This is a genomic window from Mycolicibacterium sp. XJ662 (genome assembly GCF_053484035.1).
Genome location: NZ_JBEFTL010000005.1, coordinates 55,434 through 113,104, shown reverse-complemented (window position 1 = coordinate 113,104; position 57,671 = coordinate 55,434). Strand labels below are relative to the sequence as shown.

At 66.6% G+C, this 57,671-nt stretch carries 51 protein-coding genes (1 of these 51 only partly in view); 15 read left to right on the top strand and 36 right to left on the bottom strand.

Annotated features, from left to right (window positions below):
- Positions 1–10: 10 nt before the first annotated feature.
- Positions 11–484, top strand: coding sequence for a thioredoxin-dependent thiol peroxidase (gene bcp / locus ABQE93_RS16120; RefSeq protein ID WP_448408977.1), 474 nt, complete (start codon positions 11–13; stop codon positions 482–484).
- Here bcp and ABQE93_RS16115 read toward each other — a convergent pair.
- From ABQE93_RS16115 to ABQE93_RS16100, 4 genes are all read right to left on the bottom strand, one after another.
- Positions 461–1,807: a dipeptidase gene (locus tag ABQE93_RS16115; RefSeq protein ID WP_448408979.1), complete on the bottom strand. Its 1,347-nt coding sequence runs from the start codon at positions 1,805–1,807 to the stop codon at positions 461–463. The two genes, bcp and ABQE93_RS16115, sit on opposite strands and share 24 nt — an antisense overlap.
- A gap of 102 nt (positions 1,808–1,909) precedes the next feature.
- Positions 1,910–2,302: a holo-ACP synthase AcpS gene (acpS, locus tag ABQE93_RS16110; RefSeq protein WP_448395499.1), complete on the bottom strand. Its 393-nt coding sequence runs from the start codon at positions 2,300–2,302 to the stop codon at positions 1,910–1,912.
- A gap of 15 nt (positions 2,303–2,317) precedes the next feature.
- On the bottom strand, positions 2,318–11,548 hold the full coding sequence (locus ABQE93_RS16105; RefSeq protein WP_448408981.1) for a fatty acid synthase subunit beta domain-containing protein: 9,231 nt from the start codon (positions 11,546–11,548) through the stop codon (positions 2,318–2,320).
- Positions 11,549–12,164: 616 nt separating this feature from the next.
- The gene (locus ABQE93_RS16100; RefSeq protein WP_448408982.1) at positions 12,165–12,851 is read right to left on the bottom strand and encodes a MerR family transcriptional regulator; all 687 of its coding nucleotides are present in this window, start codon (positions 12,849–12,851) and stop codon (positions 12,165–12,167) included.
- Between the two features lie 331 nt (positions 12,852–13,182).
- Here ABQE93_RS16100 and ABQE93_RS16095 point away from each other — a divergent pair, with 331 nt between their 5' ends.
- On the top strand, positions 13,183–14,478 hold the full coding sequence (locus ABQE93_RS16095; RefSeq protein ID WP_448408983.1) for an MFS transporter: 1,296 nt from the start codon (positions 13,183–13,185) through the stop codon (positions 14,476–14,478).
- Here the strand turns inward: ABQE93_RS16095 and ABQE93_RS16090 are convergent.
- Positions 14,475–14,894: a ChaB family protein gene (locus tag ABQE93_RS16090; protein WP_448408986.1), complete on the bottom strand. Its 420-nt coding sequence runs from the start codon at positions 14,892–14,894 to the stop codon at positions 14,475–14,477. The genes ABQE93_RS16095 and ABQE93_RS16090 overlap by 4 nt on opposite strands.
- A gap of 176 nt (positions 14,895–15,070) precedes the next feature.
- Here ABQE93_RS16090 and ABQE93_RS16085 point away from each other — a divergent pair, with 176 nt between their 5' ends.
- Together ABQE93_RS16085 and ABQE93_RS16080 are read left to right on the top strand one after the other, a co-directional pair.
- Entirely contained in the window at positions 15,071–15,652 is a 582-nt protein-coding gene (locus ABQE93_RS16085; RefSeq protein WP_448408987.1) for an AfsR/SARP family transcriptional regulator, read from the top strand.
- Between the two features lie 138 nt (positions 15,653–15,790).
- Entirely contained in the window at positions 15,791–16,531 is a 741-nt protein-coding gene (locus ABQE93_RS16080) for an IspD/TarI family cytidylyltransferase (protein WP_448408988.1), read from the top strand.
- Here the strand turns inward: ABQE93_RS16080 and ABQE93_RS16075 are convergent.
- From ABQE93_RS16075 to ABQE93_RS16050, 6 genes are all read right to left on the bottom strand, one after another.
- Positions 16,500–17,192: an IspD/TarI family cytidylyltransferase gene (locus ABQE93_RS16075; RefSeq protein ID WP_448408989.1), complete on the bottom strand. Its 693-nt coding sequence runs from the start codon at positions 17,190–17,192 to the stop codon at positions 16,500–16,502. The genes ABQE93_RS16080 and ABQE93_RS16075 overlap by 32 nt on opposite strands.
- A gap of 12 nt (positions 17,193–17,204) precedes the next feature.
- Positions 17,205–17,822 carry an Rv1363c family protein gene (locus tag ABQE93_RS16070; protein ID WP_448408990.1) on the bottom strand — a complete coding sequence of 206 codons (618 nt, stop codon included), beginning with the start codon at positions 17,820–17,822 and terminating at the stop codon, positions 17,205–17,207.
- Complete coding sequence (locus tag ABQE93_RS16065) at positions 17,819–18,628, bottom strand: Rv1363c family protein (protein ID WP_448408991.1); 810 nt, start codon at positions 18,626–18,628, stop codon at positions 17,819–17,821. The genes ABQE93_RS16070 and ABQE93_RS16065 overlap by 4 nt, the downstream gene beginning before the upstream one ends.
- 99 nt (positions 18,629–18,727) lie before the next feature.
- The gene (locus tag ABQE93_RS16060) at positions 18,728–20,203 is read right to left on the bottom strand and encodes a FadD3 family acyl-CoA ligase (protein WP_448408992.1); all 1,476 of its coding nucleotides are present in this window, start codon (positions 20,201–20,203) and stop codon (positions 18,728–18,730) included.
- The gene (locus ABQE93_RS16055) at positions 20,200–21,390 is read right to left on the bottom strand and encodes an amidohydrolase family protein (RefSeq protein WP_448408993.1); all 1,191 of its coding nucleotides are present in this window, start codon (positions 21,388–21,390) and stop codon (positions 20,200–20,202) included. Before ABQE93_RS16055 ends, ABQE93_RS16060 begins: the two co-directional genes overlap by 4 nt.
- Before the next feature lie 129 nt (positions 21,391–21,519).
- The gene (locus tag ABQE93_RS16050) at positions 21,520–23,115 is read right to left on the bottom strand and encodes an AMP-binding protein (RefSeq protein WP_448408995.1); all 1,596 of its coding nucleotides are present in this window, start codon (positions 23,113–23,115) and stop codon (positions 21,520–21,522) included.
- Positions 23,116–23,215: 100 nt separating this feature from the next.
- Here ABQE93_RS16050 and ABQE93_RS16045 point away from each other — a divergent pair, with 100 nt between their 5' ends.
- On the top strand, positions 23,216–23,932 hold the full coding sequence (locus ABQE93_RS16045) for an enoyl-CoA hydratase/isomerase family protein (RefSeq protein ID WP_448408996.1): 717 nt from the start codon (positions 23,216–23,218) through the stop codon (positions 23,930–23,932).
- Positions 23,933–23,985: 53 nt separating this feature from the next.
- Here the strand turns inward: ABQE93_RS16045 and ABQE93_RS16040 are convergent, their stop codons facing one another.
- From ABQE93_RS16040 to ABQE93_RS16030, 3 genes are read right to left on the bottom strand one after another with little or no spacing between them, the layout of a single operon-like run.
- Positions 23,986–24,504, bottom strand: coding sequence for a VOC family protein (locus ABQE93_RS16040; RefSeq protein WP_448408998.1), 519 nt, complete (start codon positions 24,502–24,504; stop codon positions 23,986–23,988).
- A 1-nt stretch (position 24,505) separates the two neighbouring features.
- Entirely contained in the window at positions 24,506–25,318 is an 813-nt protein-coding gene (locus tag ABQE93_RS16035; RefSeq protein WP_448408999.1) for an SDR family NAD(P)-dependent oxidoreductase, read from the bottom strand.
- A complete protein-coding gene (locus ABQE93_RS16030; RefSeq protein ID WP_448409000.1) occupies positions 25,315–25,734 on the bottom strand; it encodes a nuclear transport factor 2 family protein in 420 nt (139 codons plus the stop codon). The genes ABQE93_RS16035 and ABQE93_RS16030 overlap by 4 nt, the downstream gene beginning before the upstream one ends.
- 50 nt (positions 25,735–25,784) lie before the next feature.
- Between ABQE93_RS16030 and ABQE93_RS16025 the strand changes: the two genes are divergently transcribed.
- Genes ABQE93_RS16025 through ABQE93_RS16015 form a run of 3 tightly spaced genes read left to right on the top strand, consistent with a single transcriptional unit; the run spans position 25,785 to position 27,891 of the window.
- On the top strand, positions 25,785–26,219 hold the full coding sequence (locus ABQE93_RS16025) for a Zn-ribbon domain-containing OB-fold protein (protein WP_448409001.1): 435 nt from the start codon (positions 25,785–25,787) through the stop codon (positions 26,217–26,219).
- Between the two features lie 12 nt (positions 26,220–26,231).
- The gene (locus ABQE93_RS16020) at positions 26,232–27,377 is read left to right on the top strand and encodes a thiolase family protein (RefSeq protein WP_448409003.1); all 1,146 of its coding nucleotides are present in this window, start codon (positions 26,232–26,234) and stop codon (positions 27,375–27,377) included.
- A gap of 52 nt (positions 27,378–27,429) precedes the next feature.
- Positions 27,430–27,891, top strand: a complete 462-nt coding sequence (locus ABQE93_RS16015; protein ID WP_448409004.1) for an Rv2576c family protein — start codon at positions 27,430–27,432, stop codon at positions 27,889–27,891.
- Here the strand turns inward: ABQE93_RS16015 and ABQE93_RS16010 are convergent.
- Positions 27,807–28,493, bottom strand: a complete 687-nt coding sequence (locus ABQE93_RS16010; protein WP_448409147.1) for a TetR/AcrR family transcriptional regulator — start codon at positions 28,491–28,493, stop codon at positions 27,807–27,809. The two genes, ABQE93_RS16015 and ABQE93_RS16010, sit on opposite strands and share 85 nt — an antisense overlap.
- 180 nt (positions 28,494–28,673) lie before the next feature.
- On the opposite strand from ABQE93_RS16010, the gene ABQE93_RS16005 reads away from it, so the two are divergent.
- The gene (locus ABQE93_RS16005) at positions 28,674–29,954 is read left to right on the top strand and encodes a cytochrome P450 (RefSeq protein WP_448409005.1); all 1,281 of its coding nucleotides are present in this window, start codon (positions 28,674–28,676) and stop codon (positions 29,952–29,954) included.
- 105 nt (positions 29,955–30,059) lie between these two features.
- On the opposite strand, the gene ABQE93_RS16000 is transcribed toward ABQE93_RS16005, so the two are convergent.
- Positions 30,060–30,467, bottom strand: coding sequence for a hypothetical protein (locus ABQE93_RS16000; RefSeq protein WP_448409006.1), 408 nt, complete (start codon positions 30,465–30,467; stop codon positions 30,060–30,062).
- A 76-nt stretch (positions 30,468–30,543) separates the two neighbouring features.
- On the opposite strand from ABQE93_RS16000, the gene ABQE93_RS15995 reads away from it, so the two are divergent.
- The gene (locus tag ABQE93_RS15995) at positions 30,544–31,071 is read left to right on the top strand and encodes an Rv2253/PknI dimerization domain-containing protein (protein WP_448409008.1); all 528 of its coding nucleotides are present in this window, start codon (positions 30,544–30,546) and stop codon (positions 31,069–31,071) included.
- 1 nt (position 31,072) lies between these two features.
- Here ABQE93_RS15995 and ABQE93_RS15990 read toward each other — a convergent pair whose 3' ends face one another.
- From ABQE93_RS15990 to ABQE93_RS15935, 12 genes are read right to left on the bottom strand one after another with little or no spacing between them, the layout of a single operon-like run.
- Positions 31,073–32,731: an MCE family protein gene (locus ABQE93_RS15990; RefSeq protein WP_448409010.1), complete on the bottom strand. Its 1,659-nt coding sequence runs from the start codon at positions 32,729–32,731 to the stop codon at positions 31,073–31,075.
- Complete coding sequence (locus ABQE93_RS15985; RefSeq protein ID WP_448409011.1) at positions 32,731–34,065, bottom strand: MCE family protein; 1,335 nt, start codon at positions 34,063–34,065, stop codon at positions 32,731–32,733. The genes ABQE93_RS15990 and ABQE93_RS15985 overlap by 1 nt, the downstream gene beginning before the upstream one ends.
- A complete protein-coding gene (locus ABQE93_RS15980) occupies positions 34,062–35,552 on the bottom strand; it encodes an MCE family protein (protein ID WP_448409012.1) in 1,491 nt (496 codons plus the stop codon). The genes ABQE93_RS15985 and ABQE93_RS15980 overlap by 4 nt, the downstream gene beginning before the upstream one ends.
- Positions 35,536–36,645 carry an MCE family protein gene (locus ABQE93_RS15975; RefSeq protein WP_448409014.1) on the bottom strand — a complete coding sequence of 370 codons (1,110 nt, stop codon included), beginning with the start codon at positions 36,643–36,645 and terminating at the stop codon, positions 35,536–35,538. Before ABQE93_RS15975 ends, ABQE93_RS15980 begins: the two co-directional genes overlap by 17 nt.
- Entirely contained in the window at positions 36,646–37,671 is a 1,026-nt protein-coding gene (locus ABQE93_RS15970; RefSeq protein WP_448409015.1) for an MCE family protein, read from the bottom strand.
- The gene (locus ABQE93_RS15965; protein ID WP_448409016.1) at positions 37,668–38,864 is read right to left on the bottom strand and encodes an MCE family protein; all 1,197 of its coding nucleotides are present in this window, start codon (positions 38,862–38,864) and stop codon (positions 37,668–37,670) included. The genes ABQE93_RS15970 and ABQE93_RS15965 overlap by 4 nt, the downstream gene beginning before the upstream one ends.
- A 12-nt stretch (positions 38,865–38,876) precedes the next feature.
- Positions 38,877–39,734: an MlaE family ABC transporter permease gene (locus ABQE93_RS15960; RefSeq protein WP_448409018.1), complete on the bottom strand. Its 858-nt coding sequence runs from the start codon at positions 39,732–39,734 to the stop codon at positions 38,877–38,879.
- Between the two features lie 10 nt (positions 39,735–39,744).
- The gene (locus ABQE93_RS15955) at positions 39,745–40,554 is read right to left on the bottom strand and encodes an MlaE family ABC transporter permease (protein WP_448409020.1); all 810 of its coding nucleotides are present in this window, start codon (positions 40,552–40,554) and stop codon (positions 39,745–39,747) included.
- Complete coding sequence (locus ABQE93_RS15950; RefSeq protein ID WP_448409022.1) at positions 40,544–41,710, bottom strand: thiolase C-terminal domain-containing protein; 1,167 nt, start codon at positions 41,708–41,710, stop codon at positions 40,544–40,546. Before ABQE93_RS15950 ends, ABQE93_RS15955 begins: the two co-directional genes overlap by 11 nt.
- Positions 41,707–42,882, bottom strand: a complete 1,176-nt coding sequence (locus ABQE93_RS15945) for a Zn-ribbon domain-containing OB-fold protein (RefSeq protein ID WP_448409023.1) — start codon at positions 42,880–42,882, stop codon at positions 41,707–41,709. Before ABQE93_RS15945 ends, ABQE93_RS15950 begins: the two co-directional genes overlap by 4 nt.
- A 26-nt stretch (positions 42,883–42,908) precedes the next feature.
- The gene (locus ABQE93_RS15940; protein WP_448409025.1) at positions 42,909–44,117 is read right to left on the bottom strand and encodes a CaiB/BaiF CoA transferase family protein; all 1,209 of its coding nucleotides are present in this window, start codon (positions 44,115–44,117) and stop codon (positions 42,909–42,911) included.
- Entirely contained in the window at positions 44,114–45,613 is a 1,500-nt protein-coding gene (locus tag ABQE93_RS15935; RefSeq protein WP_448409148.1) for an aldehyde dehydrogenase family protein, read from the bottom strand. The genes ABQE93_RS15940 and ABQE93_RS15935 overlap by 4 nt, the downstream gene beginning before the upstream one ends.
- Before the next feature lie 265 nt (positions 45,614–45,878).
- Here ABQE93_RS15935 and ABQE93_RS15930 point away from each other — a divergent pair, with 265 nt between their 5' ends.
- The 5 genes from ABQE93_RS15930 to ABQE93_RS15910 all read left to right on the top strand — a co-directional run bounded on the left by ABQE93_RS15930 (position 45,879) and on the right by ABQE93_RS15910 (position 49,564).
- Positions 45,879–46,577, top strand: coding sequence for an SDR family NAD(P)-dependent oxidoreductase (locus ABQE93_RS15930; protein ID WP_448409026.1), 699 nt, complete (start codon positions 45,879–45,881; stop codon positions 46,575–46,577).
- 27 nt (positions 46,578–46,604) lie between these two features.
- Entirely contained in the window at positions 46,605–47,465 is an 861-nt protein-coding gene (locus ABQE93_RS15925; protein ID WP_448409027.1) for a mycofactocin-coupled SDR family oxidoreductase, read from the top strand.
- A gap of 16 nt (positions 47,466–47,481) precedes the next feature.
- Positions 47,482–47,676, top strand: coding sequence for a ferredoxin (locus ABQE93_RS15920; RefSeq protein ID WP_448409029.1), 195 nt, complete (start codon positions 47,482–47,484; stop codon positions 47,674–47,676).
- A gap of 25 nt (positions 47,677–47,701) precedes the next feature.
- Positions 47,702–49,066, top strand: a complete 1,365-nt coding sequence (locus tag ABQE93_RS15915; RefSeq protein ID WP_448409030.1) for a cytochrome P450 — start codon at positions 47,702–47,704, stop codon at positions 49,064–49,066.
- A 63-nt stretch (positions 49,067–49,129) separates the two neighbouring features.
- A complete protein-coding gene (locus ABQE93_RS15910) occupies positions 49,130–49,564 on the top strand; it encodes a hypothetical protein (RefSeq protein ID WP_448409149.1) in 435 nt (144 codons plus the stop codon).
- Positions 49,565–49,612: 48 nt separating this feature from the next.
- On the opposite strand, the gene ABQE93_RS15905 is transcribed toward ABQE93_RS15910, so the two are convergent.
- The 8 genes from ABQE93_RS15905 to ABQE93_RS15870 all read right to left on the bottom strand — a co-directional run.
- Positions 49,613–50,977: an amidase family protein gene (locus ABQE93_RS15905; protein WP_448409031.1), complete on the bottom strand. Its 1,365-nt coding sequence runs from the start codon at positions 50,975–50,977 to the stop codon at positions 49,613–49,615.
- Entirely contained in the window at positions 50,974–52,188 is a 1,215-nt protein-coding gene (locus ABQE93_RS15900) for a DUF1214 domain-containing protein (RefSeq protein WP_448409033.1), read from the bottom strand. The genes ABQE93_RS15905 and ABQE93_RS15900 overlap by 4 nt, the downstream gene beginning before the upstream one ends.
- Positions 52,189–52,195: 7 nt before the next feature.
- On the bottom strand, positions 52,196–52,960 hold the full coding sequence (locus ABQE93_RS15895) for a sugar phosphate isomerase/epimerase family protein (protein ID WP_448409034.1): 765 nt from the start codon (positions 52,958–52,960) through the stop codon (positions 52,196–52,198).
- A gap of 2 nt (positions 52,961–52,962) precedes the next feature.
- Positions 52,963–54,132: a sulfotransferase family protein gene (locus tag ABQE93_RS15890; protein WP_448409036.1), complete on the bottom strand. Its 1,170-nt coding sequence runs from the start codon at positions 54,130–54,132 to the stop codon at positions 52,963–52,965.
- The gene (locus ABQE93_RS15885) at positions 54,129–55,256 is read right to left on the bottom strand and encodes an LLM class flavin-dependent oxidoreductase (protein ID WP_448409038.1); all 1,128 of its coding nucleotides are present in this window, start codon (positions 55,254–55,256) and stop codon (positions 54,129–54,131) included. The genes ABQE93_RS15890 and ABQE93_RS15885 overlap by 4 nt, the downstream gene beginning before the upstream one ends.
- Before the next feature lie 94 nt (positions 55,257–55,350).
- Positions 55,351–56,121, bottom strand: coding sequence for an SDR family NAD(P)-dependent oxidoreductase (locus ABQE93_RS15880; protein ID WP_448409039.1), 771 nt, complete (start codon positions 56,119–56,121; stop codon positions 55,351–55,353).
- 17 nt (positions 56,122–56,138) lie between these two features.
- Positions 56,139–57,437, bottom strand: a complete 1,299-nt coding sequence (locus tag ABQE93_RS15875) for an acyl-CoA dehydrogenase family protein (protein WP_448409040.1) — start codon at positions 57,435–57,437, stop codon at positions 56,139–56,141.
- A 22-nt stretch (positions 57,438–57,459) separates the two neighbouring features.
- On the bottom strand, positions 57,460–57,671 hold the 3' end of the coding sequence (locus ABQE93_RS15870; protein WP_448409042.1) for an enoyl-CoA hydratase/isomerase family protein. The gene runs 568 nt beyond the window's last position; 212 of the gene's 780 nt are visible here — the last part of the coding sequence; the start codon falls outside the window, past its right edge — the gene reads right to left on this strand; the stop codon is at positions 57,460–57,462.

Genomic DNA, 57,671 nt, shown 5'->3' with positions numbered 1-57,671 from the left:
ATGCTCAGGCGTGGCACAGACACCGCGACTCGAGGTCGGCGACAAAGCCCCCACGTTCAGCCTGCCGGATGCCGACGGCAACACCGTCAAGCTCAGCGACTACAAGGGCCGCAAGGTCATCGTCTACTTCTACCCGGCCGCGTCGACGCCCGGTTGCACCAAACAAGCCTGCGATTTCCGCGACAATCTCAGCGAGCTCAACGACGCCGGCATCGACGTCATCGGCATCTCACCGGACAAGCCGGAGAAGCTGGCGAAGTTTCGCGATGCGCAAAAGCTGACCTTCCCGCTGTTGTCGGATCCCGAGCGCAAGGTGCTCACCGCATGGGGTGCCTTCGGCGAGAAAACCATGTACGGCAAGACCGTTCAGGGCGTCATCCGCTCGACCTTCCTCGTCGACGAGAAGGGCAACATCGAGGCGGCCCAGTACAACGTCCGTGCTACCGGTCACGTCGCGAAGCTACGACGCGATCTGTCCGTCTGAGCCCAGCTTCGCCAGCAGCAGCGCCTCGGCGGTGGCCGCGCGCTCCAAGACCCCCAGGTGCAGGCTCTCGTTGACGCTGTGCGCTTGTGTCGCAGGGTCTTCCACGCCGGTCACCAGGATCTTGGCGTCCGGGAACGCCTCGGCGAACTCCGCGATGAACGGTATCGAGCCGCCCACACCGGTGTCGACGGCCTCGGCGCCCCACGCCTCGCGGAACGCCGCCCGGGCGGCGTCGTAGACCGGGCCGCTGGCGTCGATTGCGTAGGGCTGGCCGAGATCCCCGGGCGTGACGGTCACCTGCGCGCCCCACGGTGCGTTCTCTTCGAGGTGCCGCGTCAAGGCCGCCAGGTGTGCGCCGGCGTCACCGCCGGGGGCGACCCGCATGCTGATCTTCGCTTTGGCCCGCGGAATCAGCGTGTTCGACGACTTGTCGATCGACGTCGTGTCGATTCCGATCACCGTGATCGCCGGCTTGGCCCAAAGCCGTTGCGGCGCAGAGCCTGAGCCGATCTCAGAGACGCCATCGAGCAAGCCGGTCTCCTCGCGCACCCTCTCGGGTGGATAGTCGACATCGGACGCGGTCGCCTCGTGCAGTCCCGCAACCGCCACGTTGCCGTCGTCGTCGTGCAGGCTCGCCAACAACCGCACCAACACGCTCAGCGCGTCGGGCACCACACCGCCCCACAGCCCGGAGTGCAGGCCGTGATCGAGGGTGGCCACCTCGACGACGCAGTCGGCGAGCCCGCGCAGCGCGACCGTCAGCGACGGCACCTCGGTGCTCCAATTGTCGGAGTCGGCGATGACGATGACATCGGCGGCCAGTGTCTCGCGGTGGGCGGCCAGCAGCCGCGACAGTGACGGCGACCCGGATTCCTCCTCGCCTTCGACGAACACCGTCACCCCGACCGGCGGGTTACCGCCGTGGGCCCGAAACGCCGCCAGATGCGTTGCGATTCCGGCCTTGTCATCAGCGGTGCCGCGGCCGTAGAGCCGGCCGTCGCGCTCGGTCGGCTCGAACGGCGGCGAGTGCCATTGGGTGTGGTCGCCCTCGGGCTGGACGTCGTGGTGGGCGTACAGCAGCACGGTCGGCGCTCCGGGCGGCGCCGGATGACGCGCGATGACGGCAGGCGCGCCGCCCTCGCTGACGATCTGGAGGTCGCCGAACCCTGCGTCCGACAGCAGTTTCGCCACCGCGTCCGCGCTGCGGTGCACCTCCGGACGGCGGGCCGGATCGGCCCACACCGACTCGATACGCACCAGGTCCTCGAGGTCACGCCGTACCGACGGCAGCACCTCACGCACTCGTCGCACGAGATCGTCCATGCACTCGAGGTTAGTGGGTCCTCACCTGGGTGCGAGCGTGCGCAAACTCGCGCTCTTGCGTGGCGTGCCGGCCTCAGACACGCACGCTCGCGGAAAGGGGGCCTAGCGTTCTTCGAGGATGGCGACCGCCGCGGCGGTGTCGGCCTCGTGGGTCAGCGACAGATGGATCGTCACTTCCTTGAGATGCTCGGCGATCGCCCCGGTGAGCCGCACCTTGGGCCGGCCCCACATGTCGGTGATGACCTCGATGTCGCGGTGGATGCCCTCGGGCAACACCGGCCGCTTGGCGAACCGCGAACCCGACCACGCCTTGATGACGGCCTCCTTGGCCGCCCAGCGCGCGGCCAGGTGCCGCGCCGCCGACGAACTCTTGTCGGCGGCGTCGCGGCGCTCACCGGGGGTGAACGTCTCGGCGAACACCGTGCCCGGCTGGTCGACCTGCTCGGCGAACTCGGGGATGGACACCAGGTCGATCCCCACCCCGACTATTGCCATGGGCGCGACGTTATCTCACGGTGTCGGTGCCACATACACGTCGCCATCGCCGAGCCGCGACGCCGGGTTGAGCAGCATCTCGGCTTCCTGCCGCTTCTCGGGCGCGTCGGCGCCGAACCGGCGGTCGGCCGGCTTCTCGTACAGGGCCGGACCACCCGCGATCGCCGACGCCAACCGCAGTTGTCCCGCCAGCACCCGAGCGTTGGCCCGCTCGCGGTAGTCCTCCCGCTGCTGCGGGCTCAGCGCGGCGAGGAACGCCTGCGGATGCACCAGCGCCACCAGACCCGACACGTGTCCGAAGCCGAGGCTGGTCACCAAACCGGCCTTCAGCGGGAACCTTTCACCGAACCGCAGGGTGTCGCGGAGCCAGACCAGGTGCGCGGCGCCGGCGAGTTCGTCGTCGACGCAGTCCAGGCTGCGGTTGGGCGGGATCACCCCGTCGCGCAGGATCTGGCACAGGCCCATGATCTGGAACGCCGCGGCGCCGCCCTTGGAGTGGCCGGTCAGGCTCTTCTGCGACACCACGAACAGCGGTGCGCCCTCCGAACGGCCCAACGAGTCGGCGAGCCGTTCGTGCAACTCGGTCTCGTTGGGGTCGTTGGCCAGCGTCGAGGTGTCGTGCTTGCTCACCACGGCGATGTCGTCGGCGCCGACGCCCAGTTTGGCGAGCGAACGCGCCAGTTCGGACTGGCGCCCGCCGCGGCCCGCGCTGAGCGCGCCCATACCCGGGGCCGGGATCGACGTGTGCACGCCATCGGCGAAGGACGACACGTAGCCCACCACCGCCAGCACCGGCAGACCCATCTTCAGCGCCAGGTCGCCGCGGGCCAGCAGCACGGTGCCACCGCCCTGCCCCTCGACGAACCCGAGCCTGCGCCGATCGTTGGCCCGCGAGAACTTCGAGTCGCTGATGCCCTTGGCGCGCATCATCTCGGTGTCTGCGGTGGCCGACATGTCCCCGAAGCCGATGATGGCTTCCAGCGTCAGGTCGTCGTAACCACCGGCGACGACGAACTCGGCCTTACCCAACCGGATCTTGTCGGCGCCCTCCTCGACCGACACGGCCGCGGTGGCGCACGCGCCGACCGGGTGGATCATCGCGCCGTAGCTGCCGATGTAGGACTGCACGACGTGGCCCGCGTACACGTTGGGCAGCACTTCCTGCAGGATGTCGTTCGGCTTGTTCCTGCCCAGCAGGTTGCCGTGGTACATCGTCTGCATCGACGTCATACCGCCCATACCGGTGCCCTGCGTGCTGGCCACCAGGCTGGGATGCACCCACCGCATCAGTTCCGCCGGGGTGAACCCCGCCGACAGGAACGCGTCGACCGTGGTGACGAGGTTCCAGATCGCCAGCCGGTCAATGGAGTTCATCATCTCCTGGCTGACGCCGTAGACCATCGGGTTGAACCCGGTCGGGATCTGCGCGCCGACCGTGCGTGACAGCTTGGTCTTGCGCGGAACCCGGATCTCGGTGCCCGCCTTGCGGGTGACCTGCCAGTCGCCGCTGTCGGGCACCGGCGCGATGACGGTGTGCTCGGGATCGAACTGCACGAACGCCCTGGCCTCTTCCTCGCTGGACACCACGAACGTGAAGTCCTTGTCCAGGAAGACCGAAACCAGCAGCGGCGCAGCGTGATCGGGGTCGATCGCGCCGTCGTCGACGAACTCGCGGATGCCGACCCGTTCGACGACGGCGTCGTGGTAGCGCTCCACCAGCTCGCCCTCGTCGACGAGGTCACCGGTCTCGGTGTCGTACCAGCCGGGGGTCGGATCGTCCTCCCACTTGACCAGGCCGGTGGTCCACGCCAGCTCCAGCACACCGGCGGCCGACAGTTCGTTGTCGACCTCCATCTCGTAGCGGGTCCGAGACGAGCCGTACGGGCCCAGCTCGGCGCCGCCGACGATGACCACCAGATCGGCCGGGTCGACGTCGAGGTCGTCCCATGCGGGCGGCGGTGCCGGACGGTGACCGCGCGGCGGAGACGGCAGCGCCCTGATCATTCCGTGCTCTTCGGGCTCCTCCTCGGTCGACTCCGACACCATCTCGTCGCGGGCCTTGGCCGACAGCTCCGCGAGGTCGAGCTCGACGTCGGCCAGTCCGCCGGTGAGGTCGGCCTGCAGCGGTTCACGGGCGGCGGCCACCTTGGCTTCCATGCCGCACAGCTCGAGCAGCATGGCCGCCATCTGTTCGGTGGTGTAGGTGGTCACCCCGGCCTCTTCGACGGCGTCGACGATCGCGTCGTTGTGCCCCATCAGCCCGGTGCCCTTGGTCCAGCCGATCAGCGCGTGCGCCAACGAGACCCGTTGCGCCCACGACGTTTCGGCCTTCCAGCGGGAAACCAGAGCATCGAGCGAGGCCTTGGACTCGCCGTATGCGCCGTCGCCGCCGAACATGCCGCGGTTCGGCGAGCCTGGCAGCACGACGTGCAGCCGCGCGGCCACGTCGCGTTCGGCGCCGACGTGCGACAGCCCGCCGATCAGCCGCTGCACCGCCCACAGCAGCACCTTCATCTCCATCTCGGCGCGCGACCCGGCGTCGGAGAGGTCACCGGCCACCCGCGGCGCCGCGAACGGGAACAGCAGGGTCGGCGTCAGCGCATCCTTGAGGTGAATCGACTGCGGCCCAAGGCTTTCGGTCTGTTCGGTGCCGACCCAGGAGACCAGCGCGTCGATGTCGGTGTAGGACGCCATATTGGCGGGCACCACCCACAGCTTGGCGTCGAACCGGGCGTGGTCGCGGTACAGCGTGCGGTAGAACGCCAACCGGTCGTCGTCGAGCCTCGATGTCGTGGCGATCACCGTCGCCCCGCCGTCGAGGAGTTTGGCGACCACGGACGCGGCGATCGACCCCTTCGACGCGCCGGTCACCACCGCGACCTCGTCGTTGTAGCGGCCCTTACCGGGGTTCTCGGCGCCTGCGGCGGCGCGCCCGTACAGCGAGGCGTGGACGTTGCGGCCCGCCGCCAGCGCCTTGCCCTGCCACCAGGTGGCCTGCTTGCCGACGATGTGGCCGGTGCCCTCGAACCGCTCGGAGAGCCGCGCCCAGTCCGCGTCGACCTCGTCGTCGTCCATTAGCCACAGCTTGGCCAGATCCTCACGCGCGCTGGCCCAGCGGTCGTCGAACAGCACCGCCTTGCGGCCGTCGAACACCGGAGCCACCAAACGCGGCCAGTCCGAACCCAACTCGGCGCTGACCAGATCGATCAGCTCGGCATCGGTGGTCTCCGGCACGCTGACCGGAGTGTCCAGCCCGAGCTGGTTCAGGATCAGCCGGGCCGTCGAGGCAAGCACCCCGTCGGGGCCCGTCACCTGTGCGGCGAACTCGCCCAGCGCGGCCGAGTCGACCACGCCGCCTCCGGCCCCTGCGGCCGCCGCGGGCAGCGACACCGCGACACCCTGGCGCGCGCCCACCGCGGCGACGGCGGCGTCGATCACCTTGTCGACGGTCGCCGCGTCGGCGAGCGCGCCGTCGTGCAGACCGCCGAGGTCACCGCCACGCACGCTGGAACCCTCACGGGTACCCAGCGCGACCTCGACCGTGACGTGCTTGACCCAGCCGTCGCCGAGTTCCCAGGTCTTCTTGACCCGCTCGGCGATGTAGGCCGGACGCTTCCCGGACGGCCCGAGCACCGTTCGCAGCTGATCGTTGATCGCGTCGGAAAGCACTGGGCCGAACGGTTTGTAGGTGCGGGCCAGTTTGGTGACCTGGCCCTTGAGCCCGGCCAGGTCGGCCTCGGCGGCACCGTCGATGGCGCCGAGGTTCAGCTCTGACCCCAGGTCCACCAGCAACTGGTTGCGCCGCGACGACGCGCCGTCGGTGATGGACTCGATGGAGTCCAGCGGCTCGATCTGGTCGACGCGCATCTTCGCCGACAGCGCGATCAGCGCCATGGTGGCATCCGACGCGTCGTAGCCGAGGTCGTCGGGTCGCGGACCGCCCGACGGTGCCGCCGGGGCCGCGGGCGCCGCGGCGACCGGAGCCGCATCGACCGCTTCGACCGCCGGTGCCGGTGCGTCGTCGAATTCGACCTCCGGTTCGGGGTCGGTGTCGGTGGCGAACAGCACCGCGGCGTCACGCTCGGCGTTGAGCACCTCGGTGGTGTTGTGCGAATACTCCGGCAGCTTCAGCGTGTTCTGCGCCAGGCCGGCGACGGTCGGTGCGGACTTCACGCCGATCTCGACGAACCGCTCGACACCCAGGCCGCCCGCGGCCTCCTCGATGAACAACAGGTCCTGGGTCTCGATCCAGCGCACCGGGCTGGCGAACTGCCAGGCCAGCAACTCGATCACGACCTTGCGGCACAACTCGGCGGGCCGCTCGTTACGCCAGGTGTCGTAGTCGGCCAGGATCTCGTCGAGCGGTTCGGCCGGAACCAGTTCCCGGATCTCTTCGATGAAGTCGCGGTCGAGCGTGAACGGCCGCGGCACCAGGTTCGGGATGTAGCGCCCGACAACGAGTTCCGGATCCGTCTCGTCGGGCATCACCCGTTCCAGCGCACGCCGGAAGTCGTTGACGCCGATGCGCAGCACCGAGGAGTGGAACGGCACGTCGATACCCGGCACCAGGATGAAGGAGCGCTTCCCGCCGCTGAGCTCGCGGCGCTTCTCGACTTCCTCCTCCAGGGCCTCCAGGCCGGCGACGGTGCCGGCGATCGCATACTGCGAACCGCGCAGGTTGTAGTTCACGATCTGAAGAAATTCGCCTGTGCGCTGCGAGATTTCGTCGATGAAGGCGCCGACGTCGGCGTCGTCGAGGTCGATCTGGGACGGCCGGATGGCCGCCATCCGGTAGTCCGAGCGGCCCTGCGCGTCGCGCGGGACGATGTCGTGCATCTTGGAGCCGCGGTGAAAGACCGCTTCCAGCAGGCCTTCGAGCTTGTACACGCCGATGACGCACGCCAGCGCGGTGTACTCACCGACCGAGTGGCCGCAGGCGATCGCGCCTTCGACGAACGCGCCCTGCTCGCGCATCTCGGCGACCTGGGCCGCGGCCACCGTCGCCATCGCAACCTGGGTGAACTGGGTCAGGTAGAGCACACCCTCGGGATGGTGGTAGTGCACACCGGAAGCGATCAGGCTGGTCGGGTTGTCGCGCACCACATGCAGCACCGAGAAGCCGAGCACGTCGCGGGTGAATTTGTCGGCGCTGTCCCAGATCTTGCGGGCGGCCTTGGAGCGTGCCCGCACCTCCATCCCCATGCCCTTGGACTGGATGCCCTGGCCGGGGAAGGCGTAGACGGTCTTGGGCGCCGCCAGCTGCGCGGTCGCCGACATCACCAGCTCGTTGCCGACACGTGCGGCGACCTCGATCACCTCGGCACCACGGTCGATGCCGACGCGGTCGACGCGGAACTCGATCTCGTCGCCGGGCAGCACCATGCCCAAAAACCGGGAGGTCCAGCCCACCAGGCGCGCGGGCGGGGTGGCCCGGCCGTCGGTCGCGGTGACGACGTGCTGGGCCGCCGCCGACAGCCACATCCCGTGCACGATCGGGGTTTTGAGCCCGGCCAGCAGCGCGGCCGCCCGGTCGGTGTGGATCGGGTTGTGGTCACCGGAGACCACCGCGAACGCGCTCATGTCGGTCGGGGCGGTGACGGTGACGTCGCGGCGACGGCGCCGCGGCGTGTCGGTCGCGTTGTCGGTCATCGCGCCGCCGGCGCGCGGCGGATCGGCCAGTTCGGCCGCGCCGGTGCGCCCGCGGATCGCGAACCGCTCCTCCAGCCGGGCCAGCACGGTGCCGTCGCCGTCGGCGATGCTGACGCCGACCGGGATGACGCGCCCGTACTCGGTGTCATAGGCCTCAGAAACCGTTGCGGTGACGGTCAATTCAGCCGTGGTCTTGGGCATCGGCGCGAGCAGGTGCGCGGCGTGGTCGAGGTGCACGAGGTTCAGCAGGCCTTCGACGACGGGGAAACCTTCCTCGCTGGTGGCCGATCCGATGACCGCGAACACGGCGGGCCAGCAGTGCCCCACCAACGCATCGGGCACCAACGTGAGACCGGGGGCCAACGGCGCACCGAACGTCGCGGTGACCCCCGTGTGGTCGGCGACCTGCTCGGGGTCCCAGCCCACAGTCACCGTCGCGGTGTTGCCGTCGACCGGAGGCAGCGCATCGGGGGTGCGCGCGCCCGCGGCGATCGCGAGAACCGAACGCATCGCCGCCGATGCGTCCTCGACGGTGACGACCGGCATACCGCCGTTGACCGTGCAGGACGGCAGCGTGAACCGGATGTTGATCCAGATGTCGGAGAGCGGAACGCTCAGCGTGACGCCGTCGGCGCCGAGTTCGAGCCGGGCGCCGGTGGAAGCGTGTGTGGCGCTGGGCTTTCCGGGTACATCATTGACCTGCCACTCGTCGGGCGGGCCGATGCGGTGCACCGGGTTGATGGCCGTGCGCCCGGCCCACAACACGTCCGGCGAGTCGAGCACGACCGCGAGCGGACCGCTGATGTCGGCGCGCGCGAAGCGACGCGACACCACCGGTACGGGGTGGCCGTCGGTGGCGAGCGCCTGATCGATCGCGGCCTGCTCGAAGCGGTCCAGCAGGTCACCCACCGGTTCGTCGACGCGGGTGATGCCGGCCACCGCCTGGGTGCCCGGGATGATGCACACCTGCTCGGCCGCATACCGCGCGTCGTGCGCCTGCCACAGCGAGTCGCTGCGCCACCAACGCCGCACGTCCTTGTCGATGACGGGCACGAAGTTCACCGGCTTACCCGGGGTCTTGCACAGCGTGATGAAGAACGGCACGTCGGCGGGATGCAGCTTGAGGGTCTCGGCCTCTGGGTAGCGCGCCAGCAGCGCGGCGATCGCCTGCTGCGGATCCTCCAGCAGCGCAGCATCATCGAAGAGCGTTTCGATCGTTCCGGAGTCCTGCGGATGCAGTCGGGCCTCGGCGCGGTGCAGCATGTCTGCGAAGCGGTCGCGCCAGGTGTCGGCCAGCCACGGGCTGCCCGGCGCCGCAGTGTCGGCGGTGCTGTCGCCGTCGCCGATCGTGAGCTCGACGTAGCGCTGAAGCCACTGCAGGTAGGTCATTTCGCCCACGTCGCCGAAGTAGGGCTTGCAGGTGGCGGCCATCGCCGCAATCAGCTCGTCGCGTCGGGCCGCCACTGCGTCGGCGTCACCGGCGACCTCGTCGAGCAGCCGGCCGCAGCGCGATGCCGCGTTATCGATCTCGTGGATGTCGGCGCCGAGCTGGCTGCGCGAGGAGGCCATGCCGCCCTGGGCTTTTCCGGCGCTGATCCAGTGCTCGGTGCCGGTCGTCTCGACGAGCATCTGCTTGACCGCCGGGGAGGTGGTGGCCTCCAGCGTCGCCATCGCCGCGGTGCCGACCAGGATGCCGTCGACGGGCATGGGCGGGAAGTTGTAGGCCTTGGCCCAGTCGCCGAACAGGTATTCGGCGGCCCGCTCGGGGGTGCCGATACCGCCACCGACGCAGACCGTGATGTTGGGTCGCTTGCGCAGGTCGGCGTAGGTGTCCAGGAGCAGGTCGTCGAGGTCTTCCCACGAGTGGTGCCCGCCTGCGCGGCCGCCCTCGATGTGCACGATGACGTCCTTGCCGGGCACCTCGGCGGCGATGTTGATCACCGATTTGATCTGGTCGACGGTGCCGGGTTTGAACACCACGTGGCTGATGCCCACGGTGTTGAGTTCGTCGATGAGGTCGACGGCTTCGGCGAGTTCGGGGATACCCGCGCTGACGACGACACCGTCGATCGGTGCACCGGACTGACGGGCCCTCTGCACCAACCGCTTTCCGCCGAGTTGCAGCTTCCACAGGTACGGGTCGAGGAACAGGGAGTTGAACTGCACGGCACGGCCGGGTTCGAGCAGGGCGGTCAGCTCGGCGATGCGGTCGGAGAAGATCTCCTCGGTGACCTGACCGCCGCCGGCCAGCTCCGCCCAGTGCCCGGCGTTGGCAGCCGCGGCGACGATTCTGGCGTCGACGGTCGTCGGCGTCATGCCGGCGAGCAGGATGGGCGAGCGCCCCGTCAACCGGGTGAACTTCGTCGACAGCTTCACCGAGCCGTCGGGCAGCGAAACGGTGCTCGGCGCGAAGCTCGACCAGGCCGGCGGCACCTCGGGTTCGGCGCCGACGGTGAACAGGTTGCGCTGACCGACCCGGGTCGCCGCAGGCACCAGACCGATGCCGAGCCCCCGCACGATCGGCGCGGTCACCCGTGTCGCGGTGTCGCTGGGGCCGAGGTCGACGATCCACTTCGCTCCCGCGTCATGCAGGCGCTCGACTTCGGCCACCCAGTCGATGGGCCGCACGAAGATCGACTCGGTCATCTCGTGGGCCAGCTCGGCGTCGATTCCACACTTGGCGGCCCAGCGGTCGACGAGCTCGACACCGTCGGCCAGCCGTGGCGTGTGGAAGCCCACCTCGACCTGCACGCCGTGAAACACCGGTGAGAACACGGCGCCGCCGCGGACCTTGCTCTTGCGTTCGGCTTCTTCCTTTTCGGTGATCTTCGCGCAGTACAGCTCGAAGCGGCCGAGTTGTTCGGGCGTGCCGGTGATGACGACCGAACGTCTGCCGTTGCGGATCGAGAGCACCGGCGGCAGCACCGTGCGAACGTCCTGGGAGAACTCCTCGAGCAGTTCGGCGATGCGGTCGGGATCGACGTTGGTCACCGACACCATCGGGGACTTGTCGCCGCGGCCGACCATGCCGCGGCGCCGCGAGATCAGCGAGCCCGCCGCGCCGATCAGCTGCAGCAGCGCCAGCAGTTCGGCGTCCCTGGCGCCGTTGGCACGCAGCGACTCACAGGCCATCAGGCCCTGGGAGTGCCCGGCCATCGCCACCGGAGGCCTGCCCTGCAGATCCAGGCCCTGACGGGTGAGCGCACGAATGGCGGCCATCTGGGTCAGCAGGATGCCCGGGCCCGAGATCGCGGCGGTGATCAACTGCTTGTTGGTGGGCAACGGCTCTTCGGCGGCCAACGCCCGCACCCACTTCATGGGTTCGAAACCGATGGGACGCACCACGACCAGCTCCCGGGCCACCGGTTCGAGCAGCAGCTCGGCCTCCCCGACCACCTCGCTGAGCTCGGACTCGATACCGGCCGAGCTGACGAGCTCTTCGAGATTTTCCAGCCAGGAGCCGCCCTGGCCGCCGAACGCCACGGCATAGGGTTCGCCGGCGTTGAGCCGATCAACGAGGGCGTGCGTACCGGCAAGGACGGCTGCGCCCTGCGTCTTGCTGTCGGTGGGCGCCCCGCGCTGCTCGTTGATCGTCACGTCTTGTCGTCTCCTCGGTCCCGCGTTACTGCTCGTCGTGTGTGGCCGTCGGCCGGGGTGTTTAGGTGGCTGTCGCGCGTCGGCGCAGCTCTGCGATTCGGCGTTGAATCCCGACTGGTCTGGGTCTGTTGGCCAGACGAATCCGCGACCGTACGCGCGGACCTGTCCAGCCGTACTAAGAGTGTCATAAGAACGTGGCAATTTTGGCCGCTGAAATGGTTACTGGCGAGTTCTACGCTTTAGTAACCGTGACTTCGGTAACGCGCGGTTCTGCGCGGGCCGAAGGCTTCTGGGACAAACGTCCTGCATGTAGGTGGTTACGGTGGAGTAAGGACAATTTCCCTGATCAAGGCAGTATTGTTATCGAATCGTTATCTAAGAATTTTCGGCCCTTCCGACCAGCGGGATCGGAGTCGCGGAAGGCGACAACGCGACCGGAATTGTCCACGCCGTCACAGCAGCCACCCAAGATCGTTTGCTGGAGTTACTTACTCTTCGGTAAGGTTTCGCCCCCTCGCCCGGCGCGTGGTTTGAGGACGTGGTCGATGTCCGCGCCGGCACCTCCCACTGCGACGCCCGGCGTCGGGTTTGCCGTACCGGTAGGAGGCGCGTCCCGCTACGCGGGGGGTTTCCGCTGTCGGCGCAGCGCCTTGTCCAGCTCACCGGCCACCACCCGGCGCCACATATCGCGGTAATCCCGGACCACCCTGCTCATCTCCTGAGGCTCCGGTGTCTCGGTACCGAACCGGTCGGCCACACATTCGTCGAGCACCGCGGCAAGTTCGTCTGCCATACCGGCGATCGCGGGCCGTGCCGTTTCGTAGATCCGCAGCAGCGCACGAACGTAGGGAAGGTGATCGGAGCTGCCGGCGATCACGTCGCCGATAGTGGGATCGGTGAGCACGACGGCGCCGTCGATGAGCTGGGCCAGCCCGTATTCGACCAGCCGCCGCGCCTCGTCGCCGTCGGGATCGATGTCGATGCCGCCCGACGCGTCGGACCGGCCTTCATCGGCGGCGTCGGCGGCGGGCGGGCCGAGCACGGCGCGTTGAATGCCCAGGATGTCGGCCAGATCCGCACCTTGGCGCATGCTCGTGAAGAATTCGGCGATGTGCGCCGAGTTGTAACCGCGACGATGCAGCTGGTTGATCGTGCGCAACTGCGACAGGTGGTAGTCGTCGTAGAACGCCGACCGTCCCACCCGGCGCGGCGGATCGAGCAAGCCGCGTTCGCGGTAGGCGCGGATGTTGCGGGCGCTGACGCCTGAAATCCGCGCAAGCTCTTCGAGTCGGTACTCAGCCAACCCGGATTCTCCCCGCCGCGCGCGGGGTGCACGCCGATTCGGCACCACCACGAATCATGCGACCACTGTAACCGCGATTAGGTAGGTGTGAGCGAAGTCAGCCATACCTCCGACTTCTTTGCTAGCTGTTGTTTGCAAGAGCAGCTAGCAGTATTTATTGGCAGTCACCGTCCGTTGCGCACTGTGCAGGTGCTCAACTTTCAGCCAACTTCGAGCTACCTCGCGGCGGGCCGGGAAACTGAGCTCCTCACCACACGATTGGCGCCGACAGTCGGCGTTACGCAACGATGGTCCGGGCAGACATCACACCGATGGGTCAGCGAGGTTCGTTGTGCGTCCCTGGATCGTCTGGGCCACCGGACTGTTCGCATACATCGTCGCCGTGCTGGACCGCACGACGTTGGGTGTTTCCGGCCTGGAAGCCGCCAACCGGTTTCAGGCCAGCCCGAGCGTGCTGTCCACGTTCGTCGTCTTGCAGGTGGTCGTCTACGCCTGTGCCCAGGTCCCCGCCGGCGTGCTGCTGGACCGCTTCGGCTCCAAGACCCTGATCATCGCGGGTGCCACGCTGATGGCCTCGGGCCAGTTCGCGCTGGCGTTCACCGAGTCGCTGCCTGCCGCCATCGGCGCTCGGGCGGTGCTCGGTCTCGGTGATGCCGTCACGTTCATCTCGGTGCTGCGGCTGGTACCTCACTGGTTCAAACCGCGCCAGGTCCCGTTGGTGACCCAGCTGACCGGCATCTGCGGGCAACTGGGCCAAGTGCTCTCCGCCGTCCCGTTCTTCGCGCTGCTCCAGGCCCAGGGGTGGACGACGGCCTACGCCTCGGTGGCGGCGCTGGGCGTGGTATCGATCATCTTGACGCTGCTGCTCGTGAAGAACACCCCCCACGGCAACGTCGTCAAGGTCGAGACGGCCTCCGTAGTCGAAACCCTGGCGAGCGTGAAAACCGTGTGGTTGCGGCCGGGCACCCGGTTGGGTTTCTTCACCCATATGGGCACGCAGTTTTCGGTGACGGTTTTCGCGCTGATGTGGGGCGTTCCCTACCTCACGGTCGGCCAGGGCGTCTCCGCAGGCACCGCGGGGGCGTTGTTGACGATCTCGGTTGCCGCCGCCATCTGGTCGGGGATCGCGATCGGAATCTTCACCGGTCGACACCCGCACCGTCGCTCACGGCTGGTGCTGGTGATCATCGCCAGCAACGCCCTGATCTGGTCGATCGTGCTGGCCCTGCCCGACCGTGCGCCCCTGTGGTTGTTGATCACGTTGGTGGTCGTGATCTCGGTCGGCGGACCGGGTTCGATGGTCGGCTTCGACTTCGCGCGCACCTTCAACCCGAGCGCCACCTTGGGCACCGCACAGGGGATGGTCAACATGGGCGGGTTCGCCGCCTCGCTGTTGGTGATGCAGACGATGGGCCTCATCCTCGACGCTGCCGGGGGCTTCTCGTTCGAATCGTTCCGGCTCGCCTGGACCGTCCAGTACGCGATCTGGGTGATGGCCGTCGTCGGCATCCTGATCACCCGGCGTAAGGCCCGCCGCCTGATGGGCCTCGAGGGCGCCGCACCCGAACTGATGCGGCAACGACTGCTACTCGAGACGCTGGACGTCAACCCGCCCGGCCGCGACTAGCGGTTGCGCGACGTCGCGCGCCGATTGGCCTTCTTGATGGCCGCGACCAATTCGTCCTTGTTCATGTTGGAGCGGCCCGAAATGTCCAGGCGCCGCGCGACATCCACGAGGTGCTTCTTCGATGCATTGGCGTCCACACCCTCAGCGGTCTTCCCCTTGGCGTTGGGTCCCCCACTGCGCGCCCGCTGGTCCGACGGCCCCTTCTTGGACTTCGGTTCCCAATGGTCGCCGACCTTTTCGTAGCTGTGCTTGAGCGCGCTGTAGGCGACCCGGTGGGCGCGCTGGCCTTCGCCGTACTCCTTGACCGCCGCATCGTGCGCCTTGGCGAAGGTGCGCTGCGCCTTGGCGTCCGACTTCTTCAGGGTGCTCGGCAACTCGCTTTTGCGAGCGCTTCCGCTCTTCGTTGTCTTCGGCATGATGGACCTCCTCGCTGCACTACTCGTCTTGGTGTTACGTCCAAGGGCCGCCTACCGGGTTCCCGGGCGTTCGCTCACTAAACGTGCTAACCAAGCGACCGAGCGAGGGCTCATGCCGAAAAGACGCGTAGCGGACTACGCGTGTGCGCGCCGGCCACCGGTTTCACGATCAAAACGTGGACCAGTACTCACTGCACCTGCTCGGTGGGTTCGCCGTGCAAACAGCCGACCGCACGGTGGACCTGCCGCCGGCCTGTCAACGGCTCGTCGCGCTGCTGGCATTGAAACGCCGGCCGATGCACCGCCTGTGGGTGTGCGCCACGCTGTGGCCGCACACGCAGACCCGCAAGGCTGTCGCGAGTCTGCGATCGGCCGTGTGGCGGCTGCGGCCGGTGGGCGCCGACACGCTCGTCGCGCAGGATTGCCAGTACGTCGCGCTCGCCGAGGGCGTGTCGGTCGACTGGCACCGTGCGGTCGACCTGATGGAGCGGCTGCGCGGTGGTGCGGTCGAATCGCAGTTGGTGGCCGAGCTGCTGCCGCTTCTGCGGGCCGGAGAGCTGCTGGACAATTGGGCCGAGCAGTGGGTGCGCCCCGAGCGCAGCCGCTATCACGCGATGCGGAAGAGCGTCGTCGAGACGCTGGGTCACGGCGCCGAAAAGCCGACGTCACACCATCAGCGCAACACGATCCGCTCGGTGCACACCGGGCGCCCCGTGACCCGACGCCATATCGACTCCGGCGATCCGAGGCAACCGTGAGCGCCGTGCTGATGGTCAGCGTCGCGCTCGGCGTGCCGCTGGTCGCGGTCGGCCTGTATGACCTGCAGGTCCGGCTCGAACAGTGGGATCACGACCGCCACGCAGAAGACTGACGCACCGCAGTGCCAAGATACGAGGATGCGTGTGTTGTCGGAGCCCTATGCCGTTGCGGTGGTGCTGGCCGCCGGCCTGGGTTCGCGGGTCGGCGCCGACGGCAACAAGGCCTACCTGCAGGTGGGTGGCCGCGCCATGGTGGCCTGGTCGTTGGACACCCTGACACGGGTAGCCGACGTCGCACGGATCGTGCTGGTGTACCGGCAGGGTGAGCGCGACCTCGCCGAGGACACGGTGGCGGATGAACTACCCACTGCCGCAGTGGAGTTCGTCGAGGGCGGGGCAAGCCGACACGCATCCGAGTTCAACGTGTTGCGCTACCTGGCCGCCGACATCGAGTCCGGGGCGATCGACGTGGTGCTGATCCACGACGCCGCCCGTCCGGTCGCAGGCCCCGCCATGTTCGTCACCGCGGTGTCGGTCGCCCGCGAGTTCGGCGGCGCGGTGCCGGCGTTGCCCCTGCCCGACGCGGTGAGCGCCGCCGGCCGTCTCGAGGCGTCACGCCGCACCCAGACGCTGCTCCGGGTCCAGACCCCGCAGGCGTTTCGGGCCGCTGCCCTGCTGCAGGCGTACCGGGTTGCCGACGGCCAGCGGTTCGAAGGCACCGACACATCGTCGTGCATCGAGGCGTTCACCGACCTGGAAGTGCGCACCTTCACCGGCGAACAACGCAACATCAAGGTGACCTACGCCCGCGATATCGCTGTCGCCGGACGCCTTCTCGCGGGCCCGGTCAGCTCGAATCGTGGTGCCGGCTCGCGATGACGGCCTCGAAGAACGCGGCGTCGGCGGGCAGAGCAGCGCGGAAGCCGTCGGGGTCACCGGCGACGACGGTGATTGGCACGCCGGCGCGGTCGGCCTCCTCGATCTCATCGAAGTGCTCGGTTGTGCGACGCGAAAGTAGTTGAGCCAGTTGCTCGACGGCGAAGCCGCGCGGGTATTGCGCGGTCGCCAGCGTTGACCGATCCACCGTGGCGATCACCGAACCGCTTGCGTCGACGGCCTTGACGCTGTCGGTGACCGGCAGTGTCGGCACCACGACACCGTCGGCCAAGCCTGCGATCACCCGGTCGCGCACCTCCGGCGACACCAGTGGTTGCCGGATGTCGCCGACCAGCACATGCGTCGTCGAGAGCTCATGCTCCCGAAGGTATTCCAACCCTGCGCTCAGACACTGCGCCCGGGTGCCGGACATGCCCGTCGCGGCGACTGCGACCGCCAAAAGCCCGCTGTCGGCAAGCGCGGCGTGCACGTCGGCGACAAGCGGTTCGGCTGCCGCCACCACAACCCGGGCCGGTTCGGCGACCGCGCCGAGCAAGACATCCACGACCCGCACCAGGGGCGGCTGCCCGGCCAGCGGCAGAAAGGCGGACGCGGCGTTCTGTGCGACCGAATCCGGCAGCGGCACAATCGCCGAGAGCTTCACCGCCGCGGTACCCTAGACTGGGTCGAACTGCGCGATCAGCCAGCGGCCGTCGATCTTTTCCATGCCGACCTTGACGCTGCTGGCGGCGAACGCGCCGTCGGGGTTCTCCTTGCTGGTCGTCACCTGGTTGACGAACACGAGCACTTCAGCGGAGCCCGGCTGCATTTCGGCGACCGCCGCTCGAACCACCGCCGCCGACGTCTTGACGTTCTTCTCCATGGCGGCGGGCCGTACGATCTGGTCGGTGAACTGCGTGTAGTAGTCGAGGAACTCACCGGTGAGGTTCGACTTCGCCGCCGCGAAATCCTCGTCGAGGCTGTCCGGTGAGTACGACAGCATCGCAACGGTGCCGTTCTTGGCGGCCTCCAACACGACGTTTTCGGCCGCCTCATCGGTCTGCTGCATGGGCCGGTACAAGGTGAAGTAGATCCCCGCGGCCGCGCCCGCTGACGCGACGAGCGCGATGACGACCAGGATGACGCCCAGATGGCGCCGCACGGCGCGCATCAAGCGCCGGAACGGACCGGGCTCGGCGACCTTCGCGTCCGCGCTGGTCTCCTCGGTGTCCTCAACGGTCTCGCTTGTCGGCGCGGTGATCTCGACGGCCTCGCTGGTCTCATCCACGGTCACGGTACGAACTCGACTTTCGACATCTTGATCTGGTCGCCGTCGCGCTGAAGGTCGACCGACAGCCGCCACGCGCGTGGCTCCTGTTGGGCGCCTGCGGCGTTGGTCACCCGCGACGTGGCGGCAACCAGCACCACGGCCGAGTCCTGGCTCATCGTCTCCACCGCGGTGGAGTTCACCGTGACATCGGTGACCACCTTCGAGTCCTGGGCCACCTGGACGAAATCCTTCGCCTGGGCCTCGAAGTCCGTCCGGAACTGGCCGGTCGAGTTGTCGATGATGCGCTGCACGTCGGCTTCGGCGTTGTTGAAGTCCAGCGACATCAACGTCACGACGCTCTGCCGACCCGCTGCGGCGTATTCCGCCTCCAACTTCTGGACGTCGCTGGCCTCGCGGTGCTGCCACACCATGTAGCCGCTGGCCGCCAGCAGCGCACCCGTGCAGAGAATGGCCAACGACATCGCGACCGCCTTGAGGATGCGGCCCCAGCGGCGAGGCGATCGGGCGGTTTCCCCAGCGTCGTCGGAGGCGGCGTCGACGGTGGCCTCAGCGGGTTCCTCGTCGGAGTCGGTCTGCTCGGCCTCCTCGGCCTCCTCGGCGGCTTTGGCCTCCTCGGCTTCCTGGCGCATCCGGATCTCGCGTGCCCTCGCGCGCGCCGCCTCGGCGGCGGCCTCCGCCTCGGCCGCCTGCGCCTCGGCCTCCTCGGCGAGCGTCAGCGCCTTGGCCGTCTCCGACCCGCCCTCGGGGGTCGTCGGCTCTTCGATGCGATCAGTGTCGCCCGCCGGCTTTCGGCGTCTCAATGACGGCACGGCGACCTCCTCATTCTTTACACGCACCACTGCTGAAATGCGGTTATCCGGTTCTGGGTATCGCCGCGACGATACCCCTATTACGGGCTGTGCTTGCGCTCAGCCGCTGTTGTCCTGAAGGCGGTCCTTCATCACCTTGCCGGTGGCGTTCATCGGCAGTTCGTCGAGGAACTCTACATATCGCGGCACCTTGAAGCCCGCCATTCTTTCGCGGCTCCACGCGATCAGGTCCTCGGCACTCACCGCGCCGGTGCCATCCTTGCGCACGACGAACGCCTTGCCCACCTGACCCAACCGCTCATCGGGAACCCCGATCACCGCGGCCTGTACGACCCCGGGATGCTCCAGCAGAAAGCCCTCGATCTCGGCGGGATAGGCATTGAAGCCGCCGACGATGAACATGTCCTTCTTGCGGCCGACGATGCGCAGACGCCCAGAATCGGTGAACTCGCCGAGGTCGCCGGTGTGCAGGTAGCCGTCGGCGTCGATCGTTTCCGCGGTCGCGACCGGGTCGTCGAGGTAGCCCTGCATGACGCCGTAGCCGCGTACGAGCACCTCGCCGTCGTCGGCGACGCGCACCTCGACGCCCTCGCACGGCAACCCGGCGGTGGTGGCGACGTCCTCGAACGAATCGCCTGGGCGCGACAGCGTGACGTTTCCGGTCTCGGTCAGGCCATATCCGGTCATCAGCGTCTGGAACGGAAGCTCGTCGTGGATGCGGCGAACCAGTTCCACCGGAATGTCAGCGGCCCCGGTGACGGCCGCCCGCAACGTCGCGAGCCTGTCCTTGTCGTCGACGGCGAGCAGGGAGTGATACAGCGTCGGTGGGCCGGGCAGCATGGTGATCCGTTCGCGCTCGACGAGGTCGACGACCCGGTCGATGTCGAACGCCGCGACCGGCACCATCGTCGCGCCACGCAGGAACGACGCCACCAGGCCGGCCTTGAGCCCGAAAGTGTGGAAGTACGGATTGATCATCAGGTAGCGGTCGCCCTCGCGCAGGTCGGCGAGCGTCGCCCACTCCTCGTACATCCGCAGCGTCTGCAGGTGGTTCATCTTCGCGCCCTTGGGCCTGCCCGTCGTGCCGGAAGTGAAGATGATGTCGGCGATATCGGTGCCGTCGACGCCCTCGCATACGAAAGGTTCACCGCTGGACAAGAAGTCGGATTTCAAATCGATCACGGGCGGACGCCGGCCAGGCGTCGAAATAGGCACTGAATAGTCCAGGCCGAGGAAATCTTTTTGCACCAGAACGACTTTGGCACCGCTGCGGCCGATGATGTCGGCGGCTTCCTCCGATTTGAACCGGGTGTTGACCGGGACCAGCACTCCGCCCGCGGTCAGCAGGCCGAAGGCCGCGATGATCCATTCCGCGGAGTTTGGCGCCCAGATCGCCGCCGGCTCACCTTTGCCGATGCCGGCTTCAGCGAATGCCCCTGCCGCACAACGGATCCGTTGCACCAGATCGGCGTAGGACAAGCGCAGCGGACCGTCGACAACCGCTTCCGCGTCGCCGAAGCGGTCCGCTGCGCTCAAGACCATCTCACTGATGGTCTCCCAGCGTTCGTATGTCACACGGTGACGAGGCGGCCGAGGTTACCGCCCATGATCTTGGCCTGATCCTCCACCGACAGGTGCTCGAGCGCGGTCACGTAGTGGGTGGGTTCGGCCAGGCCTTCCGGGTGGGGCCAGTCCGAGCCGTACAGCACCTGCTCGACGCCGATCAGGTTGATCAGGTCGTCGATGCCCTCCTCGTAGAAGGGGCTGACGTGGATGCGGTTCTTGATCTCCTCGATCGGGTTGCCGGGAAACGCCTCTGGCGCCTTCTTGTACACCTCGGCCATCGAGTCCAGCAGCGGGAACATCCATTTCGACCCGGCTTCGACGATCCCGACCTTCAGCTTGGGATGCCGGAACAGCGCACCGTGAATCACCCAGGAGGCCACCGCGTCTTGGATCGGGCGCCACTCGTTGAGGATCGACATGGCGTTCGTCTGGAACGGCAGCATCTCCTGGGCGGCGCCGTCCCACTCGGAGGTATAGCGCGAGTAGCCGCTGTCCGAGGAGTGCATGCCGATGAACACGTCGTACTCGACGCACTTCTCCCAGAACGGGTCGAACTCCGGCAGCGCGAACGAACGCGGTCCGCGGAAGCCGGGCACCGGCGCCGGACGGATCAGGATGGCGCGGGCACCGCGCTTGACGCACCACTCCAGTTCCTCGATCGCCTTCTCGACGATCGGCAGGGTGATCACCGGGGTGGTGAAGATGCGGTTCTTGTAGTTAAAGCCCCACACCTCGTCGAGCCACTGGTTCAGCGAGTGGATCAGGACGTGGATCGCGACCGGATCGTCGCGCAACCGCTCCTCGATCAGGCTGGCCAGGGTCGGAAACATCAGCGAGCGGTCGATGCCGAGTTCGTCCATCAATTCCAGGCGCGGGCCGGGTTCGAAGAAGGCGGGGATCGACCTCATCGGCTCGCCGAACAGCTCACGCTTGCTCTTGCCGTCGGGGTTGCCGAACTTGAAGTACTCCTCCCACGCGCCCGGCTTGGCGACCACCGAGAAGGTGGGGTTGGGGATGTAGTTGCTGATCTGACCGCGGATCGCGATCTTGGTCCGGCCGTTGACCTCGACGTACTGGACGACGTCCTGGTAGTCCTTCGGCAGGTACTTGGTCATCGCCTCCGGCGGTTCGTAGAGATGGTTGTCCGCATCGAACAGCGGAAACGGGATGTCGACCCGGTGCGAAAGTTGTCCCACGGAACACTCCTTTTCTTCTTACGAGAATCCTATTCTCATTGGCGTTCGGTTTGCAACGACCTCTGCGGGGTGCGGCGGTCGCCCATTCAGTTCGCGAGCGTTACACCAGGGCTGTGGATCGCCATCGATTTACGACCCTGGTGTACGTCTCGCGAGCGCGGCCACGGCGCCCGCGCCCTGTTGCGCCTCCTGCTGCACGCGTTGACGGATCATGAACTTCTGCACCTTGCCGCTCGCGGTGCGCGGAAAGTCCTCCCCCTCGGCGACGCGGTGCAGTTCCTCGGGCCACTTCTGGATCGCGACGCCCACCTGCCTGAAGTGCGTGCGCACCTCGTCTAGCGTCGGCATCCGGTGACCGTCGCGGATACGCAACACGGCGGCGGTGCGCTCCCCCAGCCGCGCATCGGGTGCGGCAACCACCACGGCTTCGGCCACGCTCGGCATGCCCAGCAGCACCTCCTCGACCTCGAGGGCCGAGATGTTCTCGCCGCCGCGGATGATGACGTCGGCCTTGCGGTCGGTGATGGTCAGGTAACCGTCCTCGTCCAGCACGCCGATGTCACCGGTGTGGTACCAACCGTCGTCGTCGAACGCACGCTGGGTGAGTTCGTCGTCCGTGTAGCCCAGGCACAGATCCGGTCCGCGGGAAAGGATTTCGCCTTCGTCGGTGAGCCGGATCTCCACACCGGGGCGAGCATTGCCGTCGGTGTAGAGCCGCTTGTCCTCGGGTGCCGACGGCCGCGACCCGGTGATCGACGGATGCTCGGTGCTGCCGTAGGAGCGGAATACGAACATGCCCATGTCGGCGAGCCGGCGCGTCACCGCCGCAGGCACCGTCGACCCGCCGAGGCCGACGGTGGTGAACCGCGCACGGTGCGCATCGGTGCAGTCCGGGTGGTCGAGCAGGCTGGTGACGAAATACGGTGGGCCGCCGCCGATCGACATCCCCTCGGTGTCCATGAGTTTGAGTACCTTGCCCGGATCCCATACGTCGCACAGGTCGATCGGCGCACCCTCGAGGACCGGGATGAGAAACGCTCCGACCATGCCGATGAAGTGGCCGACCGGCGTGGCCGTCAGCTGCCTGCCGCGGTCACTCGGGTAGTTCTCCAGCAGCTGGCGCGTCTCGAAGCCCAGCGTCTGGTGGCTGTGGATGACACCTTTGGGCTTGCTGGTGGTGCCCGAAGTGAAGGCGATCAGCGCCGGGCTCGCCGGGTCGGTCGGCAATGTGCCGGACATCGGCTCGTCGGCGAGCAAATCGTCGAAGTTCTCGCCCACCAGCCCGACGACCGGGATGTCGGCGCACAGATCGGGCGCGAACCGCATCCGGCCGAACTCCTCAGCGGTGATGAAGACCTTGGGCCGCGAAGTAGCCAGGATGTGGCTCAACTCGTTGCGGCCGTAGAAGTGCACGATCGGCACCACGACCGCGCCGAGGAACGTCGACGCCCAGAACGTGACGGCGGCTTCCATCCAGTTCGGCAGTTGCATGGCGACCACGTCGCCGGGGCCGACGCCCCTGGCGCGCAGACCGGCGGCCAACCGGCGGGCGGCGCGCTCCACATCGGCGAATGTGCCTGCGAACGGCCGGATGTCGGAGTGCACGCAGAAGCCGGTATCCGGATGGGCCGCGAGGTTGCGTGCCAACAGGTCGCCGAGCGTGTCGGGGGTCCACCACCCCTCTTGCTCGTAGCGCTTCGTCAGCTCGACGGGGATGTTTCGCATCGACCTCTGTTCTTCGGGTGTTCTTCGCGCCACCGGGTCATCGGAGGCGATGCTATTCTCCAATTCTGAGAATGCCAATACCGCACATGGAGAATGGTTGATGGTCGAGCTCGAGTGGGACGGCGCGTTGGCGGTCATCACCATCGACCGTCCGGAGGCGCGCAACGCGATCGCGCCGGAAACCATGGAGCAGTTGGACAAGGCGCTCGACGGCGCCGAGGGTGCGGGCGCCTTGGTCCTCAAGGGCGCAGGCGATCGGGCGTTCGTATCCGGCGGCGACCTCAAACAACTGGCGGCCATCCGCACCGAGGAGGACGCCGCCGCGATGGCCTGGCGGATGCGCTCAGTGTGCGACCGGATCGCGGCCTTCCCCTCGCCCACCCTCGCCGTGCTGAACGGGCATGCGCTCGGCGGCGGCGCAGAGTTCGCGGTAGCCGCCGATATCCGGCTTGCCGCCGCCGACATCAAGATCGGATTCAACCAGGTCACGCTGGCGATCATGCCCGCGTGGGGTGGCGCCGAGCGGCTGACCGCGCTGGTCGGCTACAGCAAGGCCCTGCTGTTGGCGGGTACCGGCACCATCCTCGAGGCCGCCGAAGCCGAACGCGTCGGGCTCATCGACCGCGTGCTGCCTCGCGAGTCGTTCGACGAGGCGTGGCGCACGATCGCCCGGAAGCTGGCCACCCGTCCGGCCGGCGAGGTCAAGCGGGTGATGCGCGGGGTCTCCACCACCGAGGCGGTCACCGCGTTCGCGCGGTTGTGGGTCGCCGACGAACACTGGGCGGCGGCCGATAAGGCGATGAAGCGCGCCAAGTAGCTGCAGCCTCTCAGCCGCGAGCTGGGCCCACGCCGAAGGCAGGGGAACGCGCGCTACGAGAGGGTGCGGATCGGGTCGCTGCCGTCCCAGCTCGCAGCGGCGTCGCGGACGAACTGCGCCATACCGGTGGTGACCTCGGTCAGCTCCATGATCTCGATGACGGCGGCCGGGCGGTTCGGCGGCTCAACGTAGGCGAACCGGGTGCCGACGTCCTCGCCGCCCGACCACACCACCGGCCAGCCCGCGGCCGCCACCGTCTGCATGGTGGCGTCGAAATCTTCCGCCCAGTAAGCGAGCTGGTGAAACCCTTCGACGCCGGCCGCCAAGAACTCGGTGAAGATGCTCGGTGTCTGGTCGTCTTGCTGGATGAGCTCGACCTGCAGCTCCCCGCTGTTGGACAACGCCAACGACTGCGTGACCTGACACGGCTTGCCGCGGTAGCTCGCAGTGAGCGTCAGCCCACGCATCACGAACCACGGGCCGACACCGAGCTCCAGCCAGCTTGCCAACGCCCTGTCGAGATCGCTGACGACATAACCGATCTGGCGGATCGGCCCGGGCAGGATCGTCACGTCAGCGTCTCCTCTTGGCGGCGAAGTCGGAGGACGCCGCGCTGATCATCTCGACGAGCGTGCGTCGATCGACCGTCCACACTTGCGATGCCGTCGCTCGGTTGTTCTCTCCGACAACGAAAGTCGGTCCGTTGCCGAGGTTGGCGATGATCTCGCCGGCGACGTCCTCGGAGCGCATCTGGGTCTGCGGGTCGTATTCAACACCCATACGGGCCAGCGCCGGCGTGTAGGTCATGCCGAGCGGGGTGCAGCAGACGTCGACGCCGTGCGGCCGCATCTCGGCCCACAACCCTTCGGCGAACGTGTGTTGAAACGCCTTGACGGCCGAGTAGACCGCGAGTGTCGCCGAACCTGCCAGGCACGCCAGCGAGGCGACGATCACGATGCCGCCGCGTCCCCGCTCACGCATGGCGGGCCCGAACTGGTGAACCAGGGCCATCGGACCGACGCAGTCGAGCGCCACCTGACGCAGCGAGTATTCGAGTTCGTTGTCCAGGAACGGCGCAGTGCGATCCGATGCGCCCGCGTTGTAGATGAGCAGGCCGACGTCGAGATCCTCCGTGGCGGTGGCGATCTGCGTTACCACATCGGGCGCGGTCAGGTCCGCGACGACGACGCGGGTTTGCACGCCGTGCCGATCGCGGGCCGCCGCGGCCACCTCGTCGAGCAGCGCGCTGTTTCGGGCGATCAGGACGAGATCCATTCCGCGCGCGGCCAGTTGGTCGGCCAACGCGGCGCCGATACCCTCCGATGCACCGGCGATCAGCCCCCATCGCCCGTACTTGGCACGAAAGGCGCCGTCGGGCCCCGTCACGGTCCGGTGTCGGCCGCGCTCATCACGCGCGCGATATTGGTGGTCCGCTTGTTGATGCGCCAGCCGTCGGCGGTGCGGGTCAGTTCGTCGTCGTAATGGCCGAGGGCGTCGATCCAGCTGTTGGCGTCGTTGGGCACCGCCATGAGCACCGCGCGCACATAGGACCGCGCGGTGGCCCGGTCGCCGTCGACGCTGACGACGATGTTGGAGATCCGGTGATAGGTCTGGCCCATGCCGTCGTGCACCTGCTTCATCAACTCGGTGAACTTGTCGGCGTCGGTGAACGTGCCGAGGTCGCCGTAGTCGATGTCGACCTCGTCGGTCCAGCAGGTCCGAAACAGCGCCCAGTCTTTGAAGTCGATACCGGTGGCGTAACGAATCAGCACCTCGGCGATCTCAGCTTTGTCGGCGTACACGGCCGAAGGCTAGCACCTGTTCTCTCTAGACGAGAACGTCATTTCCAATTATGGTCAACGACGTGTCGACGCAGCAGATTGCCCTCGCGCCTGGAATCTCCACCTGGCCCGACGAGAACCCCCAGTTGATCGGAAGCAGTTGCGGCGCCTGCGGGGCCACCGCCTTCCCGGTGCAGCAGCGCTGCCCCAAGTGCAGTGCTGCCGAAATGTCGCAGGTCAAGCTGCCGCGCCGCGGCACCCTGGTGGCGTGGACGACGCAGGGCTTCCCGCCCGGCCCGCCCTACAAGGGCCCCACCGGTAAGGACTTCGTGCCGTTCGGGGTCGGCCTGGTCCAACTCGACGACGTCATTCGCGTCGAGGGTCGGCTCACCGAGAACGATCCGGCCAAACTGCAGTTCGGCATGAACGTCGAACTGACCATGGTGCCGTTCACCACCGACGACGACGGCAACGAGGTCGTCACGTTCGCGTTCAAGCCGGTCTAGAAAGGAACCCCCATGACTAACGATGTCGCGATCATCGGCGTGGGCCTGCACCCCTTCGGCCGGTTCGACAAGACGGCGATGGAGATGGGCGCCGAGGCCATCCACGCCGCGCTCGCCGACGCCGGCGTGGACTGGAAGGACATCCAGTTCGGCTTCGGCGGCAGCTATGAGGTGTCCAACCCCGACGCCGTCACCCGCCTGGTCGGGCTGACCGGGATCACGTTCACCAACGTGTTCAACGCCTGCGCGACGGCTGCCAGCGCGATCCAGCAGACCGCCGACACCATCCGGCTGGGCAAGTACGACATCGGCATCGCGATCGGCCTGGACAAGCATCCGCGGGGCGCGTTCACCGACGATCCAGCCAAGCTGGCACTTCCCCAGTGGTACGCCGAGAACGGACAGTTCGTCACCACCAAGTTCTTCGGCATGAAGGCCAACAAGTACATTTACGACCACAACATCAGCCAGGCGACGCTGGCCAAGGTGGCCGCCAAGAACTTCCGCAACGGGGAACGCAACCCGAATGCGTTCCGCCGCAAACCGATCTCGGAGGAAGAGATCCTCAACTCGGCGGTGCTGAACTATCCCCTGACGCAGTACATGTTCTGCGCGCCCGACGAAGGCGCGGCGGCGGTGATCATGTGCCGCGGCGACATCGCGCACAAGTTCACCGATAAGCCGGTTTACGTGCGCGCCAGCGAGATTCGCACGCGCACGTTCGGTGCCTATGAGGTCCATGCGACGTCGGCGCCGCTCGACGAGGATCCCTCGCCGACGGTGTATGCGGCCAGGGCCGCCTACGATGCGGCGGGCATCGGGCCGGAGGACGTCGACATCGCGCAGCTGCAGGACACCGACGCCGGCGCCGAGGTGATCCACATGGCCGAGACGGGCCTGTGCGCCGACGGCGAACAGGAGAAGTTGTTGGCCGACGGCGCCACCGAGATCGGCGGGTCGATGCCCGTCAACACCGATGGCGGGCTGATCGCCAACGGTGAGCCGATCGGCGCCTCGGGGCTTCGACAGGTCCATGAACTGGTGCGCCAGCTGCGCGGGGAGGCCGGCGAACGCCAGGTACCGGGTACGCCGCGGGTGGGGCTGGCACAGGTCTACGGCGCCCCGGGCACCGCGTCGGCGACGATCCTGTCCGTCTGATGCACAAGGCGATTCGGCCCTTTTCGCCACCGCATCGTTCTAGGATTCGGAAATGATGTTCGCGCCCGTGGGTCTCGTCAACGCGCGACGCCGTCTTGTCGCCGTCGTGTCGGCAGTGCTGATGGCGGGCGCCGGCGTCCTGGTCGCCAACGCGACCTCACACGCGCAGCCGCCGCCACCGCCGCCCGCGCTGCACAACGTCAAGTACACGGTGTTCGCCGAGCAACCGTTCAACGTCGCGATCTACTACCGCGACACCGATCCGCCGAATTGGGCGGACTACAGCCACAATCCGTACGTGTTCAGCCCCAAGGTCGACGCCCACGTCGGCCCCGACCAACAGTGGGTGCTCGACGTCATGCTCGCCAACCCCAACGAGTGGGCCATGGTCACCGCGACCAGCGGCCCGTCATCCGATCAGCCGAACATTCACTGCGTGCTCGCGGTGGACGGCGTCGTCGTGTCCACCGATGCCGGACCCAAGGGCGCGCTCTGCTCGATCCGTAACTGGTGACCGTCGCCGTCGACCTCGGGAGGTTCGCCCTCGAGGCGACGAAGCCACTGCTCGCAGAAGTCGAGGATCTCCGCGTGCCCGGTCGACATGCCGAGCGCTTGCTCCACCACCAGGGCCTGCGACACGCTGGTGGCGAACATGGTCCACACGACCGGGGGCACATCGTTGGACTCGACGCCATAGCGTGCAAGCGCGGCCGCGATCGCCTTGTTCTGCTCCGCGCGGAAGCGCTCGGCGTAGTAGACGATCTCGGCGCGCAGCGCCTTGCGGTGGTTGGCCAACCCCATGAATTCCATCGTCAGCCGGGTGGCCTCCGGCCGGGTGCTGAACCGCCACAGCGCCCACAGCGGCTTCGGCGACGCAAGCGCGCTCGAGAGGGCGATGAACCCTGCTTCGGCCATGCGCTGAAACACCGCAAGGAACAAATCTTCCATGGTGCGGAAGTAGTAGTGCACGAGTTGCGGTTTGAGACCCGCTTTCTCGGCGACCCGGCGAGAAGTCACCGCGGCGTACCCCTCTTCGAGGAGCAGTTGTTCGGCGGCGTCGATCAGCACGCCGCGGTTTTTCGCTTCCGGCGCCCCGATCCTTCGCGCCGATGCCATCGCACTCCCCCACTCGATCGTTTCACTGTCTTTCCGCCCCGACACGCAGATGTTAGACGCCGCCGGGCCGTGTTCTCTTGACCATGACTCTACCGCCATGCTAAGCAGGTGCTCAGCATATTTTGTTTCTCGCACGCGTGCGCCGGCATAAACCTTGGGTTCCTGGAGGAAACGCTTCACATGACCACCGATTTCGACTCCGTCGACTATTTCACCGATCCCTCGCTGGTACCCGACCCTCACCCGTACTACGACCACGTGCGCGCGAAGGATCCGGTGTGTTGTCCGATCAGCAACGGCGTGCTGGCGGTCACCGGCTGGGAAGCGGCCAACGCCGTCTATAAGGACAGCGAGAACTACTCGTCGTGCGTCGCGGTGATGGGTCCGTTCACACCGATGCCGTTTCAGGCCGAGGGCGACGACATCAGCTCGTTGATCGAGCAGCACCGCACCGAGATTCCGTTGTTCGAGCACATGGTCACGATGGATGCGCCGCAGCACACCGATGCACGCTCGATCCTGGCGCGGCTGCTGACCCCCAAGCGGCTCAAGGAGAACGAGGATTTCATGTGGCGGTTGGCCGACCGCCACATCGATGAGTTCATCGCCGACGGCAAGTGTGAGTTTCTGGCCGCGTACGCCAAGCCGTTTTCGCTTCTAGTGGTCGCCGACTTGCTCGGCGTTCCCGAATCCGACCACGACGATTTCCGCGAAGCGTTCGGCGCCGAACGACCCGGCACCAACATCGGCAGCCTTGACCACGAAGTGATCGCCGCCAACCCGCTGGAGTGGGCCGACGAGAAGTTCATCAAGTACATCGAAGAGCGCCGGGAATCACCGCGCGACGACGTGCTCACCTCGATCGCGACCGCGAAGTACCCCGACGGCTCGACCCCCGACGTCGTCGACGTGGTGCGCACCGCGACGTTCCTGTTCGCCGCCGGGCAGGAGACCACCGCGAAGCTGCTGGGCGCCGCGCTGCGGATCCTCGGCGACCGCCCCGACATCCAGCAGCAGCTGCGCCAGGACCGCAGCCTGATCCCCGTGTTCGTCGAGGAATGTTTGCGGATGGACAGCCCGGTCAAGAGCGTGTTCCGATTGGCCCGCAAGACAACGGCTCTCGGTGAGACGCCGGTGCCGGCCGGCACGACGGTGATGGTCAGCCCGGGTGCGGCCAACCGTGATCCCAAACGGTTCGACGACCCGCACGAGTTCAAGCTGGATCGACGCAACGTCCGCGAGCACATCGCGTTCAGCCGTGGCATCCACTCGTGCCCGGGCGCGCCGCTGGCTCGGGTGGAGGGCCGGGTGTCGATCGAGCGGATCCTGGACCGGATGGTCGACATCCGCATCAACGAGGAGAAGCACGGCCCGATCGACGCGCGAGAGTACGTCTACGAGCCGACGTTCATCCTGCGCGGGCTCACCGAACTCAACATCGAGTTCACGCCCGCGGACTGAACCTGGGCGCTATCCCCTAGCGCCCCTAGCGCGAGCAGACATAGAAGGCCCCAATTTCGCGGAGAAATGGGGCCTTCTATGTCTGCTCGACAATGAAAGCGGAATTTAGGCGTTGCCGCCGTACTCCCAGGCGGTTCTGCCGTCTCGGGTATTGCAGCTGAGGAACAGGCCGTCCGGCGCCTGGGCGACGTCACCTTCCATGCCCACGCACAGTGCGCCCTCGTTCTTGATCCCGTGCATCTCGGGTGAACGGAACCAGCGCGGTTCGTAGCGCCGCGGCGAGCCGCAGAACACCAGCCGGCCCCACGAGGTCACCCCGAACACGTAGTGGGTGGTGTTGGCGCAATAGGACCCGAGCACGATGCCCGGCGCGATGCCGGGCGTGCAGGCCGGGTGGTTGCAGTCGGCCGCGGGCGGCGGTGGCGGTGGCGGCTGAGCGGACGCCGACGGGGCCGCGATGACAGAGCCAACCGTTGCCAAGGCAGCAGACACTGCGCCGATAAATCGCACCACGCTATCTTCACATGTCCGGCAACGAAATTCTCGCTTTCAGAGAAGGCAAGTACCGGCTCCACGATAGGCTGACCGTATGCGGAAAGTCGGTGCAGCGGGCCTGGTGTCAGCGACCTTTGTCGCGGGCGGTGTCGTGCTCGGAAGTGTAGTCGCGGTGACGCCGGCGCACGCCTCGGATTTCGGAGTCGAACTCAACGGCACCTACCGGGTGATGTCAGATGGCGAGTGGGCCAGGACCAACGAGGTTCTGATCGACCAGGAGACGGTGATCGAGACCTGGACGGTGTCCACCGATTGTGTGAGCCCGATCGAATGCGAAGGCACCGTGGTAAGTGACCGGGGCTGGACCGGCACGGCGCGCCTCGAAGATTTCTGGTACGTCGACCACGACATCCCCAACTGGATCCCGTGTCCCGACGGCACCTTCGCCCCGGGGCATCAGAAGTTCATCCTGTTCGGCATCGATCCGACCACCAACGAACGGCAGACGAAGAATATGACGTTCTTCGGCGGCCGCAACGTGACCAAGGGGCCCAGCGGTGCGTGCGGGCGCAACAAACCCGTCGTAATCGAGCTGCCCGTGCGGGCGGAGAAGATCTCCTAATTCAGCTCGGCAGCATGTCCTGCCACGACTTGGGCTGCTGACCCGCGCCCACATTCTTCAGCTGCTCCACCCGGCCGTCGGGCGTCAGGTACTCGCCCGTCTCCGGGTTGTAGGTGGTGACGGCCACCGACGGCCCCGCCGCAGATGCGTTGCCGCCGTGCGCGCTTGGCGTCGCGGGGACCGCGCCGTGCGGGGCCGGCGGTGCCGGGATCGGCGTCCCGTTCACCGAGTTGCCCGGGGGCGGTGGCGGGGCGACCGGAGGCGGAGCGACAGGCGGCGGCGCGACCACAGGTGTCCCCTGCGTACCGGGCGGTGAAACAGGCGGCTTACCTTTCGGAACCGCACCCGGCGGCAGCGGCGTACCCTCGATCGGCGCGTGGATCCGCTCCTGGAAATCCACCCGGTCATCGACCGGGATGCCCTGCGAGATCAGGTTCGGGTCAATCGGATACGGCCCCGTGTAGTGCTGACGCAGAGCCAGCGGCTGGTAACCCTTGGGGTCGTCGCAGAGTTGCACGGTGGGGGCCCGCTTACCAGGATGCTCGATACACGGGTAGTTGCGCGCGCCGCGGACACTGATCGGAGAGTCCTGCGGCAACTTGCAGTACAACCCGTCCGGGGTATCGATCGTCGTCGTGTCCTCAGGGTTCCGCCACTGCGACGGCGGCAGGAAGCCGACCGTGCAGGCCGGTGGGTCGCCGATGGTCAACGCGAAGTCGCCCGACGGTAGCCCGGTGGGGTTGTTGGTCGGCAGCCCGAACGACTGCTGGGCCGCGATGATCCCGGGGAAGATGACGATCAACTGTTCCAGCGACGGGTTGTAGGTCGCCAGCACCTGACCCACGGTGGTGAGGTTCGCCAACAGGATCGGCAGCGTCGGCTTCACCTCGGTCAGCAGCTGCGACACTTCTTGCGCGAAGCCGGGTCCGCGCTGCAGCAGCGCGCGAATCTCCGGGTCGTTCTGCTCGAGCTGTTGTGTCACACCCGACAAGCTGCGCGCCCACGTCCGGATCGCGTCGGCGGTCTCCACCTGTGAATCCAGAAGGGGCCCACTGTCGTCGATCAGTGACCGCGTCTGGTCGGAGACGGCGTTGGCGTCGCCGGTGATCGTGGCGGCCGAATCAAGCAGAGACTGAAGATCGGGTCCGGCCCCGTTGAACGCCTTGAACGACTCGTCGAGCAGGTCGTCAATCCGGTCACCGGGAATGCTGTCGACCAGTTTGCTCACCTGATCGAGCATCGGCCCCACTTCCTGCGGGATCGTCGTGTTCTCCACCGTGATCACCGAGCCGTTCTGCAGGTACGGGCCGGAGTCGGTGCGGGGACGCAGGTCCACGTACTGCTCCCCGACCGCCGAGACGCTGCGCACCTCGGCCTGCAGGTCCGCGGGGATCTTCGGCGAAGTGTCAAGCGACAGCGTCGCTTCCGCGCCGTTCTCGGTCAGCGCCACCGAGGTGACCTTACCGATCTGCACACCGCGGTAGGTCACGTTGCCGAAGCGGTACAGCCCGCCGGCGGCGGGCAGTTCCACCTTCACGGACAACCGGCCGACACCGAGCAGGGTCGGCACCTGCATGTAGACGAACAGCATCACCGTGACGCCGACGATCGAGGCGATGGTGAAGATTATCAGCTGATTACGAACGAAACGGGTCAGCATCAGCCACCGCCTCCCACCGGCGGTGCCGGCAATTCCTCTTGGGCCGGCGGTGCACCAGCTTCGGCTCCGTATGGTCCGGCGAAGATCTGTGACGTGGTCGTCACCGGCGCCGACGGCAACCAGGGCGCGGCCGGCGGTGGCGGGGACACCGGCAGCAGCGGTCCGCTGACTTTCGGCACCGCCTCACCGGCAGGGGCGTCGGTGCCCGAAGCATTCGCGCCGGTGGGCGGGGGTGCAACACCCAGCGTCATCGGACTGTACGAGTAGTTCGCCCAGTACGGATCCCCTGGCGCGGGAATGAGTTTGGCGTTCTCGTCGCCCCACCGGGTGCCGAGCAACAACGTCTTCTTCAGCCGCGGATAGGTCAGGTCGAACGTCGCAAACAGGTTGATGTAGTCACCCCTGGTGATCCGGTCGGCGAACGTCGGACCGTAGGGAAACGCGGTGGCCCACAACAAAGCGAGGTTCAGGTCGGGCCCGATGTCGGCGATGGCGCCGAGGGCTGGGCCGAGGTTCTCCAGATCCTTGACGAGGTCGTCGCCCGCGTCGTTGACCAGCGTGGTGGCGGTGTTGCCGAACTGGCCGAGTTTATCCAGCGCGGTGGTGAGGTTCGGGCGCTCCTTGATCAACACATCGATCGCCGGCGGAATCTCCTTGAGCGCACGGTCGATCACGTCGCGCTGTCCGGCGAACGTACCGGCGACCCGGTTCAGCTGCTGAATGGTGGCGATGATGTCATCACGCTGGGTGTCGAGAACGCCGATGAAGTTGTCGAGCCGGGTGAGCAGTTCGCGGATCTCGGGTTCACGCCCAGAAATCGCCGCGCTGAAGTTGTGGATGACGTCACCGATCTGGCCGAGCCCGCCGCCGTTGACGACCATCGACAACGACGACAACGTGCGTTCGGTGGACGGATAAGTCGACGATTCACTGAGCGGAATGGTGGCGCCGGGTTGCAGCCGGCCGCTGGGCGCTTCGCCGAGAGGCGGGTTGAGCGCCAGATGCATCGAACCCAACAGGCTCGTCTGCCCGACGGTGGCCACCGCGTTGGCCGGTATGACGACGTCGGGTTTCACCGAAACCTCGACGTTGGCGTGCCAATTGTCCACGGTCATCTTGCCGACGCTGCCGACGACGACGTCGTTCATCATCACCGGCGAGTTCGATTCCAGGGTCGCGACGTTCGCGACCTCGACGTGGTAGGTGACCGCTTCCGCTCCACGGCCGACCGCCCCGGGCAAGGGCAGCGAGTTGACGCCCTGAAACGAACAACCGGTCAGACCGATGGCAGCGCACGAGACTGCGACGGTCAACCGCTTGATCCCGATGATCATGACGGCGGCATCCCTTCAGCCGGGAGCAGGGGGGCGTTGGGTGGCACACCGGGTGCCGGGGTGGGCGGAAGCAGCATCCCCTCGACGGTCGGCGGCTGCGCCGGAATGTTCGACACGATGTGGGGCGGCCCGGGCAGCGGCGCACCGGGGTACAGCGCCGGCGAGGGGGGCACGGGGCCGTCGTTATCGGGCGCATAGATTCCGCGCGGTCCGGGTGGCGCTGCCCAACCCGGTGGCGGTGGCACATCGCCCGTGCCGGTGTAGGCCGACACGGTCGGCGGCGGCTCGGGCGGATCGTTGGGACCCGCACCGCCGGGAGCCAGCTTGGGGTCGGTGTAGATGATCCGCTCGGGGTTGACTGCCGGTCGCAGGTAAGCGTTGATCGGCAACGGAATCTGGTTGGCGTTGAGCAGTCGCAAGGCCGGACCGAGATAGTTCGCGCAGAGTTTGGCCGTCTCGGGTGCGGTGGTGTTCGCGACGGCGCCGATCATGCTGCAGAAGAACAGCACCGGGCTCGAGAAGTTGGTGAGCGAGAACGCGCCGGTCACCGCGCCGCCGTTGGGATAGTAGATGTTCTGGAAGTTGGCGATCGCGTTCGGCGTGATATGCAGGACGTTCTCCAGATCGGTCTGGTGGTCGACGAGAACCTGCGTGACGTTGGCCAGCCGCTGAACCTGTTCGGTCGTTTCGGCGCGGCTGCCCGCTACGAAGCGCTGCACCTCGCCCATCGCCACAGACAGCTCGGAGACCGCGGCGTCCAGATCGGAGCGGCTCTGGTCGAGCACACTGCTCAACGTGGCCAGTCGATTCTCGAACAGCACGATCTGCTGCTTGCTGTCGCGCAGCGCGCTGACGAAAACCTGCAGGTTCTTGATGATGTCGACGATGTTGCCGCTGCCTTCGGCGAAAATTCGTGCGGCCCCGGACAGTTGGGCCAGCGTCTCGCGCAGCTTCTCGCCGTTGCCCTCTCCGAGCGCGTTCGCCGCGCTGTCGATGAATCGGGACACGGAGGTGTCCGACACCCCGGTTTGGGGTCCCAAATCCGTTGCCAGTCGCATCAACTGGTCTTTCACCTCGTCCCACTCGACGGGGACAGCGGTGCGGTCGGACCCGATCACGGCGCCGTCGCGCATGGTCGGCCCGTCCCCGTTGCGGTAGGCCGGTGTGAGTTGCACGTAGCGGGCCGCGACCAGGTTCTGCGCGACGATCACGGCCTTGGCATCGGCCGGGACGGGCACGTCGTGGTCGATCTCCAGGGTCATCTTGGTCTGGGTGCCCTCGGGTTTGATCGACGTGATGGAGCCCACGGCGACCCCCGCAACCCGTACCTCGTCGCCGGGATAGATGGCGGTGGCGGTCGGGAAGTAGGCCGTGACGGTGTACGGACCGAACAACATCTGTCGGGCCAGGTAGACCGCGCCGGCGACCAGCCCGACGGCCAACAGGATGGCCGTGCCGGTCGCCAGCCGCTTACGGGTTGCCATCATGAGGAAGATCTCCTGGCTGCGGAATGCTGTTGACGGGGAACGGGATCTCCGCACGCGGCCCGGCGTTGTCCGGTGGCTGACCGGCGTCCACGCCGCGGCGGAAGCCGAACGCGTAGTCCATGAACGGCTGGAGCAGGTCCGGCGGAAGCGGGATCATGTTGGGGATCAACGCGTTGTAGTACGCCCCGTTGGACACGATTTCACCTTGGGTCAAATAGTATTTGGACGCACCGGGCAGCATCTTGGCGAGGTTGTCGCGGTTGCGCTCCAGCATCGCGGTCACCTCGTTGAGGTGTTTCAGGATCGGCGTCAACTGCTCTTCGTTGTCGGCGACCACAGCCGTCAGTTCCCGCGACACCGCCGCCGTGTTGGCGAGCAGCCGGGTGATCGCATGACGTCGCTCGTTGACCACGGCGAGCAGATCGTTGGCGTTGAGGATCAGCGCGTTGACCTGCTGGCTGCGTTCGGAGAAGATGCCGGTCACCTCACCCGCGGTCTTCAACAGCTCGGCCAGGCTTTCGTTACGGTTGTTGAGCGACCGCGACAGCCGCGACAGCCCGTCGAACGTCGGTCCCAGCTGCGGGGCGATCTGGTCAAGGGTCTCGGCCAGGGTGTCCAGGGATTGATTGAGCGAATCGGTGTCGGTGGCCGCGGTGTTCGCGGTTAAGTCACCGACCGCATCTGTCAGCGAATACGGCGAGGACGTGCGCGTGGTCGGAATGACCTGACTGCGGTCCAGCGTGCCGCTGCCGCCGGACTCCAGCGCCAGCACGCGCTCACCGAGCAGCGTTCCGGTGCGGATGTGCGCGGTGGTGTCCGAGCCCAACGCGTAGCGGCCGTCGATCGTGAAATCGACCAAGGCGTCACCGTTTTCGAGCTCGATCGACGAGACCGACCCGACCTTGATGCCGGACACCGTCACGTCGTTGCCGACGCTGAGCCCGCCTGCCTCGGTGAACAACGCTTGATAGCGCAGCGCCGTTGCCCACTGGTATAGCCGTTCCGGCTGTAACCCCACGGCGATGACCAGGATGATCAGGACTACGCCGATGAAGCCTGCCCTGATGAGTTGGGAACCGCGGTATTTTTGCATTTACTCGTCCACGCACCTTCCCGTTTCTTGCTTGATCCATGGGAAGACCACGGTTTCGCCCTCGAGCGAACTCGCGCGGAAGGTGACCCCGCAGATGTAGTACGGGAAGAATGCTCCATACGAGCCGACCCGCGCGAGCTTGCGGTAGATCTCGGGCAGGCGCTGGATGGTGGCATCCAGGCGCTCCAGGTCGTTGTTGACCAGCGGAGCAAGCCGGTCCAGCGAATCCACGGTGCCTGCAAGCGGTTCACGCGCCCGGCCGAGCAGGTCGGCCAACGACGCGGTGCCGTTATCCAGCGCGGTGATCGCCTCGCCGATCGGATCGCGGTCCGAGGCCAGCCCGCTGACCAATTGCTCGAGCCGGTCGATCGCCCCGGAAAACTCGTCACCGTCTTCTGCCAGCGTGTCCAGCACCGTCCGGAGTTCGTCGATCAACTGCTCAATGACCTGGTTGTTGTCGGCCAGCGAGTTGGTGAACGACGACGTCTTGGAGAACAGCGATTCCAGCGTGCCGCCCTGACCCTGCAGAATCTGCACCAGCGAGCCAGTGAGAGCGTTGACGTCTTGTGGATTCAGGCCCTGGATGACGGGTTTGAGGCCGCCGAGCAGCAGGTCGAGATCCAGTGCCGACGCCGTCCGGTCCTGCGGTATCCGGCCGCCTGCCGGCAGGATCTTCGCCGCGCCCGGGGTATCGACGAGCTCAAGATAACGGTCCCCGACCAGGTTCAGATAACGGATCGTCGCCTTGGTGTTCGTCGTCAGCTTGGTGTCGCGGTCGGCGTCGAAGGAGACCAGAACGTTCTTGTCGTCCAGCAGCGACACGCTGCGCACAGTGCCGACGCGGACGCCGGCGATACGCACGGTATCGCCGGACTCCAGCCGAGACGCATCGGTGAAGACCGCCGAATACTCCTCCGTCGCACCGGTTCTCGATTCGCTGAACACGACGAACAGGAAAGCAGTCAGCACGGCCATGACGACGCCAAACACCAGGAATTTGATCAGCGTGGGAGTTGAGCGCGTCATCCCGGCATTCCAATCTGGGCCGTGTTTCGCGGCGGCCCGTCGAGCGGCCCGAACAACCAGTTCTTGAGCCCCTCCGAGTTCAGGACGATGCCCGAGTTTCCGTACTGGGCCGGGTTTGAGCCGACGTCGCCGACGACCAACGGCGGCACGAAGTTCGGAGGCAGTTCCGGCAGCCCGAGCTCAGCACAGTAGTCGGCGCCGCCGCTGCTGGCCGCGACCTTCGGCAGGTCCCCGGGATAGCGGTAACGCTCGACGCCCAGCGTCAGACCCGCGTTGACGAGGACACCGGAATACTGCGGCGGGGATTTGGCGAACGGGACCAGACCGCCGATCCCGCACCGCACCGACTCTCGGTAGTCGTTGAGCAGGGTCGTGGTGGGCACGAGCACATGGGCGACGTCTGTGAGGGCATCGGTGTTGGAGCCGATGACGTCGTTGCCGATGTCGGCCAGACCGATTGTGCTGATCAGGAATTCATCGAGGTTCTGCTGTTCGTCGACAATGGAGTTGCTCACCGCAATGGTGTTATCGATGGTCGAAAGCAGGTCCGGCGCCGCATCGCCGTAGGCCTCCAGGGTCGGGACGGCGGCTTCGATGTCGTAAGCCAGGTTCGGCAGGCTCGGCTCGATCTTGGCCAGCAGCGCGTTGAAGTCCACCAGCGTCTTGCCGATCTGCTGTCCGCGGCCGTTGAAGGCCGTCGCGATCGCTCCGAGTGTCTCATTGAGCTTGGTCGGTTCGATCTTGTCCAACACCGTAACCAGCTGCTGGAACACGGTATTGACTTCGACCATGACGTGCTCGCCCTGCAGCACCTGGCCGGCGTGCAGCGTCTGTTGTGACGGCTGCGGCGGGGCGTCGAGTTGGACGAACTTGGCGCCGAACAACGTGGAGGACGCGATCTCTACGTTGACGTTCTCGGGGATGAGGTGCAGCTGCGAGGGGTCCATGTCGAGGGTCAGCTCGGCGGTGCCGTCCGCGCGGGAGGCGATGGACTTCACGCTGCCGACTTGCACACCGCGCATCTTGACCTTGGCGTCGGGGTTCATGACCAGGCCGGCGCGGTCGGAGATGACGGTGATGGGCACGGTTTTGGTGAAGTCACCGCGAAACAGCGCGATCGCCAGGGCGATGATGGCGATAATCGTGATGACCATCGCCAGCCCGGTCAACGGGCGCAGTGCACCAGATTTCATCGATCGCCTGTTCTACCCGGAAAGGTTGAAGTTGCCGTTGGAGCCATACACCGACAGCGACACCAACAGCGTCACCGAAACCACCACCACCAAACTGGTGCGCACCGCATTACCCACCGCCACCCCCACCCCCGAAGGCCCGCCGGAAGCGAAATAGCCGAAATAGGTGTGGATCAACAAGATCGTGATCGCCATCAACACCGCCTGCAGAAACGACCACAACAAATCGATCGGGTTCAAAAACGTATCGAAATAATGGTCATACAGGCCCCCGGACTGGCCGAACAACACCACCGTGGTGAACTGGCTGGCCACAAACGACAAGATCACCGCAATCGAATACAACGGGGTGATCGCCAACATCCCCGCCACAATCCGCGTCGACACCAAATACTCCACCGGCCGGATCGCCATCGACTCCAACGCATCAATCTCCTCATTGATACGCATCGCCCCCAACTGCGCGGTCACCCCCGCCCCAAACGTGGCCGCCAACCCGATCCCGGCCACCACCGGCGCCGCGATACGCACATTGATAAACGCCGCCAAAAACCCCGTCAACGCCTCAATACCGATATCACCCAACGACGAATAGCCCTGCACCGCCAACGTGCCCCCCGCAGCCAGCGTCAAAAACCCCACAATGGCCACCGTGCCGCCGATCATCGCCAACGTGCCCGCACCCATCGAAATCTCAGCGATCAACCGCACAATCTCTTTACGAAAATGCACACTGGCATGCGGAATCCCCACCAACGCCCGCACATAAAACAACAAATGATCACCGATACGGCCCAACACATCCACCGGCGCGCGCACCGACCGCGTCACCCGCGGATACGTCGACCGCAAAATCGTCATCGTGCCCATGGGTGCGGCCCTAACCCGCCGTCATCCGGATACCGATCGCGGTCACCACCACATTGATCACAAACAACGCCATAAACGCATACACCACCGTCTCGTTGACCGCATTACCCACCGCCTTAGCCCCACCCCCAGTAATCGACAACCCCCGATAACACGCCACCAACCCCGCGATCACCCCAAACAACGCCGCCTTCACACACGAGATGATCACCTCCGGCACCCCAGTCAACAACGTGATCCCCGCCGCGAACGCCCCCGGATTCACATCCTGAATAAACACCGAAAACATATAGCCACCCACAATCCCGATGACCACCACAAAACTATTGAGCAACAACGCCACCAACCCCGATGCCAACATCCGCGGCGTCACCAACCGCTGCACCGGATCAATCCCCAACACCTCCATCGCATCGATCTCCTCACGAATCGTGCGCGACCCCAAATCCGCACAAATCGCCGTCGACCCCGCCCCCGCCACAATCAACACCGTCACAATCGGACCCACCTGCGTCACCGCACCAAACGCAGCACCGGCCCCCGACAAATCCGCCGCACCCAACTCCCGCAACAAAATATTGAGCGTGAAACTAATCAACACCGTGAACGGAATCGCCACCAACAACGTCGGCGCCAACGCCACCCGCGCAATAAACCAACACTGCTCCAAAAACTCCCGCCACTGAAACGGCCGCCGAAACACAAACCGCACCGCATCAGCCGACATCGCAAACAACCCACCCACAGCCGCCATCGGCCCCGACAAATCACGCACCCGCGGCAACCCAACCGCCCACCGCTCCGGACCCTTAACAGCCACCACCGGCTCCTTCCAGGATGGTGACGGCAGAGACGGCCGTCGGTCCACCGATATTGTGCGCCAAGGCGATTCGCGCTCCGTCCACTTGGTTGACCGCCTCTCCACGGAGCTGCTGGAAAAGCTCAACGCATTGCGCCACCCCGGTGGCCCCCGGGGGATGACCTTTGGCCTTCAGCCCGCCGCTTGGGTTGACCGGCAGCGCGCCGCCGACACTGGTGACGTCGGTCTCGACAAGCTTGTAACCACCGAAGCGCTCTGCGAAGCCCAGATCTTCATAGCTGATCAACTCGATGCCTGTAAAGAAATCGTGGACTTCGGCCACGTCGACGTCGGCGGGTGTCATACCGGCCATGGTGAATGCCTGCTTGGCCGCCCGGACCGTTGCGGGAAACGTCGTCATATCCGGTTTGTGTTGATGCATCACCGAATCCAAGCCCAGGCCGACTCCCCGCACCCACACCGGACGGTCGGTGAAGCGGTCAACCACATCTTCGGCCGCCAGGATCAGCGCTGCTGCGCCGTCGCTTTGCGGAGCACAGTCATACAACCCGAACGGGGTGACGACCACCGGTGCCTGAAGCGCCTGCTCGATGGTGATCTCGAACCGCAACCGCGCCTTGGGGTTGTTGACACCGTGGCGGTGGTTCTTCACCGCGACCATCGCCAGGTGTTCGCGGGTGGCGGGTGACTCGTGCAGGTAGCGCCGAACGTGCAAGGCGAATCCGGCAGGCGAGACGAGGCCCAGCGGGTAGTCCCACGCCATGTCACGGGCCATCGCCTCCCACTCCCACACCATGTCCGCTGACGTGGTGTCGCGCAGCTTATCGGCTCCCATGACCAAAGCGACGTCGAAAGCGCCAGAGGCCACGGCGAACAACGCGTTGCGTACCGCATCGTTTCCGGTGGCGCACGAGTTTTCCACCCGGGTCACCGGCAGGTCGGGCAATCCGAGCGTGTCGGCGAGGATTCCCGCGGGGAACCCGTCGGCGGTGCCCATCGCCCCGAACCATGCAGCCTGCAGGTCGTGTTTGGTGATGCCCTTGTCCACGCTGGTAGCGCACTCGGCGAACGCCATCGGCAGCAGATCCTTCATGCCGAGCGCGAAATGCTCGCCGAACGCTGTCATTCCGGCGCCGACGACCGCCACACGTCTCATGCCGCGACCTGTTCGGGCTCGAACATGTAGCCGTAGTCGGGTACACCGCTGCGCACCGCGACGCGGCGCAGCGCCAACCGTCCGCGGTCACCGATGTCGACCGTGCCGGGCGCTGCTCCGGTCACCTTGACCAGCGCGCGGACCCCGACGCCGTCGAGTTCGACGATCACCAGCGAGTAAGGGGTGCGCAGCCCTGGCACCGGCATCTGCACCGTGGTTTCCGTGTACACCGTTCCCGTTCTGGGCAGCGGTACCAGTTCGTAGCCGGTGGACAGCGTCCCGTCGTCGGCGAGCCGGTAGCGGGGCGGGAAGTCAAGGCCGTCGCTGTCGGCGAACCTGCCTGCTTCCCAACGCGTCTTGGCCTCGAAGGCCCGCTCGTATGCGGCCAGTGAGATCGGCAGATCCGCCTCGGCGATGTACTGACCGTCGGGCATCGGCTGCGGCGCGGGCTCGCGGCGGTGCAATTCGGCCACGCCTTCGGTGACCGTGATGCCGGACAGGGTGGCTTGTTCGACCGCCACCAGCGGCCCCGTCGCGTTTCGTTCGGCCATCCCGGCTAGCGCGAACAGGCTGGAGCTCGCCCCGACGGTCGGCAATTCAGGTGGATCGCCGATGCTCAGCTCCACCGCGGTGGGGTGGTCCACCCCGGCTACCGCGCCCGGGGTGTCCAACCAGGCAGCTTCCAGGGAGGCGACGAGTCCCCGCTCATGCAGCAACCGGGGGTCGCCGTAGTCGTGCACGTCGCCGGTCGCTTTGCGGGTGCGCACCGGAAGGCTGCGTGCGATGCGGGCCGCGGTGCGGACCTTCAGGCCGCGCTCGGCGGTCAGAACGGCGGCGGCACCGGCGGGTTCGAGGTCGCTGCCGATGATCAGCGTGCGCGGCCGGGCCGAGCTCAGCGCGTCGACGGTCGCCGGCGCGCCACCGAGGCGTTCGTCGACTTCCAGTTCCGGATCCAGGCCCAGCCCGGCGAGCAGCACCGCGGCGCTGCTGCTGTCCAGCATCGGCATGTTGCGGCTGACCAGCACAACCCGCTCTACTGCCCCGCTAGCCAGCAACGCCGCACGGCCGGCTTCGACGGCCAGCGTGATGGCGTCTTCGTCGTCGCCCGGCACCCGCCGTGTGGGGCTACCCCAGCACGGCAAGTAGGTGCCGATCGAAGCGACATGGGGCATAGGGTGATCCAGAACCTCTCAGCAACCTAGGTGACCGCGCCGGCCGTCTTGAGTTCGATGATGCGGTCCCAATCCAAGCCGAGTTCCAGCAATATTTCGTCAGTTTGCTCTGCAAAGCCGGGTGCGGGGGCGGTTTCTGGCGCCTTGACATCGAACTGCACCGGGTTCGCGACCAATTCGAGCTCGCCCGCGGGCACCAGGTAGTCGTTCGCGCGGATCTGGGCGTCCTCGGCCGCCTGCAGGGTGTCCTGCACCGGGGCCCACGGCCCGAGCAGCGTCGCGAAGCGTTCGCTCCACTCCGCGAGCGGACGCTTGGCCATGGCCTCCTTGAGGATCTCCGTGGCGGCCTCGGTGTTCTCGGCGATCGACTCGGTGGTGGCGAACCGCGGGTCGTCGATGAGTTCCTCGAGGTCCATGTGCCGGCATACGTCGGCCCAGAACTTGGTGGGCTGCATCATCACAAAGGAGATGTAGCGGTCGTCGGCCGTCGGGTACAGCCCGACAAGCGGATTGATCGGCGAGCCGTGCACGCCCGGTGGAAACGCCTCCATGCGTTGGCCGAGGTGCTTGGTCAGCGCGACGGTATGGCCCAGCGACCACAGACCGCTGCCCAGCAGGGAGACGTCGACGACCGACGTCTCGCCGGTCCGCTCGCGCTTGAGCAGCGCGGCGGCGATCCCGCCTGCGAGGTTGGTGCCGGAGATGGTGTCGCCGTAGGCCGGTCCTGGCGGACCGACCATGCCGGGAGTGCCCGGCGGGGTGATGGTCGCGGCGGTGCCCGCGCGGCACCAGAAGGCGGTCATGTCGTATCCGCCCTTCACCGACTCCTCACCGCGTGGGCCCAGCGCGCTGCCGCGCGCGTAGATGATCGCGGGGTTGACCGCGCGAATGTCGTCCACGTCGATACCGAACTTCTGCCGGTGTGCCGGCAGGAAGCTGGTCAGGAACACGTCGGCGCGTCGCGCGAGGTCCAGCAGGACCTCTTTGCCCTCCGGCACCGACATGTCCAGCCCGATGCTGCGCTTGCCCCGGTTGGCGTGTTCGATGTTGGGGTTGGGGTCCCCTTCGACCCGCAGCAGCCCGGTCTGGCGCAGCCCGCGCTGCGGATCTCCGGTCACCGCGTGTTCGACCTTGATGACGTCGGCGCCCCACTCGCGCAGCACGGCACCTGCCGACGGCACGAAGCCGTACATCGCGACCTCGAGGACGCGGATTCCGTCGAGCGGCTTGCTCACTTGTCCACCACCGTCGCGAACGTCTTGGACTCCAAGAACTCCTCCAAACCTGCGGTGCCCATCTCGCGTCCGATGCCGGACTGTTTGTAGCCGCCGAACGGGCTGTCGGGGCTGAAGTAGTTACCGCCGTTGATGGAGAAGGTGCCGGTACGGATCCGGCGCGCCAGCGCCAGCGCCCGGTCCTGGCTACCGAACACCGCACCGGACAGGCCGTAGATGGAGTTGTTGGCGATGCGCACCGCGTCGTCGTCGTCCTCGTAGGCGATGACCGCCAGCACCGGGCCGAACACCTCTTCCTGGGCGATCTCGCTGTCGGGGTCGACGTCGGTCAGCAGTGTCGGCGTATAGAAGAAGCCCGGGTCGACCTTCTGACCTCCGGTCACCAGCGTGGCGCCGGCGTCGACGGCGCGTTTGACCATGGCGTCGACCTTGTCGCGCTGCTGCTCGCTGATCAGCGGTCCCATGTAGATGCCCTCTTCGGCCGGGTTGCCGTATCGCACCAGACCGAAGTTGTTCTTGACCAGTGCGACGATCTCGTCGTGGTGTGTGCGCGGCACCAACAGCCGCGACGTCAGCGCACAGCCCTGCCCGGCGTGGGTGACCATGCTGAAGGCGCTGAACAACGCGGCGGTGTTGAAGTCGGCGTCGTCGAGCACGATCGCCGCGGACTTGCCGCCCAGCTCGAGAAAGACGCGCTTGAGGGTCTCGCTGGCGGCCGACATGATCCGCCTGCCGGTCGGCGTCGAACCGGTGAAGGTGACCATGTCGACGTCAGTGGCGGTGGTCAGCGCCGCACCCACGTCCGGGTCGGCTCCGCTGAGCACGTTGACGACGCCTGCCGGGATGTCGGTGTGGTTGGCGATCAACTCGCCGAGCGCGAGGGTGATCAGCGGGGTGTCCGGCGCGGCCTTGAGCACGACCGTGCACCCGGCGGCGAGCGCGGGACCGAGCTTGGCCAGGGCCAGCTGGTTGGGATAGTTGTAGGCGATGATCGCGGCCACCACGCCGGCGGCTTCCTTCTCCACCCAGCGGTGATGTTGCATGCCGCGGCTTTCGATGTTGCCGAGGTCTTCGGTCATCGGATAGCTCTTCAGAAGATCGGCGTAGTACCGCACGATCGCGATCGGCTGGTCGAGCTGGGCTCCTGCGCACAGCGCGGGCGTCGCGCCGACCTCGGCAATGGTCAGGTCGGCGAGTTCGTCGCGGTGTTCGACGAGCGCCTGATGCAACTGCTCCAGGCACCTGATACGGAACTGCGCATCCGTCGCCCATGCGGTTTCGTCGAACGCGCGACGCGCCGCCGCGACCGCCGCGTGGGCGTCGGCGACGGTGGCGTCGGGGGCGTGGCCGAGCACCTCGCCGGTGGCCGGATTAAGAGAAGGAAACGTCCGCGTGGTCTCGAGCAGCTGCCCGTCGATCAGCATGCGCCGGTCGGCTTTCGCGGCGGTGGTGTCCGCCGGTTGATTGCCGTTCGGGATCGTGGTCGCTTCCTGCATCATCCTCCTCAGCACACGTCCCATCTGGTGCAATGTGATGGAAACTTCATTCTCATCCTCGGCGAATCATACATTCGTACGAAGAGAACTCAAGGAAATGATCAGAATCCCCGCTGCCTGCGCTTTAATGGTGCGACAATCGTCGGCCCAACGTCTCATCGATGCGAATCGACCAGGCGTGATGTCTTGCGGGATCGCAGTTGCCGAGAGTACGGTTCTCATAATCGGAAGGACGATTCTTGATAGTTGACGTTCGGGCGGTGGCATGAAGAACGCCGTCGTGACCGGTGGTGGTTCGGGCATCGGAGCGGCCGTCGCGCAACGGTTGCGCGCCGACGGTCTGCACGTCGCCACGATCGACATCACCGCATCCGACGCCGAGTTCGCCTACACCGCCGACGTGACGGACCGCTCGCAGATCGATGACGCCCTCGCCGCGGTGCGCGCCCAACTCGGGCCCGTGACGGTTCTGGTGAACGCCGCCGGCCTCGAACGCTTCAAACGCTTCACCGACATCACGTTCGAGGACTGGCAGAAGGTCATCGACGTCAACCTCAACGGTGTCTTCCACTGTGTGCAGGCCGTGCTGCCCGACATGATCGAGGCCGGCTGGGGACGCATCGTCAACATCTCCTCCTCCAGCACCCATTCCGGGCAGCCGTACATGTCGCCGTACGTGGCGGCCAAGTCGGCGGTCAACGGGTTGACCAAATCACTGGCGCTGGAATACGGGCCGAGCGGCATCACGGTCAACGCCGTGCCGCCCGGGTTCATCGACACCCCGATGCTGCGCAAGTCCGAAGAACGCGGCTACCTCAAGGTGCAGGAGAGCATCGACACCACGCCGGTGCGCCGCATCGGCAGGCCCGAGGACATCGCGGCCGCTTGCGCATTTCTCGTCTCGGAGGAGGCGGGCTACATCACCGGACAGATCTTGGGCGTCAACGGCGGCCGAAACACCTAATTGCCGATAACGAAAGGACACAACGAAGTGGGACGCGTACAAGGAAAGGTCGCATTCGTCACCGGCGCGGCGCGCGGACAGGGACGCAGCCACGCGGTGCGGCTGGCCGAAGAGGGCGCCGACATCATCGCGGTCGACCTGTGCCAAGACATCCCGACCATCGGCTACCCGATGGCCACCCCGGAGGACCTCGAGGAGACCGGCAAGCTCGTCGAGAAGACCGGCCGCACCGCGGTGACCGCGCAGGCCGACGTCCGCGAGGCCGCCCAGCTGCGTGAGGCGCTGGAGCGCGGCATCGGCGAGTTCGGCAAGGTCGACATCGTCGTCGCCCAGGCGGGCGTCGCCGGCATGAAAGGCCAACCGCCGCTTCAAGCCTGGGTCGACGTCATCAACACCAACCTGGTCGGCACGATCAACGCGATCAACGTCGCGCTGCCGCACCTGTCTGAGGGCGCGGCGATCGTGGCGACGGGATCCACCGCGGCGCTGATGGACACCCACCAGAAGAACGATCCCGGCAACGACCCGGGCGGGATGGCCTACGTGCACTCCAAGCGCGCGCTGTCGGCATACGTCCACGACCTGGCGACCGAACTGGCGCCGCGCGGCATCCGGGCCAACGTGGTGCATCCGACCAACTGCAACACCGACATGTTGCGCAGCGAACCGATGTACCGGTCGTTCCGCCCCGACCTGGAGAAGCCGACGCTGCAGGACGCCGAGCCGGTGTTCTATGTGCAGCAGGCGATGAAGGTGCCGTGGATCGAGCCCGAGGACATCAGCAACGCCGTGTTGTGGTTGGCCTCCGACGAAGCCCGTTACGTGACCGGGATGCAGATACGGGTGGACGCCGGCGGCTATCTCAAGTGGTACGACTACCACAACTAACCGGAGGTCAACGCAGATGAAGGTTTACGTCGACTCGGAACGGTGCCAGGGCCACACCCTGTGCGCGATGATCGCGCCGGAATCGTTCGAGCTCAGCGATATTGACGGCACTTCGTCGCCGGTCAACGAAGTGGTTCCACCCGATCAGGAGGACGCGGTGCGCGAAGCCGCGCACTCCTGCCCAGAGCAAGCCATCACGATCGAAGAGTGACCGAGCAGAACACAGGAGACCAGACGTGAGCGTCGACGACTTGAGCGCCGCCGACAGCGATCGCAAGAAGAATCGGTATCACTTCGATCGCCACACACCGGAATACCGGTTGCAGTTCGAAAAGATCACCGAGGAAATGCAGTCCCGGTGCCCGATAGCGTGGACCGACACCTACAACGGGCACTGGGTGGCCGCCGACAGCAAGTACGTGTTCGAGTTGGCGCGCTGCCCGGCGGTGTCCAACCATCACGACATCACCGGTGAGACACCGTTTCAGGGCATCACGATCCCGAAAGCCAGCCGGGCCACCGTGGTTCGCGGCGGGATCCTCGAGATGGACGAGCCCGAGCACAGCACCTACCGCGGTGCGCTCAACCCGTACCTGTCGCCGGCGGCGATCAAGCGCTGGGAACCGTTCGTCGACGAGATCACCCGCGCCGCACTCGACGAACACATCGAAAGCGGCCGCATCGATTTCGTCGAGCATCTGGCCAACGTGGTGCCCGCCGTGTTCACACTCGCGATGATGGGCATCGAGTTGAAGAAGTGGAACGTCTACAGCGAGCCCACCCATGCGTCGGTGTATACGCCCGAGCACGCACCCGAGCGCGAGAAGATCAACGAACAGCACCGCGAAATGGGCATCGACATCATCAACAACATGATGGAGATCCGCGAGAATCCGCGTCCCGGCCTGGTCAATGCGCTGCTGCAGTTGCGCATCGACGGTGAGCCCGCGCCCGACATGGAGATCCTCGGCAACCTCGGCCTGATCATCGGCGGCGGCTTCGACACCACCACCGCGCTCACCGCGCACGCGCTGGAATGGCTCGGCGAGCACCCCGACGAGCGCGAACGGCTCAGCCGTGAGCGCGACACGCTGCTGCACCCGGCGACCGAGGAGTTCCTGCGCTTCTTCACCCCCGCGCCCGGGGACGGCCGCACCTTCGCCGAGGACGTCGAGGTCGAAGGTCAGCAGTTCCAGAAGTTCGAGCGGCTGTGGCTGTCGTGGGCGATGGCCAACCGCGACCCCGCGGTGTTCGACAAGCCCAACGAGATCGTGCTGGACCGAAAAGGCAACCGCCACTTCAGCTTCGGTATCGGCGTGCACCGCTGCGTGGGGTCCAACGTCGCGCGCACGGTGTTCAAGTCGATGCTGACGGCGGTGCTCGACCGGATGCCCGACTACGTGTGTGATCCCGAAGGCACCGTGCACTACGAGACGATCGGCGTCATCCAGGGCATGCGCAACCTGCCCGCCACCTTCACCCCGAGCAAGCCGCTGGGTCCTGGCCTCGACGAGACTCTCGAGAAGTTGCAACGCATTTGCAACGAGCAGGAGCTCGCGCGACCGATCACCGAACGCAAGGAACCCGCCGTTATCAGCTGAAAAAGTCACCCCATCCCCGGTCGGGTGGTTTGATATGCAGCCAGGAGGACGTTGGTGAAATCGCTGAAGGCCCTGAAGGCCCTGGTCGCCGTCGCGCTGGCGGCGGCGGCGACGTTGGTCGCTCCGCCCGCTTCGGCGATGATGACGTGGGGCAACTACGACCTGCTCACCAACCGATACAACCGGGCGTCGTGGGTGTGGTTCATCACGCCGTGTAATCCGCACAAACAACCGGACTGCGCCGACGTCAGTGGGATCTCGCGGTTGAAGTTCTACTACGAGTACGACGGCGAGGCCCAGCTGAAAGACGGGCGCTACACGATGACCGTCGACGTGCCCGACGGTCTGCAGTGCCCCGGCCACGTGATGCCGACCCGCGACACCTATTCCTGGGACGAGGTGTCGCTGGCCGGCACCATCGACTCGGTGTACGACGTCGGCTGCTTCGGCGGTCCGCCGGGAACCCAGTTCTGGACGTTCGCGCTGCGCCGACTGTAGCGATTTGTGTGCGTTTAGGAGCGCTCAGCGCAACAAAACGCACACAAATCACGTGTAACCGGGCGGGGTGACGAAGCCACCGCACACTTGCTCGATATGGCGCGCAACCGCCAGCGTGGTGCGGTCCTCGAGGTAGGGGCCGACGACCTGCAGGCCGACGGGCAGGCCATCGGCGGTGCGGCCGACCGGAACGGCGGTGGCGGGTAGGTACGCCACGGTGGCGAGCCCGACCCAACCGAAAAGATCGAAGTACGAACGGCTTTCATCTCCGAACGGAATCAAGCGCTCGATGAACGGCTCGTGATGGTCGTGGGTGACGGCGGGTACGACGGTGATCGGCATCAGCACCACGTCCACGTCACGGAAAAACTCCGCCAACTTGGCCCGCACCAGTTGGCGCCGCTCGTCGGCCGCCATCCACTGCCGGTGTGACAGCGTCGACATCGGGTCCATCAGCGGGTACAGCAATATCTGGTGCAGGCCGACCAGCTCGGCAAGCGTCACCGGGGGTTTCGCGTCGACCAGCCGCGCGCCGGCGTCGGACAGCGCGGTCACGGCTGCGTCTTGCACCGCGCGGACGTCGGACTCCACCGGGTAGTCCGTGTCGTCGAGCCACGTCGCTATCCGCAACTCCCCCAGCGTCGACGCGCGCGCCGGTTGCAGTTCGAGGCGCCAGCCGGCGGCCGACAGCCTGGTCGGTCCCGCGAGGACCTCGAGCGCAACTTCGAGGTCGGCGACGCCGCGGGCCATCGGGCCCATCACCCCGAGATCGCTTTCGGCCAGCGCGCCCGGTGGCGGCGGCAGATGTCCGCGCTGCGGTACGATTCCCCAGCTGGGTTTGTGACCGCACACGCCGCACCAATTCGCCGGCACCCGAATGGATCCCGCGATATCGCTGCCGAGTTCCAGCGCGGTCATCCCGGTGGCCAGCGCAGCGGCCGCACCGCCAGAGGAGCCGCCAGGGGTGCGGGTGGTGTCCCACGGGTTGTTGGTGGTGCCGAAGATCGGGTTGAACGTCTGCCAGTCGGCGGCGCGGGTCGGTGTGTTGGTCTTGCCGAAGATCACCGCGCCCGCCGCACGCAGTCGCCGGACCGCCTCGGCGTCGTGCTCTGGCACACGGTCCCACTCGGGGTGCCCAGCGGTGGTGCGCATCCCCGCGGTCTCGTAGGTGTCCTTGACCGTCAGCGGAACACCGTGCAATGGGCCGACGGCCTCGTTGCGCGCCAGCGCGGCGTCGGCGGCGTCGGCCGCGCGGCGGGCGCCGTCGGGATCCAGTGTCACGACGGCGTTCAGCGCCGGGTTGAACCGCTCGACCCGCGACAGGTGGTGCTCGAGCAGTTCACGGCTGGACAGCTCGCGGCGCCGAATCGCTTCGGCCAGGCGGCGAGCGGGCTGGAGCGCGATATCGGTCATGGTCCCCATCCGTAACGCTGCCGAATTGCGTTGAACCGCCGCCACATCTGCACGATTCGCTCGTCTGTGCTCACGGTTTTACTGTCCTCCGGCAGCACATCACCCAGGTCGGCGGCCTTGACGAGTCGGGTGCGCAGTTCGGCGGGCGCCCCGTCGAGCATGTGCCGATAGGTGAGGTTTCCGCGCTCGAAACCCTGGGTGTCGATCCAGTTGTGGTACCCCGGATCCTGATGTGCGAGCACCAAGCGGATCTTGCCGTCACTGTCGACCGCGGTTCGGCTGGGCGTGTAGCTCACCGGCCGGTACAGGTAGTCCATGCTGGTGAAGAACACGCCCATGTTCGTCAACATCCACAGCCCCTCGTGGGCGTCGAACTCGACGACGAGCGCTTCGTCGGGGCCGATCACCCAGTGCATGTTCGTCGCCGCGCGGCCGCGTTTGGCGTCGGCGTCTGTGCGGTCGACGTCCGGGAAGCGGTTGGGGTGTTCGGCGTCCACCCCTCCGTAGCGGAACGGGTACTCGGGCCAGTCGTCCATCAGCCCGGTCACGAAATCGCCTGCCCACTGCATCGCTTCGATCATCGCGGCCGGGGTGGGCGGCGGTTTGGGCGTTTCCATGCCGACGCGCTCGATGCGCATCCGCGCAGGTTGTTCCTGCCACGAGTCAAAGCCCTGCCGGATGAAGAGTTTTCGTGAGCCCGCTGTGGTGGGCAGCCAGTTCGGTCCGCGCCGCGGCCCGCCGATGTAAATCTCGAACGCGCCGTCGGGTTCGACGTCCAACTGATCGCCGAACAGGTTCACCTCGGGCACATCTCCGAAGGGTTCGGACAGCACCGCGGCCCCCTCGGCCCTCGGCCCTTGCACGGTGATGTTGAAAAAGCGTGCGGTGCCGCGCTGCCCGACGATGCGATAGGTCGACGTCCCGTCGATCCATGCCTGCTGGTAGAGAAAGTCCGCGCAGTCTCCGCCGAGCTTGCGGGTGGGGTTGCAGAAGGTGTGGATGGCCGGGTAGCTGCTGTCTTTGGTTTCCAGCGCCAGGTCGAACGCCTGCCCGAGGTTCTGGGTGAGGAATCGGAAGCCGTCGGCACGCTGCAGACCCGAGGGGGCGTTGTGGTCTTTGAACACGCGCCGGCCCGCCGACTTCAGCCGGTCACAGAAGTCCGCCCACGCCGCGTCCAGCGCGGCATCATCGGGCCCGTCTCCGAACGCCATCGCTGCCCTATGCGCCAAGTCTTTCGAGCATGGTCGATACGGTCTCACAGCCGCGACGCGCCGCGTCGAACTGTCCTTCTGCCTCGATGCGGGGCCCGATCAGTTCCAGGTCGAAGCCGTGCGGGTAGCCGCCCGCGAGCGCCAGCGCGACGAACTGCTCGATCGGGATCGCGCCGTCGCCGGGTACGGCGCGTGCAGGCAGCGCGCGGTCGCCGAGCACGTAGTCGCTCAGTTGGATCTGTCGGGTGATCGGCAACGCCTGCCGCACCAGGCGGGCAAGGCCCGCCTCGGCCCAACAGTGGAACAAGTCGATGCAGACACCCAGCCCCGCCATCTCGGCAAGCGTGACGGTGTCGCGAAGGGTGTGAGCGATGTGCATGTCGGCGTACAGCGCCGAGGCGTTTTCGATCGCCAGCCTCACCCCCGCGTTTTCGGCCTGCCCGATACAGGGTGCGACCGCCGCACAGAACCGTTCGGCGGCCTGCTCCCAACTGTGCTCGCCGCGGCCTCCGGTCAGCATGTAGATCACGCGCGCATCCACCGCTGCCGCGGCGTCGATGACCCGGGACAGCGCCGCGGTGGACGTGAACAGGTGGTAGACCGAGTCGACCACATAGCCGTGCTGTGCGACGAGGTCGACCAGGTGGGGTTCGGCGAGTTGGGTGTCGATGAGGCTGAGCCGTCGCAGGCCCAGGGATTCGCAGTGGAATTGCAGTTCGCGCAACGAGGTGCCGAGAAATGTCACGCTGTGCACCGAGATCCGTTCGTGCACGGTCAGTTCCGCTTCTCGATTTCGACGCCGAACCGCTCGCGGAACGGGCGGAACTCTTCGTGCAGGGCGTCGAGATCCTCACCGATGTCGGTCAGCAGGCTCGTCGAGTACCGGAACTTGCCGTGCCGGTCGCCGGGGTTGTTCACCAGATAGGCCCGCATCGCCGCCTCCGCGTGCGCGCTCAAGGTCCGGCCGCAGAAGTCGTAGAACCGGCGCACGGTGCCGACCTGGTCGGCGATGAAGTCCGCGTAGCGCACGTGCAGGATCCGCGGGTCGCTCACCAGCGGGTTGGTCATCGTGTTCTCGATGCTCTCGCGGGTCAGGTTCAGGTGCGTCTTTGCCGCTGTCCGAAGGTCGACGGCGCCGACGATCCCTTCAGCGATATCGGCCATCATCATCGTGCGTGACGCCGCCACCTGGACGGGATCGCGGTGCAGCCACATCAACTTGGCGTCGGGATAGGCCGCGAACAGGTCGTCGAGCCGAAAGCCGTGAAAACCCTTGAGCACCCACTGTTTAGGTGGCCGGCGGTACTGGAATTGTTGCAGCATCGCCTTGTGGATGCGGTACTGCGCCGCGGGATCGGTGGGCAGGCCGCCGACGACGGTCTGCATCGGCACCCGCCACCACGCCGTCGGCGTCATCACCCGAAAGTCGAAGGCCCAAGTGCGTTCGTCCTCGGGCAGACCGTCGCCGAGCATGTCGTTATACGGGTGGCTGTGCAGCCACTTCGGCAGTTTCGCGTTGATCTCCCGCCAGTCGGAATCCGCACGGGCGCGGCGGGGATCGTCTGGGGCGGCGATACCCGGCGGCGGCGACGGATACATCACCTCCCAGAAGCGCAGGGCACGCGCGTCGGGATCCACCGACATCAGCGCGTGCATCAACGTGGTGCCCGACCGCGGTTCGCCCGTGACGAACATGGGCCGCTCGATCACCTCATCGGCCAAGGGATATCGGCGCCGGTCTTCGAAGAACTGCAGTCGCGACGTCAGCAACCAGTGACACACCCCGGCGGCCTGGCGAGCGGCCTCGGCATCCATGCCGATGCCGTTGAGGTGCTCGACGACCAGCGAGAACCGCTGCGGCAGGCTGACGTCACCGTAGTCCTGTAGCCCGGTGTCGGCCTGGGCCCGGTCCAGCATCGCCGTCGCGTCCAACCGTGCGGTCACCGCACATCTCCGCACAACCGCAGAAGTTCGTCCTCGGCCTCGCGCACGTGCTGCGCCGACGCGGCCGCGTACTGCAGTCCCGCCATAGCGCCATAGTCCAGGATCTTGGGCACGCGCAGGCCCGCATCGACATAATCCTTGACGACGCGCGCGACCTGATTCGGTGTGCCGTGCGGGATGACCGCCAGGATCATCTCGGGCTGCACGCCTGCGAGGAATTCCAAGATCCGGTCGCGGGTGAGAACCGCGGGGTCGATGTCCTGATACCCGCGCCAGTTCTCACCCATCGGGTGCTCGTAGCCGAGGCTGCGCAGCAGCGGCGCCGATACCTGCAGCAGGAACGCCTTCACCAGCGGCGCAGCCAAGATCTCTTGCAGCGCCGCATCGTCGCGGCCGATCAGGCACACCTGGATGTAGCACGGGGTGATGGCCATCGGATCGCGTCCGGCCCGATCCGCGGAAGCCCTTACCGCGCTCAGTTTTTCGGCGTAGTCCTCGGGGGTCCACGCACCGGTCGGCCACCAACCGTCGGCGTACCGTCCGACGATGTCCAGCGTGCGCGGCCCGCTCGCCCCGATCCAGATCGGGGGTAAGCGACCGCCGTAGGGTTCGGTGTCCAGCCGGGCGTGCCGCAGCCGGTAGAACTGCCCGTCGAAATCGACGGGGCCGTCGCTGTCCCACAGCAGCCGGATCACGTGCAGCGCTTCCTCGAAGCGGCTGACCGGCTTGGTGAAGTCGAACCCGTAGGGCACGGTGTTCTCGGTCTCGCCGCTGCCCAGCCCGAGGATGAAACGGCCCTTGGCCAGATGGTCGATGGTCAGCGCGCTCTGGGCAAGCAGCGACGGATGACGTCGCACGGTGTCGACGACGCTGGTCACCAGCGGGACGTTACTGGTCAGCACCGCAGCGGCGGCCGCGACGGCCATCGCGTCCAGGTGGCGGTGCGGTGACGGGGAAACCGTTGCCAGGTCGGTGAATTCCGGTGTCCAGATGGAGTCCGGCCAGAAGCTGACCATGTGATCGGGTAGCCAGATCGAGTGGTAGCGGCCGCTGTCGAGCTCGCTGAGCACCGACAGGTCCAGCGGCAGCGTGGTGCGCAGGTATGCGGCCGGCTGAACCCTCACTCGAACGCTCCTCCGTGCGCCGAACGTGGGTTACCGTCACGTGGAACCGCCCAATGGCGTGACACAATCACACACTCGCGCATCACGGGGGGCTTCACGGCTCTTGCGCCAGAAACGACTGGGAGTGGGCAATAAGGCCGGTCAACGTCTTCGGATCGCCGGTGCATAAGCGAAACGCCGTCTCGGTGATCAGCGAGATGTCCTCGGTGTCGGTCTTGGCCAGGTCGAGCGCGCCGGCGCCCTCGGTGGCGACCGGCTGGGTCGGCGCCGCGGCGTTGACCGCGATGCCGTCGTCGTAAAGTTCGGCCGCAAGGCTTTTCGTCAGCCGGTTCAGCGCCGCCTTCACCGTGCCGTACACCCCGAACCCGGCGCTGCGGTCGAAATCGGAGAACGGCGGCCCGTCGGGCAGGTCGCCGCCGACCGACGTCACGTTGAGCACCCAGCCGCGGCCGCGCTCCCGCATGGCCGGTATCGCCAGCTGGGACAGGTGCAGCGGCGCCATCACGTGCATCTCCATCATCAGCCGCACCCGGCGCTCGGGGAACTCGTCGAGCGGGCGCAGGAAGGTGACCGCGGCGTTGTTGACGAGGATGTCGGGCGCACCGACCTGTTGCACAAGCTCGGCGAACAGCCGGCCGCGTTCCTCGACGTCGGACAGATCCGCGGCCACCGCGACCGCCGTCCCGCCCGCGGATTCGATCTCCTCAAGCGTCTGACGTAGTGAGCCTTGGTATTTGGGATCGGGTTCCATGGTCCGCGCGGTCAGCGCGACCGTGGCTCCTTCGCTCGCGAGCCGCAGGGCGATCGCCTTGCCGAGCCCTCGGCTGCTGCCGGTGACGAGGGCGACCTTGCCGTCACACGCCATGGTGGGACCTCCTGGCCTCAGTTCCGCGGAATACCCGCGAGTTTGTCGGCGAACTTGGCTTCGGCGGCTGCCCTCAGCCGCAGCAGGTGCTCGGACGGGAACACGTCCGGCGCGGGTTCGACGTCCTTGAGCAGCAACCGCGCCAGCGTCACCTTGTGCACCTCGGTGGGCCCGTCGGCCAGTCCGAGCACGAACGACTCCGTCAGGTACTGCACGAACGGCATCTCATGCGAGGTGCCCAGCGAACCGTGCAACTGCAACGCCCGCGCCGACACGTCGTGTAACACCTTCTGCATCATGGCCTTGACGGCGGAGATGTCCGCACGCACCGCCTTGTAGTCGTTGTACTGGTCGATCTTCCACGCGGTCTGCAGCGTCAGTAGCCGGAACGCCTCGATCTCCATCCACGAGTCGGCGATCATCTCCTGCACCATCTGCTTGTCCGCCAGCACCGATCCCTGGGTGTAGCGCGACACCGCCCGCTCCGTGAGCATGTCGAAGATCCGCCGCACCAACCCGACGGTGCGCATGGCGTGGTGGATACGCCCGCCGCCGAGCCTGGTCTGGGCCACCACGAACGCACCGCCGCGCGGACCCAGCATGTGGTCGTCGGGAACCCGGACGTTCTCGTAGCGCACATATCCCTCGCGCCCACCGCCCCCGAGCGGTTGATAGCCCAGCCCGACGTCGCGCAGCACGTTGATCCCCGGTGTGTCGCCGGGCACGACGAACATCGAATAGCGTTCGTACGGCGGCGCTTCGGGATCCGTCATCGCCATCACGATGATGAACGACGCCATCGACGCGAACGACGAATACCACTTCTCACCGTTGATCACCCAGTGATCGCCGTCGCGGGTGGCGGTGGTGGTGAACACTTTCGGGTCGGCGCCGCCGTGCGGTTCGGTCATCGAGAAGCACGACACGATCCGGTTGTCCAGCAGCGGCTCCAGGTACCGCTGTTTGAGTTCGGGCGTGCCGTAGTGCGCGAGGATCTCACTGTTGCCGGAATCCGGTGCCTGGGAGCCGAACACGATCGGCGCGCACTCGGACCGGCCGAGGATCTCGTTGAGCAGCGCGAGTTTGACTTGGCCGTATCCGGGACCGCCGAGGTGCGCGCCCAGGTGGGTGGCCCACAGCCCGCGCTCTTTCACGATCTCCTGCAGCGGGGGGATCAGCGCCTGGCGCACCGGATCGTTGAGGTCGTGTGACTCCTTGACGATCAGGTCGATGGGCTCGCATTCGTTGCGGACGAACTCCGCAACCCACGCCAGCTGCTCGGCCCACTCGGGGTCGGTCGAGAAATCCCAGGCCATCGCCCGTCCTTCCGTCGGCGCTTCAGGTGTCTGACCACTTCTGACGTCGTTGCGCGGCTTCGTCGGTGGCGTGGCTGAGCACCTGGTTGCGGTTCTCCAATTCCATGGCGGCCGCGAGGCCCGCCGCGTCGGTGTTGGTCTGCAGCGCACGCTTGGTCAGTTGAACACCCAGCGGCGACAGACCGGCGATCGTCGACGCGATCTCGAATGCGCGCTCGGCCAACCGGTCCGGTT

Bases quoted from the DNA above. Each gene is read 5' to 3' on its own strand.
- ABQE93_RS16115 (WP_448408979.1), bottom strand. From the start codon at position 1,807: ATGGACGATCTCGTGCGACGAGTGCGTGAGGTGCTGCCGTCGGTACGG.
- acpS (WP_448395499.1), bottom strand. From the start codon at position 2,302: ATGGCAATAGTCGGGGTGGGGATCGACCTGGTGTCCATCCCCGAGTTC.
- ABQE93_RS16090 (WP_448408986.1), bottom strand. From the start codon at position 14,894: ATGCCGAAGACAACGAAGAGCGGAAGCGCTCGCAAAAGCGAGTTGCCG.
- ABQE93_RS16080 (WP_448408988.1), top strand. From the start codon at position 15,791: ATGCGTGTGTTGTCGGAGCCCTATGCCGTTGCGGTGGTGCTGGCCGCC.
- ABQE93_RS16050 (WP_448408995.1), bottom strand. From the start codon at position 23,115: ATGCGAAACATCCCCGTCGAGCTGACGAAGCGCTACGAGCAAGAGGGG.
- ABQE93_RS16045 (WP_448408996.1), top strand. From the start codon at position 23,216: ATGGTCGAGCTCGAGTGGGACGGCGCGTTGGCGGTCATCACCATCGAC.
- ABQE93_RS16025 (WP_448409001.1), top strand. From the start codon at position 25,785: ATGGTCAACGACGTGTCGACGCAGCAGATTGCCCTCGCGCCTGGAATC.
- ABQE93_RS16020 (WP_448409003.1), top strand. From the start codon at position 26,232: ATGACTAACGATGTCGCGATCATCGGCGTGGGCCTGCACCCCTTCGGC.
- ABQE93_RS16015 (WP_448409004.1), top strand. From the start codon at position 27,430: ATGATGTTCGCGCCCGTGGGTCTCGTCAACGCGCGACGCCGTCTTGTC.
- ABQE93_RS16010 (WP_448409147.1), bottom strand. From the start codon at position 28,493: ATGGCATCGGCGCGAAGGATCGGGGCGCCGGAAGCGAAAAACCGCGGC.
- ABQE93_RS16005 (WP_448409005.1), top strand. From the start codon at position 28,674: ATGACCACCGATTTCGACTCCGTCGACTATTTCACCGATCCCTCGCTG.
- ABQE93_RS15995 (WP_448409008.1), top strand. From the start codon at position 30,544: ATGCGGAAAGTCGGTGCAGCGGGCCTGGTGTCAGCGACCTTTGTCGCG.
- ABQE93_RS15990 (WP_448409010.1), bottom strand. From the start codon at position 32,731: ATGCTGACCCGTTTCGTTCGTAATCAGCTGATAATCTTCACCATCGCC.
- ABQE93_RS15985 (WP_448409011.1), bottom strand. From the start codon at position 34,065: ATGATCATCGGGATCAAGCGGTTGACCGTCGCAGTCTCGTGCGCTGCC.
- ABQE93_RS15980 (WP_448409012.1), bottom strand. From the start codon at position 35,552: ATGATGGCAACCCGTAAGCGGCTGGCGACCGGCACGGCCATCCTGTTG.
- ABQE93_RS15975 (WP_448409014.1), bottom strand. From the start codon at position 36,645: ATGCAAAAATACCGCGGTTCCCAACTCATCAGGGCAGGCTTCATCGGC.
- ABQE93_RS15970 (WP_448409015.1), bottom strand. From the start codon at position 37,671: ATGACGCGCTCAACTCCCACGCTGATCAAATTCCTGGTGTTTGGCGTC.
- ABQE93_RS15965 (WP_448409016.1), bottom strand. From the start codon at position 38,864: ATGAAATCTGGTGCACTGCGCCCGTTGACCGGGCTGGCGATGGTCATC.
- ABQE93_RS15960 (WP_448409018.1), bottom strand. From the start codon at position 39,734: ATGGGCACGATGACGATTTTGCGGTCGACGTATCCGCGGGTGACGCGG.
- ABQE93_RS15950 (WP_448409022.1), bottom strand. From the start codon at position 41,710: ATGAGACGTGTGGCGGTCGTCGGCGCCGGAATGACAGCGTTCGGCGAG.
- ABQE93_RS15945 (WP_448409023.1), bottom strand. From the start codon at position 42,882: ATGCCCCATGTCGCTTCGATCGGCACCTACTTGCCGTGCTGGGGTAGC.
- ABQE93_RS15935 (WP_448409148.1), bottom strand. From the start codon at position 45,613: ATGCAGGAAGCGACCACGATCCCGAACGGCAATCAACCGGCGGACACC.
- ABQE93_RS15930 (WP_448409026.1), top strand. From the start codon at position 45,879: ATGAAGAACGCCGTCGTGACCGGTGGTGGTTCGGGCATCGGAGCGGCC.
- ABQE93_RS15920 (WP_448409029.1), top strand. From the start codon at position 47,482: ATGAAGGTTTACGTCGACTCGGAACGGTGCCAGGGCCACACCCTGTGC.
- ABQE93_RS15905 (WP_448409031.1), bottom strand. From the start codon at position 50,977: ATGACCGATATCGCGCTCCAGCCCGCTCGCCGCCTGGCCGAAGCGATT.
- ABQE93_RS15900 (WP_448409033.1), bottom strand. From the start codon at position 52,188: ATGGCGTTCGGAGACGGGCCCGATGATGCCGCGCTGGACGCGGCGTGG.
- ABQE93_RS15880 (WP_448409039.1), bottom strand. From the start codon at position 56,121: ATGGCGTGTGACGGCAAGGTCGCCCTCGTCACCGGCAGCAGCCGAGGG.
- ABQE93_RS15875 (WP_448409040.1), bottom strand. From the start codon at position 57,437: ATGGCCTGGGATTTCTCGACCGACCCCGAGTGGGCCGAGCAGCTGGCG.